The sequence below is a fragment of the Streptosporangium sp. NPDC049644 genome (genome assembly GCF_040675205.1).
Taxonomy (GTDB): Bacteria; Actinomycetota; Actinomycetes; order Streptosporangiales; family Streptosporangiaceae; genus Streptosporangium; species Streptosporangium fukuiense.
Map to the genome: position 1 here is coordinate 1 of NZ_JBFAOJ010000050.1, position 57,199 is coordinate 57,199.

Consider the following 57,199-nt stretch of genomic DNA (forward strand, 5'->3'; position numbering starts at 1 on the left):
TTGGCCGATTCCGGCTACGACGGCGCCGGCATCGGCATCCTCACACCGGTCAAGCAACCGACCGACGGCCGGTCCCTCGACGTCGACACCCGCACACGCAACGCGCTCCTACGCGCCCTGCGCTGCCTGGGAGAACGAGGCTTCGCCCTGCTCACACAACGCTGGCGCACCCTCCAGCGCGTCACCGCCAGCCCCAGCAGAATCGGCGACATCGTCAAAGCCGCGCTTGTTCTCACCCATTTCGAACATGGCTACCTGACGTGAAAGTCGCTGAGATCACCTCAGTGATGCTCCTGCAAGTCTAGACCACCGCATCTAAGCATGTCCCCCGGCATTTGAGGACGCTCACGATGCCTCCTCGTAGTAGATGGTCCGGCCGTCGGCCCACACCAGCATGGCGCGTCCAGTCACTCTGTTCTTGTCGATCCGACCACGCGGCCTGTTCCCTTCCGAGTCCGAGCACTTCCCATTCACGCAGGCCACCCGCCCCGACTCCTGCGCAATCCGCAGCGAGAAGTTCTTGCAGTACGGGCACGCCGGCGGCAGGTGGCCGCAGGGGACGTGGATCGGGATCCACTTCTCGGACTCGCCGATGTCGCGGATCTGCCGGGCCTGCTCGATCCATCCGCCGAGGTCGTATAGGCCGTGACCTTGGTGACGGTCGTCAGGGAAGGAGCACCTCGCCGGCGAGGCCGGCCACGACGGGGATGATGCCCAGGAAGACGAACGCGGGCAGGAAACAGAGCCCCAGGGGAGCGACCACCTGGACGCCGACCCGTTGGGCGGCCGCCGACGACGCGGCGCGGACGGCACGGCGGAAGTCGTCGGAGAGCCTGGTGAGGACGTCGGCCACCGGTGCGCCGCTGGACGCGGCCCGGCTCATGGCACGGGCCAGAGGGGCGAGCGAGCGCTCGGCTGCCAGGGCCTGCCAGGCGCTCTCCGGCGCGGCTCCCAGTCTCAGCTGGCCGCTCACCCAGGCCAGTCTCTCGCCCAGTGGTCCCGCGATCGCCTCCGCCGTGACGTCGACGGCTCCGGTGATCGGCTGGCCCGCGCGCAGGCAGGCGACCATGAGATCGGCCGCCAGCGGCAGATCCGCCGTCAACCGTCGGTGTTCCTCGCGCAGTTCGGGTGACTCTCGCCTCCGCAGCACCGCCAGCGCGATCCCGGAACCTGCCGCCCCGACGACCGCTCCCGGCAGACCTCCCACGGCCAGGAATGCCACCAGCCCCGTGGCGAGGGCCGCCGCGATCTCACCCCGGCTCGGCCGCTGCCTTCCCTCCGGATCGTGAACCATCCCGGCGAACGGGCCGCGGGCCGTTCGCGCAACCGGGTCCCGGGCCGTCCCCGTGGACAGACCTCGGCCTGTCCTCGCGAACGGGTTCCGAGCCGCCCTCACAGGCAGCCCCTGAACCAGCCCCGTGGACGGATCCCGAGCCGTCCTCACAGGCAGGTCCCGAACCGGTCTCGCGAACGGGTCTCGGATCATCCCCGTGGCCGGGGAAAACGTGGGTGCTTCGGCCTCTGGCCGTACCTTCGGAAACCCGGCCAGGTGTGCTGAGCGCCGTGCGCGGCGGAGCCGGTCGGCGGGTTCGCACCGGGCGATCCACAGCCGGACGGCGATTCCGGCGAGCACCACGGCAAGCAGAATGATCATTCTTTCTCCTTTCGCGATCCGGGCCAGGGGGTGTCAGCCCCGCTGGGCCCGGGCGACCAGGCGATGGGTCCACCACAGGCCACAGGCGTCGAGTGCGAGACCGACGACCAGACAGCCGACGCCCGCCGGACCGCCGAACAGGAAGTGCAGCGGGCGCATGCCGAGGCCGGCCGCCATCAGCAGGCCGAGGACGGGCAGTCCTGCCAGCAGGCGGGCCGTGGCGCGAGGGCCGGCGAGTTGGGCGGCGACGTCCTGGCGATGGCTCTGAGCCTCTCGCAGGGAGGCGGCGACACGATCGACAAGGACGGCCAGGCCCGCCCCCGCTGTCATGCTCACCTTCCAGCAGGCGGCCAGTGCCCGGAAGGCCTCGCCGCCCTGCTCCGGCGCCACGGCCAGTAAAGCGGCGGGTACGTCACCCCCGTCCCTCGCGGCCGCGACCAGCGGGCGCAGAGCCTCGGGATCGGGAAACCCCGCTGCCCGCACGGCCCGCGCCAGCGCGTCACCTGCCGTCCGTCCCGCCGCCAGTTCGGCGGCGAGGCCCTGACAGAGCTCGATCGACGCGACCCGCCAGGCCGCCACGCGCCGGGAGGGCCGCGAGTGAGCGGCGAACCTCTCCCGCAAAGAGGGCGAGGCGGCCGGGCCGCGACGGCGCAGGCGGCCCAGGCGGGCGGTGCCGTAATCCGCACCCGTCCACAACCAGGCCGCCAGGGTGACGAGAACCAGGGCGGCCGCCATCATGGCGTCGGCCGCGACATCGTCCTTGAGGCCGTTCGTGACGTCGGCGCGCCGGGACCCGGGCAGCCGGGAACGTCCAGGTGCGTCTTCCGGCGGGGCGGGGGTGTGGGGGCACCGGAACGCGGGCTCGAAGGGCCTGGGGGAGCCGGGGCGCCGGGAGAGGCCTCTCGTGGAGGCGCGGGATCCCTGATGTCCGGACACGGGCCGCCGGGGGCCTCGGAGGCCGCGGTGTCCCGGTGGGAGGCGACCGGTGGGGCCTCGGACGGGCCGTACGACCGCGGCGGGCGGGGGGACAGGTAGGGCCTGCGGCGGGGAGCCTGCGAGGCGGGGATACCGGGCGCTCGGGCTGCGAGGGCGGGTAGGCCGGGGCCGGGGCTCATCCGGCCGTCCGGGGCGAAGGTGAGGGCCGGTTCGGCCTCCACCAGTCCCGAGGGGCGGCGGATCATCATGCAGATCTCGGCGACCCGGCGACGCCCGTCGGCGTGGTCGCGAACGAGGTGGATGACGACGTCCAGGGCCGCGGCGATCTGGCTGTGGACCGCCTCCCTGCTGAGACCCGCCGCGCATGCCAGCGCCTCCAGGCGGGGTGGCACGTCGGTCGCGGTGTTGGCGTGCAGGGTGCCGCAGCCTCCCTCGTGACCGGTGTTCAAAGCATTTAGAAGATCAACCACTTCCGCCCCCCTCACCTCGCCGACGACGAGACGGTCGGGGCGCATCCGCAGGGCCTGACGGACGAGGTCACACAGGCCGACACCACCGGCGCCCTCAAGGTTGGCCGGGCGTGCCTCCAGGCGGACGACATGGGGATGCAGTGGTCTCAGCTCGGCGGAGTCCTCGACCAGCAGCAGCCTCTCCCCGGGATCCGCCAGGGAGAGCAAAGCCGACAACATGGTTGTCTTTCCGGTTCCTGTGCCCCCGGTGACCAGGAAGGCGATCCTCGACTCGATCACCGCGGTGAGAACGGCGACGCTTTCCGCCCCGATCGCGCCCGCCTCGACCAGATCGTGCAGGGTGAGGGTGCGCCGGGGCGGGAGTCGCAAGGACAGGCAGGTGCCGTTGGGCGCCACGGGCGGCAGGACGGCGTGCAGCCGGACACCTCCCGCCAGGCGGGCGTCGACATAGGGACAGGCGTCGTCGAGACGCCTGCCCGCGGCGGAGGCGAGCCGCTGCGCGAGCCGCCGGAGCGCGTCCTCGCCGGGGAAGACGACCGAGGTCAGGCGCAGCCCGTTCCCGTCGTCGACCCACACCTCGCGCGGGCCGTTCACCAGCACATCGGTGACCTGGGCCTCGGCCAGCAACGGCTCCAGTGGACCCGCTCCGATGAGATCGGCGCACAGGACCCGGGCCACCGCCAGAATCTCCGCGTCGCCGAGCATCGCCCGTTCGGCCCGCAGCGCTACCGCGACGTGCGCGGCACTGGGCTCGACTCCCGTCCTGGCCAGCCGCACCCGGACCGCCTCCACCAGCTCCGGCGAGACCGTCAGCGCGCTCTCGGCCCGTTTCACCTGTCCGCCCCGAGCTGCTCGTGCAGGAAAGCGGCGCAGAACCGTCCGAGAGAGGTGCGACGACCGAGTGGGGGAACGTCTCCCCGATCAAGCGCGGCGGCGAGGCGAGGCTGGTCGGGGAGGCTACCGCCGTGCGGAACGCCGAGCGAGCCCGTTACCACGTCGTCGTTCAGGACCCCGCTGCGCACAACCGCCCGCACCTCACCGGTGTGCTCGCGCAAGGAGGCCAGCACCTGTGCCGCGGCGAGCACGCCGCGCACGTCGGCGGTGACGACCAGGAGGGTGATGCCGGCTCGGCCGAGCGCCTCCACCGCGGCCTGGTCGAGGTGGCGCGGCAGGTCGACGACCACCAGCTCGAAGCCCCTGCGCCCCGCTTCGAGGACCGAGCGCATCGCCTCGACCGGGATCGGCTCGACCTCGCCCCGGCTGAAGGAGAGCAGCGTCAGTCCCGCGAAGGTCGGCAGGGCCGCCTGGAGCGCCGTGCAGCTGACCCTGCCCTCGCGGGCGACCAGGTCCGACCAGCGCGCTCCGTCGGACTCCTCCTGGCCAAGAAGGAGATCCAGTCCTCCGCCGAGCGGGTCGGCGTCGATCAGAAGGGTGCGGATGCGCCGGCGGGATGCGGCAAGCGCCAGCGAGCCCGCCAGCACGCTGGCTCCGGCTCCGCCGCGCCCGCCCGCGACGCAGACCACGAATCCCGGCTTGGCGGATGGCTCGACGACGTCCGCGAACTCGTCGACCAGCCGGCGCTCCGCGGCGGGCAGCTCCAGCACGGCCTGGGCGCCGACCGCGACGCACCTGCGCCATGTGTCGGGGTCGTCGCAGGTTCGGGTGACCAGGAGGACACGGGGGCGAGGTGGCGGTCCGGTCGAGGCCAGCGCACCTGCCATGTCGTCACCGACGACGACCAGCGGAGCACGGTTCCAGTAGGGCCGGGCGTGCGCGGGCGCGTGGGCGACGTCAAGCTCGGCTCCGGCCGCGGCGGCGATGCGGAGCAGGTCGTCGAGCAGATCATGGTCTTCGGTGATGACCAGCGGGCGGTCCACTGATGCCTCCTGGGATGCGGGGACCCCACCCTCCGCGACGGCTCCCCGTCCGCGAGGTACCGAACGCCATACTGTGGACGACCGGCTCCGAGGTGACCAGGCCTGTGGAAAACCGGCGCCCAGGAGAAGCCGTACGAGCGCGGAAGGCACCGAACACCTCTCGCACCTTCGGGTGCGCCGACACGTCACCCCGAGGAACCGGGGCGGGAGTGACCGCTGGGAAAAGAGGCGACCCCCGCCGGGGGGAGGACGGGGGTCGCCGACCGGTCCGGCTCTGGGGGGGTAGAGCCGGTCCCGTTTCAGAAGAAAGCTTCAACGGCCAACCAGGGCATGGCAAAGGATTGCGGTGCAACCTGTGCGCAGTTACTCCGGTTTGGGGAGATACCAACTCATGCTGCCCGATCAACTCAAGTTTCGTCGAGGAGTAATCCTCAATTTCCACTAGTTTTTTTAATGTAACGATCCAGTCTCCGGATACCGCCCGATCCGGGCGCGCCCCTCGCACGGGCGAACCGCGACTACGTTAAGTGATCATCACCGGAGCCCGGCCCCGCCCGCGCGAACGGCGTCGATCGGCCGCACGCGACGCAAGATGGCATACGAGTGGGTTTGCTGATTAATGTCCCTCGATCCGCAAAGGTTTTGCCCCTAGGGGTTCCCATCAGCGCGGATCGGACGTACAAAGGTTGCACGGACCATGTGTCCGGGCACGACCGCTGGGTACCCACGCGCCGTCAGCCGCGGGAGGCGCGTTGAAGCGGGCTTGTCCCGTTTCAACGATTATCAGGTGCACGCTTGGTAACCCGGTAGGAACGTGCCGACGACGGCGCCCCCTACCAGGGGCGCCGTCGGCTCGTGTGGGCAGGTGCCGGGGGTGTCCGTAATCGATCACCACGAGTGATCGTACGCACCCGGGCGGCATCCGATCGGGATCAGCCCCGCTGCATGGCCTCGCAGATCGCCGTGGCCTCGCGCACGCCCAGGGTGACCGCCGTCGCGCAGTGCCGCACCCACGCCGCGACGCCCTCGGGGGTGCCGCTCAGGTACGACCGCAGTCCCTCCCCGTAGGCCGGGCCGAGTTCGAGGTGACCCACCTCGACGGCCACCAGCGATTTCGGGTCCAGGCCGAACTCCACCAGCGTCAGCCGCTCCGCCGCCCGCGCGACCAGGCCGTCCGCCGCCCCGAACGGGCGCAGCACCGCCAGCTCCGCGTGCACGACGGCGGCGAGCACCAGCGCCGGCGCCTTCGAGGAGGCCGTCACCAGTTGGACGAGACCGTCCACCCGCGCCACCGCCTCCTGCGGTTCGGGCGCGGCGCCAAGACCGAGCGGATCTGACGCCTCGGCCGTGGCCCTGGGGCGGCCGAGGTCCTTGGTGAGCCCGGAGGCGGCGAGCGTGTGCAGCCTGGCCAGCACCTGGCGGGGTGCCGTACGCCAGGTCGAGCCGAGCCGCCCCAGCTCGGCCGAGACGCGCAGCGCGCCCTGTACCACCGGGTCGGTGGCCTCGGGGATGACATCGAGCGGGATGTCCACGCCCTCCAGTGCGGCTGACGCACGAGCGCCGCGCAGGGCGGACCTGGCCGACACCTCCGGGCTCTTACGCCGCAGTACGCGGTGCCCGTAAAGCCGGTCGACGGCCTTGCGCGCGTCGGTGACCGCCTCCGACACTCCGGGCATTCCTGCGATGACAGCCAATGGGTCGCTCACGCTGCCCGACCCTATCGGGGCCGCCCGGCGAGGCCTCGACCAGGCTGCGGGGTGACCTCCGGCGGCTCGGGAAAACAGCCGCGGAACCGTTCGCCGAGCGCATGCCACCGTCCGGCGCAGCGCCGCGTCAATACGCGTTGAATAACGCCGTCTACATTCCTACGGTGTCGAAAACACAACATTTCCAGAGTGGTCGTTCCCGCAAAATCAAGGCGTTTTGAAGGCCTATGAGGCCTTGTCACCGATTGGTACAGACCTGTCTAGACCTCTTGTGGCGAGCACCGGTGGCCTGGTGAAGTGGGACACGACCAGTCGATAGCAGTACGTGAGGAGTGCGCAGTGGCCCCGGAGACCCCTGGTTCCGAGTCTCGTGAGACCCAGGAGACGCTGTCGAACCTGCTGAACGAGACCCGGCGGTTCGCACCCCCCGCAGGCCTGGCCGCGGCCGCGAACGTGACCGCCGACGCCTATGCGGAGGCCGAGCAGGACCGCCTCGCCTTCTGGGAGAAGCAGGCCGACCGCCTGACCTGGTCAAAGCGCTGGGACAGCACCCTTGAGTGGAACCCGCCCTTCGCCAAGTGGTTCGTCGGCGGCGAGCTCAACATCGCCTACAACTGCGTCGACCGCCATGTGGAGGCCGGTCGCGGTGACAAGGTCGCCTATCACTGGGAGGGCGAGCCCGAGGGCGACAGCCGCACGCTCACCTACGCCGACCTGCGGCGCGAGGTCTCCAAGGCCGCCAACGCGCTCGCCGAGCTGGGTGTCGGCAAGGGGGACCGGGTCGCGATCTACATGCCGATGATCCCCGAACTGCCGATCACGATGCTGGCCTGTGCCCGGATCGGAGCGATCCACTCGGTCGTGTTCGGCGGGTTCTCCGCCGGCGCGCTCAGCGGCCGGATCAAGGACGCGGACGCCAAGATCGTGGTCACCGCCGACGGCGGCTACCGTCGCGGCGCGCCCAGCGCGCTCAAGCCGACCGTGGACGAGGCGGTCGCGGAGTGCCCCGGCATCGAGCACGTCCTGGTCGTGCGGCGGACCGGCCAGGAGGTCGAACAGACCGACAAGGACGTCTGGTGGCACGATGTGGTGGACCGGCAGTCCGACGTCCACGAGGCGCTGCCGAACGACGCCGAGGACCCGCTCTACATCCTCTACACCAGCGGCACGACCGGTAGGCCCAAGGGCATCCTGCACACCACCGGCGGCTACCTCACCCAGGCCGCGTACACCCACGACGCGGTCTTCGACCTCAAGCCCGACACCGACGTCTACTGGTGCACCGCCGACATCGGCTGGGTGACCGGCCACTCCTACATCGTGTACGGCCCGCTGGCCAACGGCGCGACCAGCGTCATCTACGAGGGCACCCCGGACACCCCGCACCGCGGCCGGTTCTGGGAGATCGTGCAGAAGTACGGGGTCACCCTGCTCTACACCGCCCCGACGGCCATCCGCACGTTCATGAAGTGGGGCGACGACATCCCCGCCAAGTACGACATGTCGTCTCTGCGGATCCTGGGCAGCGTCGGCGAGCCGATCAACCCCGAGGCGTACGTCTGGTACCGCGAGCACATCGGCGGCAACCGCACCCCGGTCGTCGACACCTGGTGGCAGACCGAGACCGGCGCCATCATGATCAGCCCGCTGCCCGGCGTCACCGAGGGCAAGCCCGGCGCGGCCATGCGCCCGCTGCCGGGCATCACCGCCGACGTGGTCGACGACCAGGGCCGAAGCGTCGGCAACGGCGGTGGCGGCTACCTCGCGATCCGCGACCCGTGGCCGTCGATGCTCCGCACGATCTGGGGCGACGACCAGCGCTACATCGACACCTACTGGTCCCGCTTCGAGGGCATGTACTTCGCGGGCGACGGCGCCAAGAGGGACCAGGACGGCGACATCTGGCTGCTCGGCAGGGTGGACGACGTCATGCTCGTCTCCGGGCACAACATCTCCACCACCGAGGTCGAGTCGGCGCTGGTCTCCCACCCGAAGGTCGCGGAGGCGGCCGTGGTCGGGGCTACCGACCCGGTGACCGGGCAGGCCATCGTGTCGTTCGTGATCCTGCGCGGCAACGCCGAGGAGGGGGCGGACATCGCCGCCGAACTCCGTGCCCACGTGTCCAGGACACTGGGCCCGATCGCGAAGCCCCGCCAGATCCTGGTGGTGCCCGAGCTGCCCAAGACCCGCTCCGGCAAGATCATGCGGCGGCTGCTGCGCGACGTGGCGGAGAACCGCAGCATCGGCGACGTCACCACCCTGGCCGACAGCACGGTGATGAATCTCATCTCGGAGAAGCTGCCCAGCGCCAAGGGCGAGGACTGAGCGAACCTGAGAACCCGGGTGGGCCAGGGCCCCTGGCCCACCCGGGGCCGGCTCCTCATCGCCGCCGCGATGTTCGTCGATCCGCCGCCGGGGTAGCCCCCGGCCGTGACAACCTCCCCACCGGTGTCGTCGTCCGGCGCCGGAACCGAAACGGCCCGCCGCCGCCCTGACCGAGGGCGACGGGCGGAAGACCAGCCGGAGATCCTCCGCGTCCCACCGCCTCGAAGGCGCGCCCGGCGGCGCGGATTCCCACCGCAGGACGGCCGGGACCTCACCAACCCGGTACGGCCGGACTAAAGTCTGAAGTCTTGACGACGCAGATATTCGATGACACATGCGCGATCACCACAGTTGTGCCCGCGACACCGGCTCCGGTGACGATCCCGCCGCAGGTGTGCGTGCACGACCGCCTCAGGGCGCAGCATGATGTTCGACAGAGGCCCTTGATAGGAGACCGTCCATGACACATATTCCGCCCGCGGAGCCACAGGAGGAGTCGCTGGGCGCCCTGGTCGCCGCGGCCAGTGACCACATATCCACACTGGTCCGCGCCGAGATCGAGTTGGCCAAGGCAGAGCTCAGGTTCGACGCCAAACGGGTCGGCGTGGCGGCGGGTCTCTTCGGCGCCGCGGCGTTCATGGCCCACCTGTGCCTGATCCTCGCCTCGTTCGCGATCGCCTACGGCCTGGTCGCCGCGGGCCTGTGGACCTGGCTCGCCTTCCTGATCGTCACGGTGTTCTACCTGATCGTGGCCGGGCTGCTGGTCTTCGTCGGCATCCGGCGGCTCAAGGGCCTGACCGGAATGCGGCGGACCCTGCACTCGCTCAAGACCATCAAGAGCGGAGCCGAGGCCGGCGCCGTTCCCACCGCTCCGGTCACGGCCGGCCAGGTGGGCAGCCATCGCGATCCGGTGAGACCGGGCCGGTGAGCAGACCCGACGAGTCCATGGTCAGGCTGGAGGGTCCGTGGACCCACCACTCGGTCCATGCCGGAGGCACCCGCTTCCACGTCGTGGAGGCCGGTGCGGGCCCCCTCGTACTGCTGCTCCACGGATTCCCGCAGTTCTGGTGGAGCTGGCGCAACCAGCTTGTCTCGCTTCCGGCGGCGGGCTACCGAGCCGTCGCCGTCGATCTGCGCGGCTACGGCGCCAGCGACAAGCCGCCACGTGGCTACGACCTGTACACCCTGGCCGCCGACGCGGCCGGGCTGGTCAGGGCGCTGGGCGAGAGCTCCGCGATCGTCGTCGGCCACGACTGGGGCGGGCTGCTCGCCTGGACCATGGCCGTGAAGGACCCGAAGGCGGTCCTGCGGCTGGTCACCGTCTCCGCACCGCACCCCCGCCGGCTCCGCACCGCGCTGTTCACCGAGCCGTTCGGCCAGTTCAGGGCGGCTCGCTACGCGCTGGGATTCCAGCTGCCGCTGCTCCCCGAGCGGCGCCTGACCGCCGACTCCGGCGCCATGGTGGGACGGTTGCTGGAGAAGTGGTCGGCTCCCGGCTGGCCGCAGGAGGAGGTGGCGAAGACCTACCGCGACGCGTTCCGCATCCCCAACGTCTCGCACTGCGCGCTGGAGTACCACCGCTGGTTCGGCCGCTCCCAGCTCCGCCCGGACGGGTGGCGCTACGCGAAGACCATGCGCGCCCAGATCAACGTACCGACTCTGCAGGTGCACGGCGCGTTCGACCGGCACGTCCTGCCCCGCACCGCCCAGGGCTCGGGCCGCTACGTGGCCGCCCCCTACCGGTGGCGGCTGATCGAGGGCGCCGGGCACTTCCCGCACGAGGAGTGCCCGGAGGAGTTCGACGCCGAGCTCGTCGCCTGGCTGTCCGATCCGGAGCCCGACCGGTGAACGGGCGGGACCGGGACGCCGACGGGAGGCCGCGCAACCGGCGTCCTCGCGACGCGTTCGGGAGGCCGCTTCCGTACGGCGCGGAAGGCGTGGAACGCATTCCGGACGACTACGCGCCGAGCGCGGAGGAGGCCCTCTCCGAGGCCCGCAGGCTGCTCGGCGAGGGACGCCCGTTCCACGCCCACGAGGTGCTGGAAGGCCGGTGGAAGAACTCCCCCGCCCAGGAGCGCGAGCTGTGGCAGGGGCTGGCGCAGATCTGCGTGGGCCTCACCCACCTGCAGCGGGGCAACCGCGGCGGAGCCGCGACGCTGTTCGCCCGGGGCGCCGACCGGATCAGCCGGTACGGCGCGTCGTACGAGGAGGTGGCGGTGGCGGCCGGAAAGCTGGACGACCTGGACGCCGAGGAGGCCATCGCGGTGATCGGAGACCTGATCCGGCGTCTGGTTCCTCCCGGGGGAGCGAATCCAGGTGGGACGTCCGTGGCCTGATCAGCTCCGGGTGCACTCCTGGGTGTTCACCCGGTTGGACAGCCTGGAGCCGTCTTCGGCGTCCGGTGCCACTTCGGCGGCGGTCAGCACGAAGCCGGTCTCCGCCCTGTCGGTGGCCGCCGCGAAGACTACGCCGTAGACCTTGCCGTCGGTGGTGAGCAGCGGCCCGCCGGAGTTGCCCTGCCGGACCAGGCCGCGGATCCAGTAGACATCCCGGTTGACGGTCTTGTGCTCGTAGATGTTGGGGCCCTGAGCCTTCTGCCGGTCCCTGATCCTGGCCGGCTCCATGGTGTAGCCCTGGCCGTGCGGGAAGCCCGCGACGATGGCGTCGTCGTCCTTCTTGGCTGTGCCGTCGAAGCGCAGGATCGGCAGGTCCAGGTTGGGGACACGCAGGATCGCGATGTCCCTGTCGGGGTTGTAGAGCACGACCTGGGCCGAGTGGACGTTGTTGAGATGGTCGATGACCTGAAGGTCCTGGTCGACCCCGGCGACCACGTGCGCGTTCGTCATGATCTTGTCCTGGGCGTAGACGAACCCGGTGCCCTCGATGTGCTTGCGGCAGCTGGAGGCCACGCCCTGGACCTTGACGATGCCCCGGCGGGCCCGGGTGAGTTGTGCGCTCTTCGGCACGCTCCGGTCGGGTGGCGCGACCTCGACGAACTGGCCGCCCGCTATGCCGTCGAACACCCTGGGAAAGCCGGAGGTGTCGATGAAGTCCCTGAAGGGCTTCTGCAGGTCCCTGGCCAGCTTCGGCATCGTCTGATCGACCGTTTTGATCAGCAGGGACTTACTGACCTGCTCCCCGAGCAGCGTGAACTGCGAGGAGGTGATCAACGAACCGATCAGCCACGCGATGATCAGCACCGAGAAGGCGCTCGCGAAGGTGCCGCCGACCGCGTCGACGACCTTGGCGGGTTCCCAGGTGACATGGCTGCGGACCACCGCGCCGATCGTCGACGACGCGAACTGACCGATCGTGGCGGCGAGGAAGACGATGACGATCGCCAGCAGCGCCCGCTCGGTCTCACCGTCGACCACCGCTCCGGCGATGGGCGGGGCGATGAACATGCCCAGCAGGCCACCGCCGACAAAACCGACAAAGCTCAGGGCCCCGATGATGAACCCCTGGCGGTATCCCGACACCGCGAAGGCCACCATCAGGGCGATCAGGATGAGGTCGAGGAGATCACCGCTCACTCCCTTACGGTATCCAGCCCCTGCCCCGCGCGTGCACACCTTCTGCGAGGTCTCTGCGGTTATCGTGGCCGGATGGCGATGATCGGAGGAGCGGCGACCGTGGCGTCTCTCATCGAGACCGCGCTACGGGAGCGAGATCAGGACGGCGCGGCCCGCTGGCGCGCGATCACCCGGTTGCAGGAACGGGGCGATCTGGAGACCTTCACCGCGGCCCGGAGACTCTGCTCGGGAGAGACCGCGGCCGAGCGGATGCTCGGGGTCGACATCCTGGGACGACTCGGCTTCGTCGACCGGACGCTGCCGGTGCTCCGCGCCCTGTCCGTCGGCGAGGACGACCGCCTGGTGCTCTACTCGGTGTTGATCGCCTTCGGCCACCTCAGGGACCGCCGCGCGCTGCCGTCGGTGATCGCCCTCTCCGAACACGCCGACCCCCGGATCAGGTACGGGGCTGCCTACGCGCTGCCGAACATCATGGGCAGCCCACCCGACCCGACGGGCCTGGCCGCGCTGAGACGGCTGACCCTCGATCCCGACGGGGACGTGGCCGACTGGGCTCGCCTCGGTCTGGCCCTGTCAACGGGACGCGAGGTTGAGGACGTCGGGCGGAATGTCCTCGATCCGTGAATGATCCCAGGGAAGCTCGAAACCCGAACGGCCGAGCACGGTGTCGAGCACTCCCGCGGTGAACCCCCACACCAGCAGCCCGCGCACCCGGAACGCCGGCCCCGAGTGACCTCTCGGATGGCGCAACCTGATCCGGTTGGCCGGATCGACGAGCTCGCGGATCGGGACCCGCTCCACCGACTCCACCTCGTCCGGCGAGGCCGCGTGGACCACGCAGGGCGTGTGCCACCAGGCCAGCACCGGGGTCACCCGGTTGTCGCTGTGACTCACGTACAGCTCGGGCATGGTCCCGACCACCCGGACGCCCGTCGGATCGAGGCCGGTCTCCTCAACGGCCTCGCGCAGCGCCGCGGCGATCGGGCCGTCGTCCTCCGGGTCCACCCCACCGCCCGGGAACGCGGGCTGACCGGCGTGGGTGCGCCCGTTCGAGCTCCGCTGGATGAGCAGCACGTCCGGGCCGAGCGGCCCCTCGCCGAAGAGCAGCAGCACCGCGGCCGACCGCCCGCCGGACGCCGGCGGGCGCAACATCGAGGGCACCGGCGTTCCCGCGACCCGCTTCGCCAGCGTTTCCAACCATCCGGGAACCTCTTCCACGGGCACACCTCCGGTCCTCTGCAACACGGCGTCCCGCCCCGCGCTTCCCGGTAGCGGCGGGATGTCGGCGGATCCGCCAGGGCCCGGAGTCGGTCCTACCACAGCGGTGCGGAAAAGATCACGAGAAGGGGCCGGGGCGGACCAGCTTGGCGGCCTGGACGGGATCCGTGGGGCCGATGCCGTACGAGGGGCAGAGCGCGGCGAGCGGGCAGGCTCCGCAGGCCGGCGTGCGGGCGTGGCAGACGCGGCGGCCGTGCCAGATCAGGCGGTGGGACATCATCGTCCAGTCGCGCTTCGGGATGAGCTCGGCGACGACCTGCTCGATCTTCACCGGGTCGGTCTCCGAGGTCCAGTGGAAGCGGTGGACGAGCCGCTGGAAGTGGGTGTCGACGGTGATGCCGGGCACCCCGAAGGCGTTGCCGAGCACCACGTTGGCGGTCTTGCGGCCGACCCCCGGCAGGGTCACCAGGTCCTTGAGCCTCCCGGGGACCTCACCGCCGAAGCGCTCGCAGAGGACCTGGGCCATGCCGATGATGCTGTTGGTCTTGGCCCGGAAGAACCCGGTGGGCCGGATGATCCCCTCCAACTCGGCCCGGTCCGCACCGGCGTAGTCTTCTGCTGTGGGATATTTCACAAAAAGGGTAGGAGTGACCGTATTGACCCTTTTGTCCGTGCACTGTGCGGACAGGATCGTCGCGACCAACAGCTCGAGAGGATTGCGGAAGTCGAGCTCGCAATGGGCGTCGGGATAGGCCTCCGCCAGGATTCGGTCCATTCGCCGAGCTCGACGGACCAGAGCGAGCTGGGATTCACCACCGGGGCTGACATTGCGGGGCACCCCGACAGCCTACGCTCAAGGCCCCCCGCAGAGCCGCCCGGTGGGATGGGTCACAATGACTGCGTGAGCCGTGAAACGGGAGGCACTGTGAACTCCGACGATGTGCTGGGCAAGGCCCCTCTGTTCGCCGCGCTCGACCGGGAGAGCGCCGCCGCACTGCGCACGAGCATCTCCGAGGTGCGCCTCGCCAAGGGACAGACCCTTTTCAGCGAGAACGAGACCGGGGATCGCCTCTATGTGGTGCTCGAAGGCAAGATCAAACTCTCCCGCACCGCGCCCGACGGCCGGGAGAACCTGCTCAGCGTGCTCGGCCCGGGTGAGATGTTCGGCGAGCTCTCCCTGTTCGACCCCCGTCCCCGCACGGCGTCCGCCACAGCGTTGACCGACGTCCTGCTGGCCGGGCTCGGACACGACGACCTGCGCCCCTGGCTGACCGGCCGTCCCGAGGTCGCCCTTCACCTGCTGCGCGCCCTGGCCCAGCGCCTCCGCCGTACCAACGACGTGCTGGCCGACCTGGTCTTCACAGACGTGCCGGGACGGGTGGCCAAGGCCCTGCTGGACCTGGCCGACCGCTTCGGCCAGCGGGTCGACGACGGCGTGCGGGTCCACCACGACCTCACCCAGGAGGAGCTGGCCCAGCTGGTCGGCGCCTCCCGCGAGACCGTGAACAAGGCACTGGCCGACTTCGCCCAGCGCGGCTGGCTGCGCATCGAGGCCAAGGCCGTGGTCATCATGGACCTGGAGCGGCTGCACAACCGCTCGCGCTGACGGGCCCCGTCCTCCGGCAGGCCCTCATCACGGCGGGGGCCGTCAGGGGCGAACCCGGCCGTCCAGATAGGCGAGCTGCGCGCGGACCGACATCTCGGCGGCGAACCAGAGGGACCTGTCCACCTCCGCGTAGACGATCTCGACGATCTCGCGTGGCGTCGTCGCCCCCCGTTCCCTGGCCTGGCGGATCTGGTCCAACCGCCGCCGCCGGTGCGCGATGTAGCCGTCGAGCGTGCCGATCGGGTCGGGGAGCACCGGACCGTGACCGGGCAGCAGCGCCTCCGCCCCGACCTGTTCGGCCCTCGCTCTGAGCAGGTCCAGGGAGCGGAGGTAGTCGGCCAGATCACCGTCCGAGGCGATCACGGTGGTGCCGCGGCCGAGCACGGTGTCGCCGGTGAGGATCGCCCTGTCCCGCGGCAACCAGAAGCAGAGCGAGTCGAACGAGTGGCCCGGCGTGCCCACCACGTGCAGCTCCAGGTCCCCGACGGTGAGCACGTCGCCGTCGCCGAGCCCCTCCTCGCCCAGCCGGTGCGTGGGGTCCAGCGCCCTGACGGGCGCGCCGACCAGCCCGGCGAACCTCGCGGCACCGCCGCTGTGGTCGTGGTGCCTGTGGGTCAGCAGGATCGTGGTGACCCGGCGGCCCTCCAGATGGCCGGCGACCCGCGCCAGGTGCTCCTCGTCATCGGGGCCGGGGTCGACGACCAGCACCTCCTCACCGAGGCCGATCACCCATGTGTTGGTACCGTCCAGGGTCATCTCGGAGGGGTTGGGGGCGAGCAGGTTGAGCGCGTGCTCGGTACCCGCGCCGTCGGGCCCCTCCAGCGGGATCCGCAGCCCGCTCACCGCGAACCGCCGAACTCGTAGTCGTCGTCGAGCACGATGCGCATCTCACCGTCCACTTCGGCGATCCCGGGCATGAAGGTCACGATCTCACGCTCGGCCGCCAGCGCCTCGGAGATCTTGTCGTAGGCGCACAGCTCGGTGAGCGTGCGGTGGGTCGGGGGCATCAGGAAGATCTGGCCGGCCCTCCCCTGGTCGAGCGCGTCGGCGGGCCGGACCCAGACCACCTGGTCGGCCTCGCCGCCGACGTCACGGGTGAGCTGGCCCGGCGGGAGCGCGGCGACGAAGAAGCGGGTGTCGAAACGCTTGTTCTCGACCTCGGGAGTGATCCAGTGGGCCCAGGGGCGGAGCAGGTCGGAGCGGAGGACCAGGCCGCGCCTGCCGAGGAAGTCGGCGAAGGACAGGGTCCTGTCGATCAGGGCGAGCCGGTCGGCCTCCCAGTCGTCACCGGTGGTGTCGGCCACGACGGACTCCGCGGACGGCCCTGCCAGCAGTACCCCCGACTCCTCGAACGTCTCCCGCACGGCGGCGCACACCAGGCCCCGCGCGGTCTGCTCGTCCGCGTGGAAGACCTCGCCCCAGGCCGCGGGCGAGGGGCCGGCCCAGGTGATCTCCTGGTCGGTGTCGCGCGGGTCGACCGACCCGCCCGGGAAGACGTAGGCCCCGGCGGCGAAGGCCATGCTCGCCTTGCGCCTCAGCAGGTAGACCTCCACCCGGCCGGCGTTCTCGCGGAGGATGACCACGGTGGCGGCGTCTCGCGCGGGTACCGGCGCGACCCGCCCGGCCAGAATGTCGCGTGCACGCTCACCGAACTCGCCAGGAAGCGGGATACCGCCCATTTGAGACCCTCCGCCAGAACATCACTCGGTTGCCGGGTCCATCATGTGGCACGGCACCGCCCCGGACAATCGCGGGGTCCCTCCCGGCGCACCGCCCCGGCGGGCGGGGCGCCGGGAGACGGCCCCCGGCGGGCCCCACGGCATCTCCACGGCCCCCGCGAGCTCTCCTCGCCCCTCGGACCGTCGGTGTGCCCTCGCGGCCGTCAGAACCTCGTCGGCGCCGGGGTGTCCACTCGACCTCAGCGGACCTCGGCGATCACCTCGACCTCGACCGGCGCGTCCAGCGGGAGGACGGCGACACCGACCGCGCTCCTGGCGTGCCTGCCCGCGTCGCCGAGCACCGCGGTGAGCAGCTCGCTGGCGCCGTTGACGACCTGCGGCTGGCCGGTGAAGCCGGGGGCGCTGGCCACGAACCCGACCACCTTGACGATCCGCACGATGTTCGACAGTCCTCCGGCCTCCGACGCGACCGCGGCGAGGGCGTTGAGCGCGCAGATCCTCGCGAGCTCGTAGGCGTCCTCGACGCCCACCTCGGCGCCGACCTTCCCGCTGGCCTTCAGCTTGCCGTCCACCACCGGAAGCTGCCCCGAGGTGTAGACGTGGTCACCCGAACGCACCGCCGGGACGTACGCCGCCAGCGGCGGCACCACCTCCGGCAGGGTCAGGCCCAGCTCCGCCAGCCTCTCCTCGGCCGTCACTGCTTGGGCCGCTTCAGGTAGGCGACCAGCTGCTCGGGGTTGGGCCCCGGCACGACCTGGACGAGCTCCCAGCCGTCCTGGCCCCAGTTGTCGAGAATCTGCTTCGTCGCATGTACCAGTAGCGGCACTGTCGAGTACTCCCATTTCGTCATGCGGGACACATTAGCGAGACGGCTCCCGGCGAGCCGCCCACTACGGGTCCGCGAGCGCCCGGCATGGCTCACGTCCCCCGCCCGGTGGCGCCGGAGACGGGCCGACGATCAGGGCGGCCCACTGTGAGAATCTACATATTTACTTTCCGCGTCCGATCGATTAGCGAGAGGGCGGCGCACGGCTTCCCGGGCCGCGCCTCCGGCTTCGGGCGGGTCCGGCTCCGGGCCGCCCGGCCCACACCGCCTTGCTGACCAGTGTGATCGGCGAAAGAGGCTCTCCGGCCGCCCCCGGGGCAGGCGCCGGCTCCCGTCTCGGGCCCGCCGGGCAACGATGCCTTTTGAGTGCTACCCGGGAAGGCACCGGAGAGTTGTCAAGTAACCGTTGGGTAGCCTTCGAAAGGTGAGAGCTCGCGACACCGATTGGGACGGCGTACGCCTTCACGTCGTCACCGGCAAGGGCGGCACCGGCAAGACGACGGTGGCCGCCGCACTCGCGCTCGCCCTCGCGGCGGGCGGCGACAAGGTCCTGCTGGTCGAGGTCGAGGGCCGGCAGGGGATCTCCCAGGTCTTCGACCTGCCGCCGCTGCCCTACGAGGAGCGCAAGATCGCCGTCGCACCCGACGGCGGGGACGTCTACGCGCTGGCCATCGACCCCGAAGAGGCGATGCTCGAGTACCTTGAGATGTTCTACGGCATGCGCAGGGCCGGCCGGGCACTCACCAAGATCGGCATCGTCGACTTCGCCACCACCATCGCCCCCGGTTTCCGCGACGTCCTGGTCACCGGCAAGACGAGCGAGGCCGTCCGGCGCAAGGGCAAGGACGGCCGACGGGTCTACGACGCGGTCGTGCTGGACGCGCCGCCGACCGGCAGGATCGTGCGCTTCCTCAACGTCACCAACGAGGTCGCGGGGCTGGCCAGGGTCGGCCCGATCAAGAACCACGCCGATCTGGTGAACGGTGTCGTCTCCTCCCCGGAGACCGCCGTGCACTTCGTCACGCTCCTGGAGGAGATGCCGGTCCAGGAGACCCTGGACGGCCTGAGCGAGCTCCGCACCGCCGGGCTCCCGCCCGGGGGGATCTTCATCAACATGGTCCGCGAGTCGCTGCTGCCCGACTCCGTCCTGGATGCCGCCGCCGAGAGCCGGTTCGACCCGGCGGAGCTGGTGCTCGGCCTCAAGGCCGCGGGACTCACCGATGGCGGCTCCGCCGCGGTCACGGTGGCCGAGGCCCTGACCGAGGAGATCGCCGAGCACGCCCGCCGCACCGAGCTGGAGCGCGACGAGAGGCTGGCGCTGGAAGGGGCCGCGCGCCCCCGCTACGAGCTGCCCCTACTGGCCGACGGGGTGGACCTGTCCGGGCTGTACGAGCTGGCGGAATCGATCCGCACCCAAGGAGCAGCGTGAAGACCCCTCCGGTCCTCGACCTTGACGCGATCATCGACGACCCGCACACGCGGATCGTCGTCTGTTGCGGTTCCGGCGGCGTCGGGAAGACCACCACCGCCGCGGCCCTGGGACTGCGCGCGGCCGAACGCGGCCGTTCCGCCGTGGTGCTCACGGTCGACCCCGCGCGGCGGCTGGCGCAGTCGATGGGGCTCACCGAACTCGACAACACCCCCAGGCTCGTCGTGGGCGTCGAGGGCGAGGGCCGGCTGCACGCCATGATGCTCGATATGAAGCGGACCTTCGACGAGATCATCGAGGCGCACGCCGACCCCGAGCGAGCTCGCCAGATCCTGACGAACCCCTTCTACCAGTCCCTCTCGTCCAGCTTCGCCGGCACGCAGGAGTACATGGCCATGGAGAAGCTGGGCCAGCTCCGGCGGTCGGACGACTGGGATCTGATCATCGTCGACACCCCTCCGTCCCGCTCCGCGCTCGACTTCCTGGACGCCCCCGAGCGACTCGGCCGCTTCCTCGACGGCCGGCTCATCCGGCTGCTCATGGCCCCCGCCAAGGCCGGCGGGCGGAGCGCGTTCAAGCTGCTCAACGCGGGTTTCGGCATCGTCGCCGGAGCACTGACCAAGCTGCTGGGCGCGCAGGTGCTCAAGGACCTGCAGACATTCGTGTCCGCGCTGGACGCCGTCTTCGGCGGTTTCAGGGCGCGGGCCGACCAGACCTACCGGCTCCTGCAGGCTCCCGGAACGGCGTTCCTCGTCGTGGCCTCGCCCGAGCGCGACGCGATACGCGAGGCGTCCTACTTCGTGGAGAGGCTGGCCGAGGAGCGCATGCCCCTGGCGGGCCTCGTGGTCAACCGGGTGCACCGCTCGCCCGCGGCCGTGCTGTCCGGGGCGCGGAGCGCCGCCGCCGCCGAGGACCTGGAGGCGCGCGGCGAGCACGAGCTCACCTCCGCCGTACTGCGGCTGCACGCGGACCGGATGCAGCTGGCCGCTCGCGAGCAGCGCGAGCAGGAGCACTTCATCTCCGCCCACCCCACGGTGCCCGTCGCGCGGGTCCCCGCCATGTCGCAGGACGTGCACGACCTGGAAGGGCTGCGCGAGGTGGGCGACCTGCTGGCCGCCCAGTAGCCGTCGCGGTAGCCGTCATAACGGCCTGCCGAACCCTGGAGCGCGCGTTCGCCGGGCCGTGACATGCGTGTACGGCTGGCGCCCGGCGCCAGCCGTACGGGATCGGCGCGAACTCAGCCGGCGATCAGCTCATTCGTCCGCTCATATTCTTCTTTGGCCAACTCCAGCAGGTCCCGCCAGGAGTCGACATCCGGCCGCCGACGCAACAGCGCTCGGCGTTCGCGCTCGGTCATCCCGCCCCACACCCCGAACTCGATGCGATTGTCCAGCGCATCGGCGAGGCACTCGGTCCGGACCGGGCATCCTCGGCAGATCAGCTTTGCTCGGTTCTGGGCAGCACCCTGAACGAACAAAGCGTCAGGATCCGCACCCTTACAGGCCGCACGGGAGGTCCAATCCGTGATCCACATTCGACCCCACTCCCCTTAGGTGGTCAGTCGTGACTTGGGCCGACGGGCGCGGGCGTCGGGCCTCGGTATTCAATTGCTGCAGAAAGAGACCGTACGCAACCAGACGTTCGGGCCGACAGACCCCGGCGGGACCAATTTCTTACATGGTCATCCACGGCCATCTGGCCGGGAATGACTAGTCACCCACCTGCGATACAGCACGAAGTCATGGCAAAACAGGGTTCCGTTACCGTTTGCGTTATCCGTCCGACGTACCCTGGGTCTCGTGCAAGCTCAAGGCAAAGACCAGGGGTCGGCGGTCGGCAATGTGCTGAAGCTGCTCGGCGCGGCGGCTGTCACAGGTGTGCTCGTCGCCGCGGTGGCGCTCCCGGCGGTGGGTGGCGCGGGGATGACCGTGAACGCGGCGACGAACGAGCTGCGTCTTCTCCCCGAGGAGCTCAAGGAACCTCCCCTCGCGGAGAAGACCACCCTGCTCGACGCGGACGGCAAGCAGTTCGCCCAGTTCTACTTCGAGAACCGCGAGTCGGTGAAGCTCGACCAGGTCGCCGACGTCATGAAGACGGCGATCGTGGCGATCGAGGACACCAGGTTCTATGAGCACGGGGCGATCGACCTGGAAGGCACCTTCCGCGCGGTGGTGAAAAACGTCTCGGGCGGCGGGGTCGTCCAGGGTGGCTCCTCCATCACCCAGCAGTACGTCAAGCTCGTGCTGGTCAACGCCGCGGAGACCAAGGAGGAGCAGGACGCCGCGATCGCGCCGACGCTCTCCCGCAAGCTCAACGAGCTTCGCTACGCGCTGGCGGTCGAGGAGAAGTACACCAAGTCGGAGATCCTCGAACGCTACCTGAACATCTCCTACTACGGTGCGGGAGCCTACGGCATCCAGGCCGCGTCCAGGCGCTTCTTCGACAAGCCCGCCTCCAAGCTGACCCTGTGGGAGGCGGCCACCCTGGCCGGAGCCGTGCAGAACCCGAGCGTCACCGACCCGGGGGCGGGAAAGGCCGCCCGCGCGCGGCTGCTTGAGCGGCGCAACATCGTGCTGAGCCGGATGGCCGAGCTCGGCAAGATCACAACGCAGGAAGCGGAAGAGGCCAAGAAGAAGAAGCTCGGTTTCAAGAACATCGCGGCCCCCGGCGGCTGCGAGGTGAGCGACTACCCCTACTTCTGCCTCTACGTCCAGCAGGAGATCGCCTCCAACGAGGACTTCGGCAAGACCCGCAAGCAGCGGGAGAGGCTGCTCCAGCGGGGTGGCCTGACGATCAAGACGACGCTCGACCCGAAGGCGCAGAAGGCCTCGGAGAAGGCGATCCGGCAGTTCGTCCACACCAGCGACAAGCCGGTCGCCTCGCAGGCGATGGTCGTCCCCGGCACCGGCGCCATCAAGGCGATGGCCGCCAGCCGGAAGTTCGGCGGGAACAAGAAGAAGAACGAGATCAGCTACAACCTCGTCGGCGACCGGCTGCACGGTGGCGGAGCGGGCTTCCAGGCCGGCTCCACGTTCAAGCCCTTCACCCTGCTGGCCGCCCTCGACAAGGGCATGAAGCTGAACGACGGTTTCAACACCGGCACCGGCTACCAGGCCCCCAGCCACAGCGCGTTCCGCGACTGCAAGGGCAACGCGGTCGGCGAGCCCGGTCACACCGTCACCAACTCCAGCGAGGGTCCCGGCGGTTTCAACACCCTGACCACCGGCACCCTGGGCTCGGTGAACACCTTCTTCATGCGCCTGTCGCAGGAGGTCGGCCTCTGCGACACGGTGAAGATGGCCAAGAGCCTGGGCATCCAGCGCGCCGACGGCAACCCGCTGAAGGAGTTCGAGACCTTCACGCTCGGCATCAACGAGATGGACCCGGTGACCGTCTCCGCCGCCTACGCGACGATCGCCGCCCGCGGCACCTACTGCAGGCCGATGGTGATCACCGAGAGCACCGACCGCGAGGGCAAGAAGACGTCGTACAAGCCCAAGTGCAAGCAGGTCCTGGACGAGGAGGTCGCCGACGCGGCCACCCACATCATGTCCGGGGTCTTCACCAAGGGCACGATGAGCCAGGTCGGCGGCATCGGCCGTGACGCGGCCGGCAAGACCGGAACCACCGACGCCTACACCGCGGCCTGGTTCGCCGGGTTCACCCCCGACCTCGCCTCCGCGGTGAGCGTCGGCGACCCGCGCGGCGCCTTCGGGCACGACCTGATCGGCGTGACCATCGGCGGGCGCTACTACAGCTACGTGTACGGTGCCTCGATCGCCGGTCCGATCTGGAAGAACTCCATGATCAACGCGCTCAGGGGAGTCTCTCCGACCTCCTTCACCCCGGTGAACATGGAGCGCTTCGGCGGCTGCACCGGCAATCGGTGCGCGCCCAAGCCGCCGCCGAAGTCCGACCGGGGTGACGGCGGCGACCGGCGTGGCGGTGGCGGTGACCGTCGTGGCGGTGGCGGTGGCGACCGGCCGCCCTCGCCGGACGACGGCGGCCGGGAGATCAACGGCGGCATCACGATCCCTCCGGTCATCCCCTAGGCCCTGCCCTGTGGATCTTGCCGTGGCGAGGATCGGTCAGGTGGTGTCTCGCAAGGCGGAGGAGGAAGCCGCGGCGTGCCGCGGTGACCGACGGCGACGCGGCGAGGCGCCGCCTGACCGACCGCGGTAGGCAAAGGATCCTCGGGACACCGGAGCCCTCCTCGCCGGCCCTTCGAAGGGCCGGCGAGGAGGGCTCTCGTCCTACCTGAAGGGGCGCCGCCATGACCTCTCGGGTCAGGAGGACGCGAGGCGCGCCCGTACGGCCTGTGCGACGCGACCACCCTCTGCGCGCCCGGCGACCTTCGGGTTCACGATCTTCATGACCTGGCCCATGGCCTGCGGCCCGGAAGCGCCGCTCTCGGTGACAGCCTCGTCCACGAGGACGGCGAGCTCCTCGTCGGAGAGCTGGGCCGGCAGGTAGGCCTCCAGCACGGCCTGCTCGTCGATCTCCGCCTGCGCCTGCTCCGCCCGGCCGGCACCGCTGAACGCCTCGGCCGCCTCCCGGCGCTTCTTGGCCTCCTTGGCGAGCACCTTGACGATCTCGTCGTCGCTGAGCTCGCGCGCCGCCTTACCCGAGACCTCCTCGACGTTCACGGCCGCGAGGGCCATCCGAATCGTGCGGGTGCGGATCTCGTCCCTGCTCTTCATGGAGGCCGTGAGATCGGCCTTCAGCTTGTCCTTCAATGCGCTCATGCGGTCCATCTTGCCGCCTCACCAGCCCCGCTGTATCCAGAGTTTCCGTCCGCAGGGCCGATCTCGGGCATGATGAGAAGGTGAGGAAAGCAGCCGCGGTGCCCCTGTCCCTGTTCGGTGTCGGCCTGGCCGGCCTCGCGTACGCCTCGATCGTCGAGCGCAACGCGTTCCGGCTGCGCCGCTTCGACGTGCCCGTTCTGGAGCCGGGGCAGCGTCCGGTACGCATCCTGCACCTGTCCGACCTGCACCTCACCCCTGGCAGGCGGATGCTCATCGACTGGGTCCGCTCGCTCGGAGCCCTCCACCCGGACCTGGTGGTCAACACCGGCGACTCCATCGCGCACCCCGACGCGATCACGCCCCTGATGCATGCCCTGGAGCCCCTGCTGTCGCGTCCGGGGCTGTTCGTCTACGGCTCCAACGACATGTACGAGCCGAAGCCGAAGAACCCGCTGCGTTATCTCTGGCGCACCTCCAAGGCCGACTACGGCCAGAAGATCCCCACGCTTCCCTGGGAGGAGCTGGGCGCCGCCATGGCCGCCGAGGGCTGGCTCGACATGAACAACACCACCGCCCGGGTCAAGGTCGGTGATCTCGACGTGGCGGTGGGCGGCATCCACGACTCCCACATCAACCGCGACCGCTACGACCTGATCGCCGGCCCCGCACCGGCCGAGGCCGACCTGCGGCTGGGGGTGATGCACTCGCCGGAGCCCCGCAACATGACCCGCTTCGCCGCCGACGGCTACCAGCTGCTGCTCGCCGGTCACACCCATGGCGGCCAGCTCTGCGTCCCCTTCTACGGCGCCCTGGTCACCAACTGCGGCATCGACCGAGCCCGGGTCAAGGGCATGAGCCGCCACGACTCCGCCTACCTCCACGTCTCCGCCGGTCTCGGCACCAGCCCCTACGCTCCGGCCCGTTTCGCCTGCTACCCCGAGGCCAGCCTGCTGACCCTGGTGCCCCGTCGGCGCGGCGACGCAAGCATCCACGAAGTCCGCTAGACTTTCCCAAGCACGAGCAAGACCGGACGTGCGACCGGGGTGTGGCGCAGCTTGGTAGCGCGCTTCGTTCGGGACGAAGAGGCCGCAGGTTCAAATCCTGTCACCCCGACGTTGAACAAAGTCCCGAGGTCAAAGGCCGTTTCTGAGAGATCAGGAACGGCCTTTCGCTTTTCCTGACCCCAGGGTCACTCGTCGCGGCCGCGCCAGGATCACTGAGCGGCAAGAAGTCCGCCACTTTCCGGAGTGACGGACTTCTAAGTATTTCCAGGTAGCTCTACGACTTCGCCACGTCGGGCGTCTCCGCGGTGTTGGTGAGCGAGAGCCTGATGGGTAGCCCCGCCCCGGCGAGCACGTCGGCGTCACCGGTACCCGTGTTGGTGAAACCAACCCCAAGCAGAATGAGCCCCGCCAGGGCTGCCAGAACGAGACGCTTCCCGAGTCGGGCTGTCGCAGTCATACGGCCTCCAAAATATAGGTGTCAGATATCCATGGTCAGCGGCGTGACCTGCAATCGGCTGGTAAGCGGCTGAGCAGGACGACCGCCTCCAACTCCACGAGTCGGCCCACGACCTTCTCCTGCCGCCCGGCGGAGCGGCCGCTCCGTCTCCTCGGCGCGGGCGTCGTCCCGGGGGCGTCGACGGAGGTCGTCTCGCCGCGGCACTCATCGGTCAGGCCGGTCCTGAAACAGTGCCCGCGAGGGCGGCGGGTTCGACCGGCATCGTCGCGGGCGGCTCCGCTGGGATGTCGTCCGGCCAAGGCGGGACCTGGACCCGCGAAGGCCGGGACGCTTACCGCAGGTGCGATGACGAATCCGCAGAGGCTTTCTCTACTGCGAGGGAATCCACCTTTTGAAGCATGAATATACGAGGGTATCGTGATTGTCCGTGGCGACGTTCTGAGTCGGCACCGTCAATCAGTGAGGAGCCCTCGTTGTTCAGGCGTCTTTCCAGGTGGGCCACGATCCCCGTCGCCCTCACATTGGCCGCCGGCCTGGCCGGCTGCGGTGCCGGCGATCCGGCCACCTCCTCGGGCGGGCCGTCCGGGGGCGGGACCACGACCCTGACCGTGTTCGCCGCCGCCTCGCTGACCGGCACGTTCACCGAGTTGGGCAGGACCTTCGAGGCCGCGCACCCGGGTACGACCGTGCGGTTCAACTTCGGTTCCAGCGCCACCCTGGCCCAGCAGATCGTCGAAGGCGCCCCGGCCGACGTCTTCGCCGCCGCCAGCCCGGCCACGATGAAGACCGTCACCGACGCCTCTTTGGCCGGCACCCCGGTCACCTTCGTGCGCAACGTCCTCCAGATCGCCGTACCCGCCGACAATCCCGCCAAGGTCGACGGTCTGAGCGACCTGGCCGATCCGAAGGTCAAGGTCGCCCTCTGCGCCGAGCAGGTGCCGTGCGGCGCCGCGGCGGTCAAGGCGCTGGACGCGGCCGGACTGAAGGTCACACCGGTCACCCTGGAACAGGACGTCAAGGCCACTCTGGCCAAGGTCTCACTCGGCGAGGTCGACGCCGCCCTGGTCTACAGGACGGACGTCATCTCCTCCGGCGGCAAGGTCTCGGGCATCGCCTTCCCCGAGGCGGAGAAGGCGATCAACGACTATCCGATCGCCACCCTGTCCAAGGCCCCCGAGGCGGCCAGGCGGTTCGTCGATCTGGTGCTGTCGCAGCAGGGCAAGGACGTACTGACCAAGGCCGGCTTCCAAGCCCCCTGACCACCGATGACGCGATCCGCGACCCCGGCGGGCCGGAACGGCGCACACTGCCGCCCCGGCCCGCCCGGCCGCCCATCAGGAGGTACGGCAGGGGGTACGGCATGAGCGGCGGCCAGCCCCGTAACGCCATCTGCCTGGGCGGCCCCTGCCACGGCATGCTCACCCACATCGACCAGGACATCGGCACCCTCACCGTGCCCGTCCCGCGCCGCTCGCCCGAAGAGCCCGAGGGCATGGCCCGCTACCGCATCACCCGCGAACGGGTGCACCATCCCTGCCGCACCGAGCCGTTCATCGCCCTGCACTGGGCCGATCCCCCCGAACCGGCCGGCCTGCCCTGCCCCTGCGGCCTCAGGCACTAGACGCGCCGCTCCGCGGGCGCGCCTTCGCGCGTCCGGCCGATGCACCGGCGTATCACCCGGACACGGCTCCCGTTCGTGCGCACGACGCGGGTCCCGTGGCCGGTCGCGGCGTGGAGCACTCAGCATTGGAGCGGCCGGTGCCGACATGGTTTCCAGCGCTCATAGGAGCCTTTAAGAGCATAAAGTAACCCCCCGCAGTCAGATGACAGCAAGCGGTAATGTACGTTTGTGGTCATGATCGCATCGATGCGGCGGGTCGCACGGCACGGAGGCGTCGCCTTCGCGCTAGGGCTCGTCGTACTCGGTGCCGCCGTGTTGATGCACCTGACACTGTGTGTGGTGGCCCCCGTCCACCGGGGCCACCATCGCGCCCCCGGGCCGACCGTCGAGGTAGGCGCCACCGGGCTTCTCACCCTGATCGGCGCGGGGACGCCGGCGGAGCACCTACCGTGCCCGGTGCCGCCCGTCGACGAAGACCACCACCTGTGCGGCGCGGCGGCCGGAGCCCAGATCACCGGCACGCGCGTCCTGGTGCCGTCCGGACCGGTCCTCGGCGACCCGGCGGTGGTCGAGGATGCCGCGGCACCTTCACCGCCGCCCGCGCGGCGTCGCGCGCAACCGGTCCGCCCGCCCCCCGGGGCCGCGTTACTTCTTCTCAAATCCGTTTCCCGCATATAGCCCGCCCCTCGGGCCGTCAACGACTCCACGCTCCCGCTGAGCGGTATGAGCCGTCGTTCGCGCGCGCCCGTCAGCGAGTCGATCACATCGCATCCAGGGGAAACGGATCATGATATATACACTTAGTTCATCGCAGATCACTGCGAGTTCGCCACAGATCGCCACCGCCTCGCTCAGCCAGTTGATCACCGGAGCCACCTGCCACGCCCCCGAGCACGTGGTCGGCAACACCCCGGTGCTCTGGATTCCGGAGATCGCCTCGGGGCAGGGGCGCGGGTTCTGGGCGAAGCTGGAGGGCAACAATCCCGGAGGGATCAAGGACCGCTCCGCCCTCTACATCGTCGAGCGGGCACGCGAGCGCGGCCTGCTGCGACCCGGGGCACCCATCGTGGAGTCCACCAGCGGGACCTTCGGCCTGGGCCTGGCGCTGGCCGGCATCGTCGGCGGCCATCCGGTGACGCTGGTGACCGACCCGGGCATGGAGCCGCTGATGCGCCGGCTGCTGGCCGCCTACGGAGCACGTGTCGTCGTCGTCGGCGAACCGCACCCGGTGGGCGGCTGGCAGCAGGCTCGCCGCCGGCGCGTGCTGGAGTTGCTCGACGAGCCCCCGGGCGCCTACTGCCCGGACCAGTACAACAATCCCGACAACGTCACCGCCTACACGGGGCTTGCCATGGAGCTGGCCGGCCAGCTCGGACGGATCGACGTCCTGGTGTGCAGCGTGGGCACCGGCGGTCACAGCGCCGGGGTCTCCCGCGCGCTACGGCGCTTCTATCCCGACCTCCGGCTCGTCGGCGTCGACACGATCGGCTCGACCATCTTCGGCCAGCCCGCGCGCTCGCGGCTCATGCGCGGCCTGGGCAGCAGCATCTACCCGCGCAACGTGGCGTACGAGGCGTTCGGCGAGGTCCACTGGGTCGCGCCCGCCGAAGCGGTCTGGGCCTGCCGGCGCCTGGCCGCGCTGCGGTACGCCACCGGCGGATGGAGCGTCGGCGCGGTGGCCCTGGTGGCCTCCTGGCTGGCCCGCACACTGCCCGGCCACACCCGGATAGCGGCGATCTTCCCCGACGGCCCGCACCGCTACTTCGACACCGTGTTCAACGACGACTACTGCGCCGAACGGGATCTGCTCGGCGCACCCGCGGCGACCGACCCCGACGAGATCGTCCATCCCGCCGAGCGCGAGCTGACCCGCTGGACCCGGTGTACGACCGTGCTCGACCCCACCGTCCCGGGAAACGGCGTCGCGGGAACACCCGCCCCTCCGGAAGGCGGCGCGACCGCCGGGAGGGCACCCTCCGGAGACGAAGAGGTCCGGCGGTGAGAAGCACCCTGACCCTGACCCGCTCCTTCGACCGGCCGGTGAGACTGCTACTGGTCAACCAGCTCACCATCAACATCGGCTTCTACATGCTGATGCCCTACCTGGCCGGTCACCTGTCGGGAGCGCTGGCGCTGCCGGCGGCACTGGTCGGCCTGATCCTGGGCATCCGCAACCTCAGCCAGCAGGGCATGTTCCTGGTCGGCGGCACCCTCGCCGACCGGCTCGGCCACAAACCCATGATCGTCGCAGGGTGCGGGCTGCGCACCCTCGCGTTCCTGATGCTGGCCGTGGCCGACTCGCTGCCCATGCTGGTCACCGCCTCGGCCCTGACCGGGTTCGCCGGCGCGCTGTTCAACCCCGCCGTGCGGGCCTACCTCGCCCAGGAGGCCGGGGCACGGAAGGTCGAGGCGTTCGCCGCGTTCAACGCCTTCTACCAGCTCGGCATCCTGATCGGGCCGCTCGTCGGCCTGCTGCTCAACGCGGTGGCCTTCAGGCTCGTCTGCCTGGTCGCGGGCGTGATGTTCGCCGTGCTCACCGTCGCCCAGACGCGGGCCCTGCCGAAAGGCGACCGCCCGCGGGCCGAGGAGAGACGGAGCGTGCTGCTCGACTGGCGCGAGGTGTTCGGCAACCGGCCCTTCCTGCTCTTCTCGCTGGCCATGATCGGCTCGTACGTGCTGAACTTCCAGGTCTATCTGGGCCTGCCACTGGAGATCCGCCGGGTGACGGGTGGCGAGCTGGGGGTCACCCTCGTCTTCGTGGTCTCCGCGGTGCTGACCATCGTCGGTCAGGCCCGCCTGACCGCGTGGGCGACCCGGCGGTGGCGGCCGCCGCAGGCCATCGCCAGAGGTCTGGTCCTGATGGGGCTCGCCTTCGCCCCGGTGGCCCTGGCCGCCCCCTGGGCGGGCAGCGCCGGCACGTCCGGCGGCGCCGCCGGGGTGCTCGTGCTGCTCCCCGTCCTGGGGACGGCGGCGCTGCTCAGCCTGGCCACCATGATCATCTACCCGTTCGAGATGGCGACCATCGCCGTCTTCGGCGGCCGGCACATGGTGGGTACCTACTACGGGCTCTACAGCACCCTGGCCGGGATCGGCATCGCCGCGGGCAACCTGCTCACCGGATGGGCGCTGGATCTGGGCGCGCGGGCGGGTCTGCCGAGCCTGCCGTGGCTGGCCCTGGTGCTGATCGGCCCTGGCTGCGCCGCGGCCGTGGTCGCCCTGGATCGATCGGGGCGCCTGGCGGCCTCATCGCGGGCCGCTCCGGCGACGGCGTGACGCGCCTCGGGGGCGCCCCGGCCTCGCGAAGCGGGTTCCCGCGGCCGGCTACCCGCCACCGGCCGTCTCGGTGGCCTGCGGCGCGGGGTCCCACCCGCGCAACAGGTCACCGGTGACGGCCGTGACCGCGCAGCGCTGGGCGGCGTAGGCGAGGGCCATGGTGTGGTGTTCCCGGGAGAAGTCGGCGACGGCATCGGCCACCAGGAATGCCTGCAGGTCCTGCATGAAGGCGTCGCAGGCGGTCATGAGGCAGCCGATGTGGGCGTAGACACCGCAGACGATGATCTGGTCGCGGCCCATGGCGTCCATCCGGGTGCGCAGGTCGGTCCTGCGGAAGGCGCTGTAACGCCACTTGGTGAGCAGGATGTCGGACGCCGCGGGGAGGAGGCTCGCGACGATCTCGCTCTCCTGCGAACCGGGGATGCCCGAGCCCCAGAAGTCCTGGAGCAGGCCGCGCTCGTGGCTGCTCTGGCCGCCGGGCTGCATCGAGTAGACGACCGGAACCCCCAGCCCGGCGCAGGCCTCGCGCAGCAGACCGATGTTGTCGATGAGCCCGGTCAGCGGTGCGGCGCCGGCCGCGAAGGGGGCGAGGAAGTAGTTCTGCATGTCATGGACCAGCAGGATGGCGCGGCGCGGATCAGGGCGCCAGGCCACCTGGTTCTCGGGAAGATCGCCTTCTTTTGGCAGCGGGTAGGAGGCGATCTGGGGAAGGGCCACGGGTGCTGTCTCCTTTCCTGTGTCAGTGGGCCGGACGGGGGGTCAGCGGTCCTGGTCCAGGCCGACGGCGCGGAGCATGGTCTGGAACTTGGCGGTGGTCTCGGCGAGCTCGGTCTCCGGCACCGAGCCGGCGACGATTCCCGCACCGGCGAACAGCCTCAGGGTCTGGTCGGCGACCTCGGCACAGCGGATGGTCACGACCCATTCGCCGTCGCCCGCCGAGTCCCCCCACCCGACCAGACCGGCGTACAGGCCGCGGTCGAACGGCTCGATCTCCTCGATGGCCTGGCGTGCGGCGCTCGCGGGGGTGCCGCAGACGGCGGGGGTGGGATGCAGCATGGTGGCCAGCTCCAGCGACGTGACCGCGGGGTCGTCGAGCACGCCGGTGATCCGGGTCGACAGATGCCACATGGAGGCGGTGGACAGCGGTGAGGGCCCGGCGGGCACCGAGAGTTCCCTGCAGTACGGGCGCAGGAGCTCCACGATGCTCTCGATCACCAGCGCGTGCTCGCGGAGATCCTTGTCGGAGGTGAGCAGGGCGCGGGCCCGCTCCCGGTCGATGACGGGGTCCGGGTGACGGGGCACGGACCCGGCCAGCGGGTTCGTGGTGATCCGGCGCCCGGAGCGGGAGACGAGCAGCTCGGGGCTGGCCCCCAGGAGCGTGCGGGCCGTGGCGGTGCTCGACGGCAGGTCCACCGCGTAACCGTAGGCCTGCGGGTCGCGCCGGACGAGGTTGCGCAGCACGCGCCCGACGTCGACGGGGGCGCCCAGGGTGACGTCCAGGGCGCGGGCCAGCACGATCTTCTTGAGTTCTCCGGCGGTCAGCTTGGCCAGTGCCTTCTCCACCCCGCGCAGGTAGTCACCGGGGTCGGGGACCGGGCCGAATCCGGTGAACGTGCCGGTGACCTGCTCGGGGCCGGCAGGTGGGCCGGCCGGTGGGCTCGTCCAGCAGACGGCGGCGGGCACCAGCAGGCGTGGCGGGCGGTCGTCGCGGAAGGGGATCGCGCCCACCACTACGGGGTTGGGGTGACCCGAGTTCTTGGCGTCCCGCAGGGCGGAGGCGACACGGTCTCGCAGGCTCATCGCCCCCGAAACGGAGACCTCCTGGCACACCCCCCTGGCGAGCAGGGTCCGGGTCGGCGAGGTGAAGAAGAAGGTGCCGGGTTCGTAATCCTCCAGGAGGTCCGGCATTCGGGACATGGTGAGGGCGTCGTTCGGCGACATGGGAAAAGCTCTCCTGTCAGGAGGGGATCCAGGAATAGGAGGGATCAGCGCCGGCGGGCGGCCGGCGCTGGGAGAGGACCGTGCCACTACCGGAGCGTGGCGCCCCCGTCGACGTACAGGTCCTGCATGGTGATGTGCCTGGCGCGGTCGGAGGCCAGGAAGAGGACCGCGTTCGCGATGTCCTCCGGGTCGGCCAGGCGGCCGAGGGGGATGCCCACCCGGAAGGTGGCCGGCGATCCGTCGATGGCCGCCCGCGCGTCGTGGCCGCCGGTCCACAGGGCGCGCTGCATGGGGGTGTCGGTGGAACCGGGCGACACCACGTTGCAGCGGATACCGTACGGCGCCAACTCCAGGCCGAGGCACTTGGTGAACTGCGCGGCCGCCGCCTTGGAGGCCGCGTAGGCCGACATGTTCATCCGCGGCACGCCCGCGGCGTTGGAACCCACGGTGACGATCGCCCCGGATCTACGGGGGATCATCCGGCGGGCGACCGCCCGGGACAGGTGGAAGACCCCGCCGGTGTTGACGGCGAAGGTCCGGGCCCAGTCGTCGTCGCTGAGGGCGACGGCCGATCCCGAGCAGAGCACTCCGGCCACGTTGACGAGCAACTCGATCGGGCCGAGGTCGGCCTCGACTCTCGCGACGACGTCGTCGACGGCGGCGCTGTCGGTGACCTGGCAGGGGTAGGCGACCGCGGTGCCGAGCCCGGCGGCGACCCGCTCGACCCGCTCGGCGTTCACGTCGAGCGCGGCGACCCGCGTGCCCGCCGCCGTCAGGGCTCGCGCCACCGCCTCGCCGATGCCCTGTGCCGCACCGGTGACCACGGCCACTCCACCTTCCGCCAGCATGTCCCCACCTCCGTCGGTCTCTCGCCGGTAGGCAGGCTAGTGCCATCACTTTAAGTTGCGCAGCAAAAACTTATAGTTACTTTTCACAGATCAGGTGGACATCGCGGAGGTTGGTACGAACACTCCTGACCGCCAGGCGTGACGACGCACGAGGAGCGCGGGGGCCGGAGCGGTGCCGATTCCGAGGGCTTTCGCATGGATGACCGAGGTGATGACGCGTTTGTCTCTTAGCAATGTCGCGTCAATCGTTACGGCTTATGATCACTCTTCATGACAAGCCAGGATATTTCTGAGCAACCTGCGTATATTCCCCCTATTTCGCAAGACACTCCTCCAACAGCTCCGGCAGATCCGGCAGAGGAGAACAGCGGCGGCGTCCTGGAGATGATCGAGCGCATCGGCTCGGTCATCGTCCCGATCGGCGTCGCGCTCTACGCCGTGCTCTACCTCGGCGTTCAGTCGATGTACTCGGTGTTCCAGATCACCCCGGAGCAGGCGGGGATCGACCAGTCGGTCCTGCTCGGCCGGCTGATGGGCACCCTGATCCTGCTGCTGCTGGTCGCCCTGCCGGTGCTCGGCGTCATCGTCGGGCTGGGCTGGCTGGCCGACAAGGCGACCTTCGGCACGGTCGGCAGGCTCGTGAACGCCGTACGGCGGCGGCCCTGGCTGATCGCCGCGATCGCCGCACTGTGGTGCGGTGCGACCTACTGGGGCCTGCTCGACGTCTTCGGCGACACCGACCTCGCCGTCAAGGTCGTCGTGGCCGTGGGGCTGGGCGTACTGGCCTTCCTGGTGCCGTTCCGGCTGCTGCGCCGCAAGCCCGTCGGCCGCGCCGGGATGAAGGTGCTCGTCGGCGCCCTCACCGGCCTCGGCCTGGGATTCCTACTGATCATGCAGATGACCCTGGGGGCGATCGAGGTGCAGGAGACGGGAAAGGCCAACGAGCTCATCACCTACGTCGGTTTCCAGGACCAGTGGGCCGTTCTCCGGAGCGCCGAGAACGACAAGCCGCTCTACGACAGCCGGTGGATGATGCTGCTCGGCGAGAGCAACGGCGCGTACGTCCTCTACGACTGCGACAGGTTCGAGACCATCCGGCGCTCCATGGACAAGACCATCCTCGAATCCATCCAGCTCGAACCGGAGCGCGAGACGGGTTTCAAGTGCGGCACTCTCGCCGAGGAGGCGCAGACGGCTGAGGCCACGGGCCAGTAGGCACGATGGGGACACCCGCGTCGCCGGTCCGATCGGCCCCGCCCGGCCCCGGTAGCGGGCCCCGGTGGCGGGGCCCGCACCGGTGTCAGGACGGCGTGCCGTCCGCGCCGCACTTGATGATCGGGCGGATGCAGTCGCGCAGGCGGCGCTCCATCTCGGCCGGGGGCCAGGCGTTGAAGAAGTCGCCGTGCATCGTGTATCCGCGCCCGGACGCCAGCCGCAGCTGTGCCGGGTCACCGCTGACCGGGTACCTCAGCACCTGGCGTAGCTTCGGCACCGGCACCGGGTGCGAGGCGGGACAGGCACCGCCCACCGGGTAGGCCATGTGGCTCTTGTGGTCGGCCGAGTCCAGGTCCCTGCCGTTCCAGCACTGCGGGAAGTCCAGGTAGGACTCCAGCTAGGACTCCAGCATGGTGCCCGCCGGGCAGTTGACGAAGTCCTTGGCGGCCCCCACGTGCCCGGCGTGCAGGCACGACCAGCGCGCGTTGCCGCTGGGATCGTCGATCCCGGTCGCCTTGGCGTTGCCCGCGACGATCCGCAGGCCCAGGGGCAGCGGCTGGGTCCGCGCGATGATGTCGTCGCGGACGCCCTCCCCCAGGTAGTAGAACGTGGTGCCGGTGGGTTCCACCGGGGTGTTGCCCTTGTAGAGGGTCGGCACCCAGTACGACGACAGGTCGACGCGCGGGTTGCAGTTGCTCGGGGAGCTCTGCAGGGACGCCAGCGTCGTGTGGGCGTTGGTGGCGGTGCTGCCGAAGAAGCTGTGCATGTGCGACGCGCCGGGAAGTCCGGGGAAGACGATCGGGTCGTCGGGCAGACGGTGGCTGAACGGGCAGTCGGCGAGGAACTCCGCCACCCGGACGACCGCCGCGGACGAGCCGGCGGCCTGCGGGGTGTGCAGGACGAGGGACGTGCCCAGAAGCGCCAGCAGTGTGGTCATCAGGGTCAGCGGGCGTAACCGGCGTCGGAGGCCGGCCGGGGAGAGTACCGGGTGCATGGGTGACTCCTTCGGGAGGTCCCCGGTACCGCTCGCGCGAGCCGTACCGGGGTGCGGTGGAGTTACTGGTAGACGCGTACGTAGTCGACGAGCATCTGCTTGGGGAGACCCGTGCTCGCGTCCGGCGGTCCTGGCCAGTCGCCGCCTACCGCGAGGTTGAGGATGATGTAGAAGGGATGATCGAAGACCCACGGGCCCCGCGTCGCCTCGACCTGGTCCTTGCTGACGGTGAAGACGGTCCGGCCGTCCAGGGTGTAGACGATGCCCTTGCTGTCCCAGTTGGCCGCCCAGACGTGGAAGTCGTCGGAGAAGTCCGCGCCTGTCGGCAGCGTGTACGGGCTGCCGACACCGCCGCCGCCGTTGTAGGCGGGTGCGTGGACCGTCGAGTAGGCGGTCTTGACGTCCTTGCCGAGCACTTCCAGGATGTCGATCTCGCCGTTGTACGGCCACGGCCTGCCGGTGAGGAAGTCGGCGCCCATCATCCAGAACGCCGGCCACAGGCCGTTGCCCTTCGGGACCTTGACGCGGGCCTCGACCCGGCCGTAGGTGAAGGTGAACCTGCCGCCGGTGTTGATCCGGCCCGAGGTGTACTGGCAGGTCCCGCCCGGGCACACCGACCCGGGGGTGGCCTCCTGCCGTGCCGTGATGGCGAGGTTGCCGTTGCCGTCCATGGCGGTGTTGTTGGGGTTGTAGTACTCCAGCTCGTTGTTCGGGCCGGTTCCCGGGTCCTGGGTCCACTTGGCCGCGTCGGGTCTGGTCCCCGCCGCGCCGTTGAACTCGTCACTCCAGACGAGCCTTGGCAGGTTGGCCGGGTCGGGCGGGAGCGGCGGCGGGGTGATGGGGGCGCCGCCGGTGCCGTAGACCTGGAACTCCCACAGCGAGTAGCCGTACTGGGTGGAGCGCTGGGTGCCGTACATCCGCACGTAACGGCCGGATCCGTTGACCGCCAGCGCCTGGTCGCCGCCGGTGCCGGTGGTCGTGGAGTAGATCGGCGTCCAGGTGGTGCCGTTGGGGGAGGTCTGGATCTCGAAGGCCCTGCCGTAGGCGGTCTCCCACCTCAACGACACCTGCGTGATGGTCGCGGTGGCGCCGAGGTCGACCTGGATCCACTGCGGATCGGCGAACCCGCTGGACCAGCGGGTGCCCGCGTCGCCGTCGACGGCCGCCGACGCGGGGAAGGCCACGTTCTCCGCGGACGAGGCGGTCACCGTCCTGCCCTGGGACAGCAGGGTGTCGGCGGCGGAGGCGGGCCTGACGGCGAGACAGGATGTGACGAGGGTGACGGCCGCGGCGATCATCAGGGCCACCCGGCGGCCGGGACTTCGAAGCGAGGGCATGGCGTCTCCTCGGGGCGGGGGGTGCGTACCGGTACGGTTCGGGGAGCGCTCTCTCAAGCAGAGAGCGCTCTCGTCCGACAAGGCCTGTCAAGTATCCGTTCAACCAGCAGGAAACGGGCTGTACATGATCCGGAAACCGACCGCTGATTCAGGGAGCGTTCCCACAAAACCGTTTGTACTGTTACCCGACGCCATGAGCTGCGATCAAGAAGATCTTTTCCTGGGAGCGTTTTCCCGGATTCCTCCGCGGGCCGACGGGAGGGAGAGCCCGATTCCGTTCGTGTCATTGACAGAAATCTCACCTCTCATCACCCTTTGTGAGGGAGCGCTCTCTTCATGATCATCGATTAGGCTTCTTGGAGGTGGCACCGCACGTTCCGGCACCACCGGCCGACCGGCGGTACGGACTGTGGGAGAGGCACATGAGACGACCCACCCTGGAGGCTGTCGCCACCCGGGCCGGCGTGTCCAAGTCGACGGTCTCCAGGGTGGTGAACGGCGAGCCGACCGTCGCCTCGGACATCCGCGATCTGGTCATGCGGGCGGTGAACGAGCTGGGCTACGTCCCCAACCCGGCGGCGCGCAGCCTGGTGACCCGGCGTACCGACTCCATCGCGGTGATCGTCTCCGACCCGCCGGCCGGGCTCGTCTCCGACGACCCGATGTTCTCCACGGTCGTGCGCGCGGCCGGCCGCGAGTTCGAGGCGGCGGGCAAGCAGGTGGTGCTCATGCTCGCGGGCTCGGATGACGCCCGCGTGCGGGCCAGGCAGTTCGTGGCCGCCCGGCACGTGGACGCGGTCATGCTCGTGTCGATGCACGGCGCCGACCCGCTGCCGGCCGCGCTCGCCACGACGGGCGTCCCGCTCGTCTCACACGGCAGGCCCGCCTTCTGGGGAGCCACGCCCTGGGTCGACAACGACAACGTCGGCGGCGCCGCCCAGGCGGTGCGGCACCTGCTGGAACGAGGGCGGCGCAGGATCGCCACCATCAGCGGGCCGCTGGACATGTCCGCGGCCCAGGACCGGCTGGGCGCCTACCGCGAGGTGCTGAGCGAGACCGGGCGGCGCTCGATCGTGGCCATCGGCGACTTCACCCGGATCTCCGGAGCCGAGGCCATGGCGCAGCTGCTGGAGGACGACCCCGCGCTGGACGCGGTGTTCGCCGCCAACGACCTGATGGCGATCGGCGCCATGCGGGCGCTGCGCCGGGCGGGCCGGCGGGTGCCCGACGACGTGGCGGTGGTGGGGTTCGACGACATCGAGGCGGCCCTCTACACCGACCCCCCGCTCACCACGGTGCGCAGCCCGATGGGCGAGCAGGCCGCCGCCTCCGCCCGCCTGCTGCTCGGCCTGCTACGAGGCGAGGACGCCGCCCCGGTGATCCTCCCGACCCAGCTCGTGGTCAGGGAGTCCAGCTAGCCGCCGGGAATCGAAGGAGTTCCCGCGGGCGCGGTGCGACGTTCGTCGGCATCACCGCCGGATGCGGAATCCGCCTCGGCTCCTAGCGGGCTCCGGCCAGGAGCTTCTCGGTGGCGACAAGGCGCACGCAGGTGGTCAGGCCCAGGATGGCCGACTCCAGTTCCTCCGGCTCGGGGTAGGTGGGGGCGATGCGGATGGTGCTGTCGCGGGGGTCGTTCCCGTACGGGTGGGTGGCGCCCGCGGGGGTCAGCGCGATGCCCGCCTCACCGGCCCGCCTCACCACCTCGCGCGCGCAGCCCTCCAGCACGTCCAGGCTGATGAAGTAGCCGCCCGAGGGGGTGGACCAGGTCGCCAGGCCGGTGCCGCCCAGTTCCTTGGCGAGGATCGCCTCGACCACGTCGAACTTCGGCCGGAGCAGTTCCCGGTGCCGGCGCATGTGCTCGGCCAGGCCGTCGGCGTCGCGGAGGAACTCCACGTGACGGAGGTGGTTGATCTTGTCAGGGCCGATGGTGCGCTTGGCGGTGTGTCCGAGCAGCCAGGCCACGTTGGCCGGGGAGGAGCCGAAGAAGGAGACGCCGGAACCGGCGAAGGTGACCTTCGAGGTGGAGCCGAAGACGAAGACGCGGTCGGGGTTGCCGCTCTCCGCGCACAGCGCCAGGATGTCGGCGATCTCCGCCGGGGTGTCGGTGAGGTGGTGCACGGCGTAGGCGTTGTCCCAGAAGATCCGGAAGTCCGGGGCCGCGGCCGGCATGGCGGCCAGCCGCCGCACCGTCTCGTCGCCGTAGGAGACGCCGCTGGGGTTGCTGTACTTGGGCACACACCAGATGCCCTTGACCTGGGGGTCTTCCCGCACGAGACGCTCCACGACGTCCATGTCCGGCCCCTCGGCGTTCATCGGCACACCGATCAGCTCGATGCCGAACCGCTCGCACAGGGCGAAGTGGCGGTCGTAACCGGGAACCGGGCACAGGAACGCGACCCGCGGCTCGTCGGCCCAGCGGCGCTCGGCACCGGGCAGCCTGCCGAGCAGGGCGTGCACTATCGAGTCGTGCATCAGCGAGAGGCTGGAGTTGTCCGCGGCGACGAGCTGGGCGGCGGGCACCTGCAGGGGTCCGCTGAAGATCTCCCGGAGCTCTGCCAGGCCCTGGAGGCCGCCGTAGTTCCGGCAGTCGGTGCCGTCCGCGGCGGTGTGGCCGCCGGGCAGGTCCAGCAGGGCCTCGGAGAGGTCGAGCTGGCGCGCCGACGGCTTGCCGCGCGTGAGGTCGAGGGAGAGACCGCGCCGCACCAGTGCGTCGTAGTCCCACTGGGCGGCGTCCCGCTGGGCGGTCAGCTCGTCGATGGTCAGTGCCGAGAGTGCCGGAGAGGTCACGGGAGTGTTCCTTCGCCTGCTGGTCGGGATCGGCTCCAGAGGCGGCCGGCGACCGACTGGGAAGACGGTGAAGGGACGGCTCCGAAGGTGACCGGTGTCGGTTCCAAAGGATAGAAGATCTCACCGCGCGACCGCTTCCGACCGGTCCACCGGAGGTCACCGGCACTGGGCGAGCATGACCCTCTTGTCGGCACGGGTGACCGGCAGGTGGTACTTCAGGGCCACCTGGGCGAAACGGACCACATAGGCGCAGCGGACCCCGCGCCTGGGGGGAAGCCAGGAGGCCGGTCCCGATCCGCCCTTGGCCTCGTTGGCGTCGCCGTACACCGGAAGGAGGTTGAGCGGGTCGTTGGCGATGCGCATCCGCTTGGACCGCGACCAGCGGGAGGCCCCCATCCGCCACTCGTAGGAGAGCGGGACCACGTGGTCGACCTGGATCTCGTCGGAGCGCTTCTTGCTCCAGTGCACGGTCCGGCCGGTGTAGGGATCGCGCAGCCGCATGGAGACGACCACGCAGCCGGATCCGCGACGGTAGCGCACCTCCTCGCCGTCGCGGGCCAGCAGGTCGTCGCGGGTACGGCAGCCGTTGCGCGCGTACGGCACGCCACTGGCGGTGTCGGCCCAGTTCGCACCGAACCTGGCCCGGCTGTAACCGGCCTTCGACCCCATCCGCCCGACCCGGAGCCCGCTGATCAACCTGACCGCGGCGCTCCGGTCTCCGGCCGACCTGACGGGTGCCAGCCCGGGTCGCAGACCGTCCGGGTTGTCCAGTGGCACGACCCTCGCCGGCGCGGCCCTCGCACGCGTGTCGTCGTGCGTCGACAGTGAGAAGAGCATCGCGGCGCCCAGCACCACGGCGACCACCCCCCGCGCGCCCACCCGTACCTCCAGAAGGGTCTACCGGCCCGTTCTTGACCGATTCCCGGGAATCGGTTGGTTGACACGGGAGTGTCCGCGGGTTGAGACCCGGCCGGTCAGGGCTGGAAGCGGTAGCCCATGCCCGGCTCGGTGAGCAGATGGACCGGGTGTGCGGGATCGCGCTCCAGTTTCTTGCGCATCTGGGCCATGTACTGACGCAGGTAGTTGGTCTCCTTGTGGTAGGAGGAGCCCCAGACGTCGTTCAGCAGGCGGCGCTGGGTAATGAGCTTGCCGGGGTTGCGGACCAGTATCTCCAGCAGGCGCCACTCGGTGGGGGTCAGCCGCACGCCACCCGAGACGGTCCTGCCCGCCAGGTCCACCTCGTGCTCACCGATCACGCACCGGGCCGGCTCCTCCTCGGGAACCGAGACGCGGCGCGACACCGCGCGGATCCGGGCGAGCAGCTCGTCGACGCCGAACGGCTTGGTGACGTAGTCGTCCGCGCCCGCGTCCAGGGCCTCCACCTTGTCACGGCCCTCGGCCCGGCCGGACAGCACGATGATCGGGACGGCGGTCCAGCCGCGCAACCCGTGGATGACGTCCACCCCGTCCATGTCGGGCAGGCCGAGGTCGAGCACCACCAGGTCGGGGTGCCAATCCGCGGCCTGGCGCAGGGCGGCGGCGCCGTCGGCGGCCACGGCCACCTCGTACCGGCGGGCGACCAGGTTGATCCTCAGCGCCCGCAGGAGCTGGGGCTCGTCATCGACGACGAGGATGCGCGTCACGGGTCCTCCACGGTTGCGGGCACAGCCGGGGAGAGGCACAGCGCGGACTCCGGCGGCCGATCCCCTCCCCGAAGCCAGGTTACGGCCGGCCAAATATCCGGAGTGGGCACGGGGTCCGGCCGGATCAGAGCCAGTTACGCTTCTGGAACGCCCGGTAGAGCAGGATGGTGCCCACGACGATCAGGGCCGTGGACACCCAGAACCCGATCGGCTGCCCGAAGCCGGGGTAGGGCACGTTCTGCCCGTAGAAGCCGGTGATCATCGTAGGTACCGCGATGATGGCCGCCCAGCTCGTGATCTTCTTCATGATGTCGTTGAGCCGGAATCCCTGCTGGTTCACCTGGGCCTCGCGGATGTTGCCCACCAGATCCCGCAGCGACTCGCTCCACTCCGCGGTGCGCAGCGTGTGGTCGTAGACGTCCTGGTAGTACGGGGTCAGCCCACGGTCCATGATGTCCTCGCCCCTGCGCAGCAGGCTGCCCACGACCTCGCGCGTCGGCACCGCCAGCCGCCGGAGGCGCACCAGCTTCTTGTGCATGTCGAAGGTCCGGCGCTGGACGTGCTGCATGTCCCGGGAGTTGTTCTGGAAGAGGTCGTCCTCCAGTTCCTCGACCCGGTCGTCCACCACCTGGAGGACCTCGAAGTGGCCGTCCACGATGTGGTCGAGCAGGGCGTGCAGCAGATACGGTGCCCCGAACTTGGCCATGTCGGCGTTGGCGTCCCAGCGCCTGATCACCTCGTCGATGTCGAACTCGGAACTCTCCCTCACGGTGACCAGGGCGTTCCTGGTCATGAAGATCGAGATCTCGATGAAGTCGAGCTCATCCTCCGCGAGCCTCGTCGCGTAGACGGTGATGAACAGGTGGCTGTCGTAGGTGTCGAGCTTGGGGCGCTGCTGACTGTGGATCGCGTCCTCGACGGCAAGGGGGTGGAGGCCCAACTCCTCGCTGATCTTCGCCAGGTCCGCCTGCGTGGGCGAGCAGAGGTCGAACCAGACGACGGCCGAGGTGTCTCCCACATGCTCGGAGACGTCGTCGATGGGAAAACCCTCGGCTTCCAGAACCCCGTTGCGGTACAGGCGGGTACGGTCCATGGGCGCCCACCCTAGACCTGTGGTGACGGACCTGGAATCCCCGTCGGATCCACATCTTCGGACCTCGTGCCCGGCCGGGTGAATCGGATCACCCTGTGGCGACGACGCCGGGGCGTCCTCCGGCGGACCGGCCGCCGCATTCCCCGGCGGCCACGGGGATTCGAATGAATAATCCCGCCCACCCGGGGCAGCAGTGCATACCACAACAGCCGAAGCCTGAGGTGAGGTCACATGATAGTGCTGGGACTTCTCTTGATCGTACTCGCGGGTGCGACCGTGATCGCGGTCTCCTGGGACGAGACCGCAGCATCGACCACCACCGCGACGTTCACCATGTTCGACCGCGTGATCCAGCTCACCCAGCTGGAGCTCTTCTTCGCGGGTGTGGCCACCGGAGCGGTTCTCCTGCTCGGCCTGGGAATCATGTTCGCCGGGATGCGGCGCTCGTCCGCGCACCGGCGCAGGCTCCGTGCCTCGCGCGCGGAGGCTCGTGACCGTGTCACCCGCCTGGAGGAGGAGAAGCGGGAACTGGAGCGCAAGCTCGAAGCGACCCCCGCCGCTTCCAAGACTCCCCCGGCTCCCGCCACTCCCACGGCTCCTGCGACTCCCGTGGTCGACCGTGACCGTGACGGCGTCGACGACCGCGCCGAGGACACCGCGCCCCATCCCCGGGTCGAGGTGCCCCGCCAGCCCTCCACCGACCAGCTCGTGGCCGGTCGCCACGGGCGCTCGGACCACCGCTAGTCACGTCTCGCCTCAGCCGGGGCGGCCCGCGGGCCGCTTCGGCTGAGGCGTGTCCGGACCGCCGTCGCCACCGCCGACGTTCGCCATGGCCGCGGCCGGCGGGGTTCGGGTGGACCTCCCGCGGCGGTGCAGCAGCGTCATGAGCCCGCCGGCCACGAGTCCCCAGAAGGCGGCGCCGATCCCCAGGAGCGTCAGCCCCGAGGCGGTGACCACGAAGGTGACGATCGCGGCCTCCCTGCCCCCGGGGTCGGCGACCGCGGAGGTGACGGCCGAGGCGAACGCGCCGAGCAGGGCGAGACCGGCGACGGCCTCGATGAGCGACGACGGAGAGAGCAGGGCGAGCGCCGTGGCCGGCCCCGAGCCGATCCCGAGGAGGATCATCGAGGCGCCCGCGCTGACCGAGGCGATCCACCGGCGGGCCGGGTCGGGGTCACCGTCGGGCCCGGCGGCCAGGGCGGCGCTGATCGCCGCCAGGTTCACCGCGTGACCGCCCAGTGGAGCGCCCAGTGTGCTCGCCAGACCGGTGGAGACGAGGATCCCCCGCAGCGGGGGACGGTAGCCGTACCCGGCGAGGACCGCCATGCCCGGCACGTTCTGCGAGGCCATGGTGACCAGGAAAAGCGGGAGCGCGATGCTGACCAGCGCCTGGGCGTTCCAGGACGGGACGGTCACCTCCACTACCGGCCGCACGTCCATCGCCCCCGGCCACGCCCCGGTCAGGGCGATCGCCGTGACGGCGACGAGGAGGGCCACCGGGGTCGCCCATCCTCGGGCGAACCTGCTCAGCAACGCCCAGGCGAGAACGGCGGGGCCGGCCATCAGCGGTACCTCGGCGAGCGCCCTGACCGGCGCCACGCACAGGTCGAGCAGGACCCCGGCGAGCATGGCACCGGCGATCGGGGTGGGGATGGACGCGACCCATCGGCCCAGGACGGGGAAGAGCCCGGCCGCGGTGAGGAGGAGCCCCGAGACCGCGAACGCGCCGACCGCGACGGGGAACCCGCCCTCCACGGTGCCGGTCGCGACCAGTAGCGCCGCCCCGGGCGTGGACCAGGCGATGACGATCGGGACCCGCCGCCGCACTCCCAGCCAGACGGCCAGCACGCCGCCGGCCACGCAGAGCGCGAGCAGCCCTGACGCCGCCTGTCGCTGGTCGGCGCCCACCGCCCTGAGCCCGGCCAGGACCACGGCGAAGGAACTGGCGAAACCGACCACCGCAGTCACCACCCCGGCCAGCACGGGTTGAAGCAGGCGTGTCATCTGTCGGTCCTCACACGAGGGGGCGTCGATCGTTCCGTAAACGGAACAGATCCGGTGCTGCACGATAGCCCCATGAACTCCGAAGCACAACGTCCCCGCCCCGCCGTGGACGGTGACATGGCCGACATCGGGCGGCGGATCCGCCGACTGCGCGAAGAGCGCGGCATCTCCCTGTCCGCCCTCGCCCGCGACGCCGGTGTCGGCAAGGCCACGCTCTCCGGCCTGGAGAACGGCACCCGCAACCCCACGCTGGAAACCCTCTGGGCGATCACCGCCGAGCTCGGCGTCCCCATCACCGCGGCCTTCGCCGCCTCGACGCCGGAGGGCCCGGCCACCGTCCCCGGCGGGAGCGACCACCGGGTCTTCCACGGGACCGCGACGGAGGGGACACTGCTCCAGGTCTTCGAGGACGCGGAGGTCACCTACGAGCTCTACCGGCTGGTGATCCGCGCGGGATCGCCACAGGTCTCGCCCGCGCACCACGAGGGCGTCACCGAGCACCTGACCGTCTTCGCCGGCACGCTCAGCGCGGGACCGGCCGACGCCCCCCTGCGGGCCGGTCCCGGCGAGCACATCTCCTGGCACTCGGACGTTCCGCACAGCTACGCCGCCCTCGGCGACCAGGACGTCCAGGCCGGCCTGCTCATCCGCTACCCGCGCCGCTGATCCCGCGGCCCGCGCGGCCTCCGCCGACGTTCGGCGACCCACTCAAATCCGTAAAATTCCCAAAAAGTAATATTTGCCGTATGACACCACGGTCCACCGCGATTCTCATCTGGGCCGTGGGTGTACTGGCCTACGTCATCGCCGTGTTCCACCGGCAGTCACTGGGCGTGGCGGGCATCGAGGCGGCGGCGAGGCTCGACGTCGGCGCGGCGGGGCTCTCGGTGCTGGCCATGTGCCAGCTGCTGGTCTACGCGAGCATGCAGGTGCCCGTCGGGATGCTGGTCGACCGGCTCGGTTCCAAGCGCATGCTGGTTCTGGGGGCCATGGTGATGGCCTGCGGCGAACTCGTCTTCGCCCTGGCCGAAGGACTGCTGCCGGGGGTCACCGGGCGGACGTTGATCGGCTGCGGGGACGCGATGACGTTCATCAGCGTGATCCGGCTGGTCGGCCTCTCCTTCCCGGCCCACCGCAACCCGCTGATGGTCCAGCTCACCGGCCTGATCGGCCAGCTCGGCGCGATCGCCTCCGCGGTGCCCCTCATCCACTCCCTGCACACCTACGGCTGGACGCCGACCTTCATGGGCGCCGCCGCGCTGGGCGTGCTCTCCGCGTTCCTGCTGGTCACGGTGGTGCGCGATGCCCGCCCCGAGCGCACCGGGGAGTCGCCGGGCCTGAAGGCCGCCTGGGCCGAGCCCGGCACCCGGCTGGGCATGTGGACCCACGCGGCCACCCAGTGCTCGGCCGCGGCCTTCCTGATGCTGTGGGGATATCCCTTCCTGGTCCAGGGCCAGGGGCTGTCCCCCTCGACGGCGGGTGTGCTGCTGTCCACGCTGACCCTGTGCGGCATGGTGTGCGGACCGCTGCTCGGCTACCTCGCCGGGCGGTTCCCCTTCCACCGCTCCCGGATGGTGCTCGTCGTGATCGGCACCACCGCCGGGGCGTGGACCGCCGTACTGGTCTGGCCGGGGCGGGCACCGCTCTGGCTGCTGGTGGCGCTGGTGGTGGTGCTGGCGGCCAACGGCCCCGGGTCGATGATCGGCTTCGACTACGCCAGGACCTTCAACCCGGCCACCCGGATCGGCGTGGCCACCGGCATAGTGAACGGCGGCGGCTTCGTCGCGTCCGTGTCGGTGATCGTTTTGATCGGCGTCACCCTCGACCTGGTGGGCGGGAGCGGCCCGGAGGCCTTCCGATGGGCGTTCGCCACGCAGTATCCGATCTGGGCCCTGGGTGCCGTCCAGGTCATCCGCTACCGGGGCAAGGCGCGCCGCCTGCTCTCCGCCGCCCAGGCGAGCGCGTAGGGCCGGTTGTCTCCCGTCAGACGATCCGGGTGAAGGGCTCGGCGAAGTGGGCCGTGCCGATCATTCCCCGCTCCGCCCTGACCCGGTCGAGCAGCTCCACCCGGGTGGCCGCGGCCAGCTCGGGGTCGTCGTCGTAGAGGTAGGTCACCCGCGGGTTCTCCAGTTGCACCGGATGCAGCACCAGGTCGCCGGTCAGCAGCAGATCACCGAGCTGGACGACCTGATGGCCGGGGGTGTGCCCCGGCGCGAGCAGCACCCGGACGCCCGGCAGCACCTCCGCGCCGCCGGCCACGGCCTGCACCTGTTCGCCCAGCGGCCGGACGACGTGGTCCAGGACCGTCTCGGCCGCCGCGTCGATCTCCGCGCGCTGCAGGACGTACCGGGCGTTGGGGAAGGCCGGTGCCCCCGCGAGCACCGCTCCGCTCGCGTGGTCGCTGTGCAGGTGCGTGATGACCACGGCCTCCACCTCCTCGGGGGCCGTCCCCACCCGGGCCAGCTCCGCGCCCAGCGCGCCGGGCACCGGCGCCCAGCTCGACGCGGGCGAGTCGCTGGGGCCGATGCCCGTGTCGACGAGCACCGTACGGCCCGCCGCGTCGCGCAGCAGGTAGCAGTGGAAGTGCAGGATCCACTCGTCCGGCTCACCGTGGCAGCCACCGGGGAACATCTCCCGCATCGGGCGCCGGATCGAGTCGCCCATCGGCCCCACCGCGTCACACAGCGGGAACACCTCGACCCCGGCCACCGTTGTCGGCCGATGAACCATTCGCCCTCCTGTTCGATTGAGTGGTACCCGCCCTCGTCATGAGGGGACACCGCTCGCATCATAGGAACATTTCATGACAATTCAGCTGCGGCGGAACGCGAGATGATGGAGCGATGCTGGACGATGTCGTCGAACACCTCGCCTGCCCGGTCTGCGGAGGCGCCCTGGCCCTTCACGACCGGGTCCTCGGGTGCGCCCTGGGGCACGGCTTCGACGTGGCCAGGCAGGGATACGTCAGCCTGCTGACCGGGTCACGGGTGCCCGGGACGGCCGACAGCGCGGCCATGGTGGCGGCCAGGGACACCTTCCTCGGCGCCGGTCACTACACCCCCCTTGCCGAAGCGATCGCCGGCGCCTGCCCTGCCGGCGCGAAGGCGGTGGCGGACGCCGGAGCCGGGACGGGCCACTACCTGGCGCGGGTGCTCGGCGAGCTGCCGGGGGCCGTCGGAGTGGCGCTGGACGTCTCCAAGCACGCGATCAGGCGGGCCGCGCGGGCGCACCCCCGGCTGGGGGCGGTGGTGGCCGACGTCTGGAGACCACTGCCGCTGAGAGATGGCACCATAGATGTGCTTCTGAATGTGTTTGCCCCAAGAAACGGGACAGAGTTCGCCCGAGTGCTCAGGGGTGACGGTGAGCTTGTCGTCGTCACACCCACCTCGCGGCACCTCGTACCACTGGTGGAGCGGCTGGGACTTCTGTCGGTGGACGAATCGAAGGAGCGACGGATGGCGGAGAGCCTGAGCGAACACTTCGTCGAGACCGACCGGAGCATCCATGAGTTCGAGATGACCCTGGGGCATGACGCGGTCGAGGCGGTCGTGGGAATGGGGCCCAGCGCCTGGCACATGGATACGGAAGTTATGCGGAGAAAGATCCAAGGACTTCGTGAAATGAGCCCTGTGCAGGCTTCTTTCCGCATGTCTATCTTTAAGCACCGCTCCTGAGCAAGCCGTGCGCTTGACAGCCACCTTCGGGACGCCTGTTACTGATGTGACATTTAGTCCGAAATTCCCGGACATTACTCAAGCAATTACCCGATGAAGACGACATACTGGACCGCAATCCGGCGAGCCCGCGACTGAACGCGTGAAGCTGACGCCTTGACGGAGGGAAGCGCCCTATGAAGGCGGAGGAACGCTGGCAGGCCAGGTTCCGCGCGCCGCGCGCGACGCTGCCTGTGTGGGCGGTCCGGGCTCCCAGCCGGTCCGTCTACCGCAGTAACGCCTCGGGGGCGTGGGAGGTCTACGCCTGGGACCGCGCGGGCGGCTCGACCCGCCAGGTGACCTCACGTCCCAAGGGCACCTCACACGGCGCGCTCGACCCCACCGGGCAGTGGATCTGGTGGTTCGACGACACCGACGGCGACGAGTGGGGCCGGTGGATGCGCCAGCCCTTCTACGGTGGCCCCGACGAGCCGATCGACCTCGACCCCGGTTTCCCCTGCGGCCTCGGGCTCTCGGCGACCGGTGAGGCGGTCGTCGGCATGGCCAGGCCCGGCCGCAGCTTCACCATCCACCTCGTCAGGCCGGGTGAGCCCGCTCGGACGATCTACGAGCACGCCGAGGCCGCCTCCGTCTCCGCCGTCTCCCTGGACGGCTCACTGATCGCGATCAGCCACAGCGAGCACGGCGACGCCCGGCACCCCGCGCTGCGCGTGCTCCGGCGCCACGGCCAGGTCGTCGGCGACCTGTACGACGGTCCCGGCAAGGCGGTTTCCGGCCTGCGCTTCGCACCGCTGTCCGGAGATCGCAGGCTGCTCACCCTGCACGAGCGCAGGGGCCGCCGCGAACCCCTCGTCTGGGATCCCGAGACCGGCGACCAGCGGGAGATCTGGTTGCGCGACCCGGGGGAGATCACCGCCGACTGGTACGGCGACGGCCGTTCGCTGCTCGTCGTGCGGGGTCACCGCGGCCGCACCCACCTGAGCCGCTACGACCTTCCCGGGGGCGGCTTCTTCCCGATCGAGACCCAGCACGGCGTGATCGACGCCGCCGCGCCCCGCCCCGACGGCTCCGTCGAGTACGCCTGGTCCAGCGGGGCACACCCACCGCTGATCCGGTCGACCAACGGCCACATGGTGATGAGCCACGGCGGCCCCACCTCGCCACCGTCGGTCCCGGTCGAGGACGTGGACGTGGAGGGACCCGGCGGCCGCATCCACGCCCTGGTCTCGCGCCCCGAGCGCGGCTCCGGCCCCTTCCCCACCGTCTTCCTGCTGCACGGCGGACCCACCTCGCAGGACGACGACTCCTTCGTGCCGCAGGTGGCCGCCTGGGTGGACCTCGGCTTCGCGGTGGTAAGGGTCAACTACCGGGGCTCCACCGGGTACGGCTCGAACTGGCGGAACGCCCTCAGCGGCGACGTCGGGCACATCGAGCTGGCCGACGTGACCGCCGTCAGGGACACCCTGGTCGACCGCGGCGTCTGCGACCCCGACCGGCTGGTGCTGTCCGGCGCCTCCTGGGGCGGCTACCTCACGCTGCTCGGCCTGGGCACCCAGCCCAAGATGTGGGCGGCGGGCATCGCCACGGTGCCGATCGCCGACCACTCGGCCGCCTACGCGGAGGAGGCGGAGGCGCTGCGCTCCTACCACCGCGCGTTGCTCGGCGGCTCACCGGAGGAACAGCCCGAGCGATACGCGGGCAGTTCCCCGATCACCTACGTCGACCAGGTCGAGGCGCCGCTGCTGATCCTCGCCGGAGAGAACGATCCGCGCTGCCCGATCGGGCAGATCGAGGCGTACGTGGCCAGGCTCGCCGGGCGCGGCCACGAGCACGAGGTCTACCGGTACGACGCGGGCCACGGCTCACTGGTCGTCTCCGAGCGCATCGCGCAGATGTCGGCGCAGCTGGACTTCGCCCGCAGACACGTGAAGACCGACGTCTAGCCCCTGCCCGGCGGGTCCCGCCGTGGCGCGGATCCAGTGGCGAGGGCCCTGTCAGCGTGCTCGCAGCACCACGATCGCCATGTCGTCGGCGCTCGGCTCGGGGGCGAAGTCCTGGACGGCGCGGCGGATCCGCTCGGCGACCGCCCGCGCCGACAGGCCCACGCACTCGGCGAGCAGCTTGGCCAGACCCGCGTCGTCGTCGAGCAGCCGCCCGTCCCTGCGGCGCTCGGTGACCCCGTCGGTCACCGCGAGGAGCACGTCGCCGGGGTCGAGGTGGACGACCTCCGCCTTGAAGGTCGCCTCGGGGAAGACGCCGAGCAGCGACTGGGAGGTCACCACCGTCTCCACGACGCCGCTGGGCCGCAACCGCAGCGCCTCCGGGTGGCCGGCGGAGACCATCGACACGTTCAGACCGCTCGGCCCGGGCGTGATCTCCCCGTGCAGCAGCGTCAGGAACCGGGCACGGTCGCCCTCCTCGAGGATGGCCTGGTTGAGGCGGTCGAGGACGGCGGCCACACCGTACCCCTCCCGGGCGAGCAGGCGCAGGGTGTGGCGGGCCAGGCCGGTGACCGCGGCGGCCTCCGGGCCGGTCCCGCAGACGTCGCCCACCGCGAACCGCCAGGATTTGCCGCCGGCCGCGAACAGGTCGTAGAAGTCGCCGCCGACCTCGTTGGTCTCCCCTGCGGGCTCGTAGACCACCGCGGGATCGAGGCCGGGGATCTCGCCGGGCTCGTCGGGAGGGAGCAGGCTGCGCTGGAGCGCCCGGTTGGCCGCCGCCTGAGTGGCGTACAGCAGGGCGTTGTCCAGGGCGAGGGCGGCGCGGCGGCCGATGTCCTCGGCGTACTGGAGCACGTCCTCGGTGAACCGGTCGGGGCGTCCAAGGCACATCGCGCCCAGCGTGCGCCCACGTGCGAGAAGCGGGATGACCAGCACCTGCGAGTCGGCGAGCTGCATGGAACCACCGGCCTGCGGGATCTGGACGGCGGCGAGTTCCTCCCGGAGCTCGTCGATGCGCCGCTCATCGGTGTGCCAGAGGTAGGCTGGACGCTGCGGGCCGCCGCCGTTGCTCCATGTGTAGACGGCGCACCAGGTGGCCAGCCTCGGCACCACGATCTGCGAGATGATCGCGGGCACCATGTCGGGATCGAGGGTGCCCGCCAGCAGGTCGCTGGCGTCGGCGAGAAAACCCATCCAGATCGGCCCGCGGCTGGGCTCCTCGGCGGTCCACTCCGAGGACGGCCGCCCGGAGGAACCGGGCAGCCGGAGCCTGGCCCAGTGCGTGCGCTGCTGACCGGCGAAGGTGACACCCCACTCCTCCACCGGTACGGACGGGGCGGAGGGGCTCGGTTCGGGGGCCCATTGCTGGCGTACCTCGATCTGCAGCCCGTCGCCCAGGTGGTTCCAGACGACCTCGAAGGGGGCGTCTCCCACCTGCGAGGAAAGCTCGGCCGCCAGCCGCTCGGCGGCCGCGAGCACGGAGACGGCCGCCCAGGCGGTCATCACCTCCACGGTGAACCGCCTGACGGCGGGGACAGCCGTGTGTCCCGGGGTGAAAGTCGCCGCCAGAACGGCGCGAGGAGCACTGGTCACTATTCCGTGACTACCACACTTCTCGTTGACATGGGGTGAATCGAAGGTGGGACTACACATTGCGCACCGTGACAGACTGGGGTGACTCACGGCTGCGCCCCCGGGAGTCAAGGAGGTCATATGACCACGGTCAACACCGTGCCCGACGTCGAGGAGCGACGTTACAGCGAATCGGACCTACGACCGATCCTGCAGACACTCATCACCTGGCGCGACGGCGATTTCCGCCGCCGGGTGCCGCACGCCCCGCCGGGAATCCTCAGCGAGATCCGGCTGCTGCTCAACGAGGTGGCCGACCGCCGCGAGCATCTGGCCAACGAACTGCACAGGGTCCGCCGTGAGGTGGTGAAGGAGGGCCGCTTCGCCGAGCGTCTCACCCCGGGTCCCGGAGTCGGCTCGTGGGCCGAGAGCGTCGATTCGGTCAACTCGCTGATCGACGCGCTCGTCGGCCCGGTCAGCGGAGCGGCGGACGTGATCGACGCGGTGGCCAAGGGCGACCTGTCCCGCCGGATCGACCTCGACCGCGCTGCCAGAGGTGAGGTGCGCCGCCTCGGCAAGGCGATCAACGGCATGGTCGACCAGCTGTCGCTGTTCACCTCCGAGGTCACCCGCGTCGCCCGCGAGGTCGGCACCGAGGGCCAGCTCGGCGGCCAGGCGCAGGTGCGCGGGATGGCGGGGAGCTGGCGCGACCTCACCGAGGCCGTCAACACCATGTCCAGCCGCGTCTCGGCGCAGGTCCGCGACATCGCGGCGGTGACCACCGGAGTCGCACGGGGCGACCTTAGCCGCAAGGTCACCGTCGACGCGGTCGGCGAGATGTTCGAGCTGAAGAACACCGTCAACACCATGGTCGACCAGCTGCTGGCGTTCGCCGAGGAGGTCACCCGCGTCGCCCGCGAGGTCGGCACCGAGGGCCAGCTCGGCGGCCAGGCGCAGGTGCGCGGCGTCTCCGGCGTCTGGAAGGACCTCACCGACAATGTCAACGTGATGGCGGGAAACCTGACCACCCAGGTCCGGGCGATCGCCGCGGTGTCCACGGCGGTGGCCCAGGGCGACCTGTCCAAGAAGATCACCGCGGACGCCCAGGGGGAGATCCTCCAACTCAAGGACACCCTCAACACCATGGTCGACCAGCTGTCGATGTTCGCCGACGAGGTCACCCGCGTCGCCCGCGAGGTCGGCACCGAGGGCCAGCTCGGCGGCCAGGCCCGGGTCCGCGGCGTCTCCGGCGTCTGGAAGGACCTCACCGACAACGTCAACTCCATGGCCAACAACCTGACCTACCAGGTCCGCAACATCGCCGAGGTCACCACCGCCGTCGCCAACGGCGACCTGACCCGCAAGATCGACGTGAACGCCCAGGGCGAGATCCTCGCCCTGAAGACCACCATCAACACCATGGTCGACCAGCTCTCCTCCTTCGCCTCCGAGGTGAGCCGGGTCGCCCGCGAGGTCGGGTCGGAGGGCCAGCTCGGCGGCCAGGCGCAGGTGCCCGGTGTCTCCGGCACCTGGAAGGACCTCACCGACAACGTCAACGTGATGGCCAACAACCTGACCACCCAGGTGCGTCAGATCGCCGCGGTGTCCACGGCGGTGGCCCAGGGCAACCTGTCCAAGAAGATCACCGCGGACGCCCAGGGGGAGATCCTCCAACTCAAGGACACCCTCAACACCATGGTCGACCAGCTGTCGATGTTCGCCGACGAGGTCACCCGCGTCGCCCGCGAGGTCGGCACCGAGGGCCAGCTCGGCGGCCAGGCCCGGGTCCGCGGCGTCTCCGGCGTCTGGAAGGACCTCACCGACAACGTCAACTCCATGGCCAACAACCTGACCTACCAGGTCCGCAACATCGCCGAGGTCACCACCGCCGTCGCGTCCGGCAACCTGACCCGCAAGATCGACGTGAACGCCCAGGGCGAGATCCTCGCCCTGAAGACCACCATCAACACCATGGTCGACCAGCTCTCCTCCTTCGCCTCCGAGGTCACCCGCGTCGCCCGCGAGGTCGGCTCCGAAGGCCAGCTCGGCGGCCAGGCCCGGGTCGAAGGCGCCGAGGGCATCTGGAAGCGCCTCACCGAGAACGTCAACGAACTCGCCGCGCGTCTCACCACCCAGGTGCGTGCCATCGCCGAGGTCACCACCGCCGTCGCCACCGGCGACCTGACCCGCTCCATCACCGTCGACGCCGAAGGCGAGATCGGCGAGCTGAAGGACAACATCAACATGATGGTGGCGGTGCTGCGCGACACCACCACCGCCAACCAGGAACAGGACTGGCTGAAGTCCAACCTGGCCAGGATCTCCCGCCTCATGCAGGGCCATCGCGACCTGATGGAGGTCGCCAAGCTCATCATGAGCGAGCTGACCCCGCTGGTGTCGGCCCACTACGGCGCCTTCTACCTCGCCGAACCCACCGGCGACCACGACCTGCACCTCATCGCCGGATACGGCGTACGCTCCGGCAGCGGCCCCCGGCAGCGGTTCGCCACCGGCGAGGGCATCGTGGGCCAGGCCGCGCTGGAGGGCAGGGGGATCATCCTCGGCAACGTGCCCGCCCGCTACCTGACCGTCGACAGCGGTCTCAGCACCTCCACGCCCGCACAGATCGTCGTGCTGCCGGTACTGTTCGAGACCCAGGTGCTCGGCGTGCTGGAGCTGGCCTCGTTCAGCGAGTTCAGCGAGATCCACCACGACTTCCTGAACCAGCTCGTCGAGACCATCGGTGTCACGATGAACACGATCATCGCCAACTCCCGTACCGAGGACCTGCTGACCGAGTCGCAGCGTCTCACCACCGAGCTGCGGGAGCGTTCCGACGAGCTCCAGCGCCAGCAGGAGGAGCTGCGCCGCTCCAACGCCGAACTGGAGGACAAGGCGGCGCTGCTGGCCAAGCAGAACCGGGCCATCGAGATCCAGAACTTCCAGATCGAGCAGGCCCGGCGCACGCTGGAGGAGCGCGCCGAGCAGCTCGCGGTCTCCTCGCGCTACAAGTCCGAGTTCCTCGCCAACATGTCCCACGAGCTGCGCACCCCGCTGAACAGCCTCCTCGTGCTGGCCAAGCTGCTCACCGAGAACGCCGACGGCAACCTCACCGCCCAGCAGGTGGAGTTCGCCAGGACGATCCACGGCGCCGGGTCGGCCCTGCTCCAACTGATCAACGACATCCTCGACCTGTCGAAGGTCGAGGCGGGGCGGATGGACATCCATCCCCAGCAGATCTCCCTGCCCAAGCTCGTCGACTACTTCGAGGCCACCTTCGCCCCGCTGGCCCAGGACAAGGGCCTGTCGTTCACCGTCGAGGTCGACCCGTCGATACCGCAGGAACTCCGCACCGACGAGCAGCGCCTCCAGCAGGTGCTGCGCAACCTGCTCTCCAACGCGATCAAGTTCACCCCCAAGGGTGAGGTACGGCTGCGCGTGATCCACGCCGGTCGCTCCGTCGCCTTCGTGGACGACACCCTGCGCGGTGCCGACGGCATCCTGGCCTTCGAGGTGGTCGACACCGGCATCGGGATCGCGTCGGACAAGCTGGAGGTCATCTTCGAGGCGTTCCGCCAGGCCGACGGCACCACCAGCCGGAAGTACGGCGGGACGGGTCTGGGCCTGTCCATCTGCCGCGAGATCGCCCGCCTGCTCGGCGGCGAGATCCACGTGATCAGCAAGGTCGGCGAGGGCAGCACCTTCACCCTCTACCTGCCACCGTCCTACGGCGGCCCGCTGGCCTCACGTGACGGCGGGGCGAGCGCCCCCAGTTCCTCCCCCCGCAACCCGGCGCTCATCGGCGTGCTCGAAGGCTCCGACGACCTGCCGGAGCTGGCGCGGGGCGACGACATGCCCCTGCCGCACTTCCCCCCGCAGGGCGAGGGCAAGCCGTGGAAGGGCGAAGACCCGCTGACCGGGGCGAAGATCCTGATCGTGGACGACGACATCCGCAACGTGTTCGCACTGACCAGCGTGCTCGAACGCTACGGTTCCACGGTGATCTACGCGGAGAACGGCCGCGAGGGCATCGAGCAGTTGGAACGTAACGAGGACGTCGCCCTCGTCCTGATGGACATCATGATGCCGGAGATGGACGGCTGGGCCACCACCTCGGCGATCCGCCGGATGCCCCAGTTCGCGGACCTGCCGATCATCGCGCTGACCGCTAAGGTCATGCGAGGCGACCGGGAGAAGAGCATCGCATCCGGCGCCTCCGACTACGTGCCCAAGCCCGTAGACGTCGACCGCCTGCTGGAACGGCTACGCGGCTGGCTGACCAGGGGCAAGCCGACCGGTGACTCCGACGAAGGCGTGTGATCGATGCCTGACAGAGCCAAGATCCTCCTGGTGGACGACCGGGAGGAGAATCTGATCGCGCTGGAAGCCATCCTCAGCTCACTCGATCTGGTACCGGTCCGGGCGAAGTCCGGGGAGGAGGCGCTGAAAGCCCTGCTCGGCACGGAGTTCGCGCTGATCCTGCTCGATGTCCGGATGCCGGGCATGGACGGGTTCGAGACGGCGGCCCACATCAAGCGTCGCGAGCGCACCCGTAACATCCCGATCATCTTCCTCACCGTGGTCGACAGCGCGCCCGACTACGCCTTCCGCAGCTACGCGGCGGGCGCCGTCGACTACCTCACCAAGCCTTTCGACCCGTGGGTGCTCCGGGCCAAGGTCGCGGTGTTCGTGGAGCTCTACAACATGAACCGCAGGATGGCCGAGCAGGCCGCCATGCTCCGCGACCGCCTCTCCGCCGAGCTACCGCCCGGCGAGGCGGACGAGCAGGCGACCGTGCTGCCCGAGCTGTCCAAGCGCCTGACCGCGGTCGAGAACGAGCTCGCCCGGGTCACCGAGCTGGCGCGCAAGAACGGCTCCCCCGGCCTGGTAGGCCCGATATCCGACCTGACCAGCCGCCTCAGCCACCTGCGCGCCGGCTTCGACGCCCTCACCTGACCGGGCGGCGGAGCGCGAACCTCAGCGGCGGGCGCGCTCCAGGGCGTCCCAGAAGCCGCGGCGCAGGGCGTGGCGGACCTCGTCGTGCAGGAGGAAGTCGATCGGCAGCGAGGAGCCCTGGAGCAGCCGTGCCTCCAGGTCTGAGGGCATCCGGGGCTTACGGGCGAGAACCGCCTCCAGCCACAGGGCGGGGGCGTCCTTGGCGACGGACTCGCCGAAGTCGTGGCCTTCCTTGTGCGCGGCCTTCACCGCGTCGGAGAGGGTCGTCGCGGCACCGTTCCCGGTGCTCTGCGTCGGCACGGGGGCCGGCTGAGGGCCGGTGTAGGCGCCCATCTGCGACGCCTGGTGACTCGGCATGCCGCCGGTGTTGCCCAGCGAGTACTGCGGGGCGGACGGCAGCGGGCCGGTCGAGCCGTTGGCGGCCGCGTGCGACGGCGTGGGAGCGGGCGAGAGCGGCGGTGCCGGGGGGGGCGAGGCGGCCGGGGCGGCCGGTGTGACCGGGGTCGCCGGGGACTCCTGGGGGTAGCTCGGATAGGCGGAGGGCAGCGCGTGCTGGGCATGCGCCGCGCGGGATGCCTGGACCGCGGGGACCGGGCTGGTGGCCGGGCCGGCCACCGGGGGGCCGTTGCCGCCGCGGGTCGCGACGGGGTGGCCGTTGGTACCGTGCTGGCGGCCGTTGGCCGCCAGGGGAGGCGCCTCGTCGCCGATCAGGCTGACGTGCGGCCGCAACTGGCCGGCACCGACCTCGATCAGGTCGTCGCACTCCTGGCGGAGCGTGCGGGAGACGGCCCAGCTGCCGTCGGCGCTGACGTGCACCACGGTGACCCGGATACCGA

General features: G+C 70.3%; 51 protein-coding genes, 1 tRNA gene and 2 pseudogenes (1 of these 54 cut by a window edge). 26 read left to right on the top strand and 28 right to left on the bottom strand.

The window, feature by feature from the left end; all coding sequences use genetic code 11:
- Positions 1-264, top strand: a 264-nt coding sequence (locus AB0J58_RS25630) for a transposase family protein (protein ID WP_364219777.1), incomplete at its 5' end; no start/stop codon positions are given.
- A 400-nt stretch (positions 265-664) separates the two neighbouring features.
- Here AB0J58_RS25630 and AB0J58_RS25635 read toward each other — a convergent pair.
- From AB0J58_RS25635 to AB0J58_RS25655, 5 genes and pseudogenes are all read right to left on the bottom strand, one after another.
- On the bottom strand, positions 665-1,294 hold the full coding sequence (locus tag AB0J58_RS25635; protein ID WP_364219780.1) for a type II secretion system F family protein: 630 nt from the start codon (positions 1,292-1,294) through the stop codon (positions 665-667).
- Positions 1,295-1,687: 393 nt separating this feature from the next.
- Positions 1,688-2,392 (bottom strand): type II secretion system F family protein, encoded by a 705-nt coding sequence (locus AB0J58_RS25640; RefSeq protein ID WP_364219782.1) that lies wholly within the window; start codon positions 2,390-2,392, stop codon positions 1,688-1,690.
- A gap of 371 nt (positions 2,393-2,763) precedes the next feature.
- Positions 2,764-3,894, bottom strand: a pseudogene (locus tag AB0J58_RS25645) (TadA family conjugal transfer-associated ATPase); the annotation flags it as partial.
- Positions 3,891-4,937: a septum site-determining protein Ssd gene (gene ssd, locus AB0J58_RS25650; RefSeq protein WP_364219784.1), complete on the bottom strand. Its 1,047-nt coding sequence runs from the start codon at positions 4,935-4,937 to the stop codon at positions 3,891-3,893. The gene ssd and the pseudogene AB0J58_RS25645, both read right to left, overlap by 4 nt.
- Positions 4,938-5,869: 932 nt before the next feature.
- Positions 5,870-6,643 carry an oxidoreductase gene (locus tag AB0J58_RS25655; protein ID WP_364219786.1) on the bottom strand — a complete coding sequence of 258 codons (774 nt, stop codon included), beginning with the start codon at positions 6,641-6,643 and terminating at the stop codon, positions 5,870-5,872.
- A 339-nt stretch (positions 6,644-6,982) separates the two neighbouring features.
- Between AB0J58_RS25655 and acs the strand changes: the two genes are divergently transcribed.
- From acs to AB0J58_RS25675, 4 genes are all read left to right on the top strand, one after another.
- Positions 6,983-8,968: an acetate--CoA ligase gene (gene acs / locus AB0J58_RS25660; protein WP_364219789.1), complete on the top strand. Its 1,986-nt coding sequence runs from the start codon at positions 6,983-6,985 to the stop codon at positions 8,966-8,968.
- A 460-nt stretch (positions 8,969-9,428) separates the two neighbouring features.
- Entirely contained in the window at positions 9,429-9,896 is a 468-nt protein-coding gene (locus AB0J58_RS25665) for a phage holin family protein (RefSeq protein ID WP_364219792.1), read from the top strand.
- Positions 9,893-10,816: an alpha/beta hydrolase gene (locus tag AB0J58_RS25670; protein ID WP_364219795.1), complete on the top strand. Its 924-nt coding sequence runs from the start codon at positions 9,893-9,895 to the stop codon at positions 10,814-10,816. Before AB0J58_RS25665 ends, AB0J58_RS25670 begins: the two co-directional genes overlap by 4 nt.
- Positions 10,813-11,304: a DUF309 domain-containing protein gene (locus tag AB0J58_RS25675; RefSeq protein ID WP_364219798.1), complete on the top strand. Its 492-nt coding sequence runs from the start codon at positions 10,813-10,815 to the stop codon at positions 11,302-11,304. Before AB0J58_RS25670 ends, AB0J58_RS25675 begins: the two co-directional genes overlap by 4 nt.
- Here the strand turns inward: AB0J58_RS25675 and AB0J58_RS25680 are convergent, their stop codons facing one another.
- Complete coding sequence (locus tag AB0J58_RS25680) at positions 11,305-12,501, bottom strand: MarP family serine protease (protein ID WP_364219801.1); 1,197 nt, start codon at positions 12,499-12,501, stop codon at positions 11,305-11,307.
- 72 nt (positions 12,502-12,573) lie between these two features.
- Between AB0J58_RS25680 and AB0J58_RS25685 the strand changes: the two genes are divergently transcribed.
- Positions 12,574-13,125 carry a HEAT repeat domain-containing protein gene (locus tag AB0J58_RS25685; RefSeq protein ID WP_364219804.1) on the top strand — a complete coding sequence of 184 codons (552 nt, stop codon included), beginning with the start codon at positions 12,574-12,576 and terminating at the stop codon, positions 13,123-13,125.
- Here the strand turns inward: AB0J58_RS25685 and AB0J58_RS25690 are convergent.
- Together AB0J58_RS25690 and nth are read right to left on the bottom strand one after the other, a co-directional pair.
- A complete protein-coding gene (locus AB0J58_RS25690; RefSeq protein ID WP_364219807.1) occupies positions 13,075-13,719 on the bottom strand; it encodes a CoA pyrophosphatase in 645 nt (214 codons plus the stop codon). The two genes, AB0J58_RS25685 and AB0J58_RS25690, sit on opposite strands and share 51 nt — an antisense overlap.
- Positions 13,720-13,837: 118 nt before the next feature.
- Positions 13,838-14,557 carry an endonuclease III gene (nth, locus tag AB0J58_RS25695; protein WP_364219810.1) on the bottom strand — a complete coding sequence of 240 codons (720 nt, stop codon included), beginning with the start codon at positions 14,555-14,557 and terminating at the stop codon, positions 13,838-13,840.
- Positions 14,558-14,602: 45 nt separating this feature from the next.
- On the opposite strand from nth, the gene AB0J58_RS25700 reads away from it, so the two are divergent.
- Positions 14,603-15,325 (top strand): Crp/Fnr family transcriptional regulator, encoded by a 723-nt coding sequence (locus tag AB0J58_RS25700; protein WP_051753478.1) that lies wholly within the window; start codon positions 14,603-14,605, stop codon positions 15,323-15,325.
- A 42-nt stretch (positions 15,326-15,367) separates the two neighbouring features.
- On the opposite strand, the gene AB0J58_RS25705 is transcribed toward AB0J58_RS25700, so the two are convergent.
- The 4 genes from AB0J58_RS25705 to AB0J58_RS25720 all read right to left on the bottom strand — a co-directional run bounded on the left by AB0J58_RS25705 (position 15,368) and on the right by AB0J58_RS25720 (position 17,854).
- A complete protein-coding gene (locus AB0J58_RS25705; protein WP_364219815.1) occupies positions 15,368-16,168 on the bottom strand; it encodes an MBL fold metallo-hydrolase in 801 nt (266 codons plus the stop codon).
- Positions 16,165-17,004: an NUDIX hydrolase gene (locus tag AB0J58_RS25710; RefSeq protein ID WP_343961742.1), complete on the bottom strand. Its 840-nt coding sequence runs from the start codon at positions 17,002-17,004 to the stop codon at positions 16,165-16,167. Before AB0J58_RS25710 ends, AB0J58_RS25705 begins: the two co-directional genes overlap by 4 nt.
- A gap of 239 nt (positions 17,005-17,243) precedes the next feature.
- On the bottom strand, positions 17,244-17,702 hold the full coding sequence (locus tag AB0J58_RS25715; protein ID WP_030924176.1) for a RidA family protein: 459 nt from the start codon (positions 17,700-17,702) through the stop codon (positions 17,244-17,246).
- A complete protein-coding gene (locus AB0J58_RS25720; protein WP_012887236.1) occupies positions 17,699-17,854 on the bottom strand; it encodes a DUF4177 domain-containing protein in 156 nt (51 codons plus the stop codon). The genes AB0J58_RS25715 and AB0J58_RS25720 overlap by 4 nt, the downstream gene beginning before the upstream one ends.
- Before the next feature lie 400 nt (positions 17,855-18,254).
- On the opposite strand from AB0J58_RS25720, the gene AB0J58_RS25725 reads away from it, so the two are divergent.
- Both AB0J58_RS25725 and AB0J58_RS25730 read left to right on the top strand, forming a co-directional pair.
- Positions 18,255-19,259: an ArsA-related P-loop ATPase gene (locus tag AB0J58_RS25725; protein WP_364219818.1), complete on the top strand. Its 1,005-nt coding sequence runs from the start codon at positions 18,255-18,257 to the stop codon at positions 19,257-19,259.
- Positions 19,256-20,383, top strand: a complete 1,128-nt coding sequence (locus AB0J58_RS25730; protein ID WP_343961734.1) for an ArsA family ATPase — start codon at positions 19,256-19,258, stop codon at positions 20,381-20,383. Before AB0J58_RS25725 ends, AB0J58_RS25730 begins: the two co-directional genes overlap by 4 nt.
- A 113-nt stretch (positions 20,384-20,496) precedes the next feature.
- Here the strand turns inward: AB0J58_RS25730 and AB0J58_RS25735 are convergent, their stop codons facing one another.
- On the bottom strand, positions 20,497-20,793 hold the full coding sequence (locus AB0J58_RS25735; protein WP_012887233.1) for a WhiB family transcriptional regulator: 297 nt from the start codon (positions 20,791-20,793) through the stop codon (positions 20,497-20,499).
- Between the two features lie 265 nt (positions 20,794-21,058).
- Between AB0J58_RS25735 and AB0J58_RS25740 the strand changes: the two genes are divergently transcribed.
- A complete protein-coding gene (locus AB0J58_RS25740; protein WP_364219821.1) occupies positions 21,059-23,311 on the top strand; it encodes a transglycosylase domain-containing protein in 2,253 nt (750 codons plus the stop codon).
- Between the two features lie 234 nt (positions 23,312-23,545).
- Here AB0J58_RS25740 and AB0J58_RS25745 read toward each other — a convergent pair whose 3' ends face one another.
- A complete protein-coding gene (locus AB0J58_RS25745; protein WP_364219824.1) occupies positions 23,546-24,004 on the bottom strand; it encodes a GatB/YqeY domain-containing protein in 459 nt (152 codons plus the stop codon).
- 80 nt (positions 24,005-24,084) lie between these two features.
- On the opposite strand from AB0J58_RS25745, the gene AB0J58_RS25750 reads away from it, so the two are divergent.
- Both AB0J58_RS25750 and AB0J58_RS25755 read left to right on the top strand, forming a co-directional pair.
- Entirely contained in the window at positions 24,085-25,008 is a 924-nt protein-coding gene (locus tag AB0J58_RS25750; RefSeq protein ID WP_343961715.1) for a metallophosphoesterase, read from the top strand.
- A 35-nt stretch (positions 25,009-25,043) separates the two neighbouring features.
- Positions 25,044-25,117 (top strand) — tRNA-Pro (locus tag AB0J58_RS25755).
- Between the two features lie 165 nt (positions 25,118-25,282).
- On the opposite strand, the gene AB0J58_RS25760 is transcribed toward AB0J58_RS25755, so the two are convergent.
- Complete coding sequence (locus AB0J58_RS25760; protein ID WP_364219827.1) at positions 25,283-25,465, bottom strand: hypothetical protein; 183 nt, start codon at positions 25,463-25,465, stop codon at positions 25,283-25,285.
- Between the two features lie 473 nt (positions 25,466-25,938).
- Between AB0J58_RS25760 and modA the strand changes: the two genes are divergently transcribed.
- The 5 genes from modA to AB0J58_RS25785 all read left to right on the top strand — a co-directional run bounded on the left by modA (position 25,939) and on the right by AB0J58_RS25785 (position 30,359).
- Entirely contained in the window at positions 25,939-26,724 is a 786-nt protein-coding gene (gene modA, locus AB0J58_RS25765) for a molybdate ABC transporter substrate-binding protein (protein ID WP_364219830.1), read from the top strand.
- A gap of 101 nt (positions 26,725-26,825) precedes the next feature.
- Positions 26,826-27,086, top strand: coding sequence for a hypothetical protein (locus AB0J58_RS25770; protein WP_364219833.1), 261 nt, complete (start codon positions 26,826-26,828; stop codon positions 27,084-27,086).
- Between the two features lie 234 nt (positions 27,087-27,320).
- Complete coding sequence (locus AB0J58_RS25775; protein ID WP_364219836.1) at positions 27,321-27,764, top strand: hypothetical protein; 444 nt, start codon at positions 27,321-27,323, stop codon at positions 27,762-27,764.
- Between the two features lie 109 nt (positions 27,765-27,873).
- Complete coding sequence (locus AB0J58_RS25780; protein WP_364219839.1) at positions 27,874-29,088, top strand: PLP-dependent cysteine synthase family protein; 1,215 nt, start codon at positions 27,874-27,876, stop codon at positions 29,086-29,088.
- Entirely contained in the window at positions 29,085-30,359 is a 1,275-nt protein-coding gene (locus tag AB0J58_RS25785; RefSeq protein ID WP_364219842.1) for an MFS transporter, read from the top strand. The genes AB0J58_RS25780 and AB0J58_RS25785 overlap by 4 nt, the downstream gene beginning before the upstream one ends.
- A gap of 48 nt (positions 30,360-30,407) precedes the next feature.
- On the opposite strand, the gene AB0J58_RS25790 is transcribed toward AB0J58_RS25785, so the two are convergent.
- The 3 genes from AB0J58_RS25790 to AB0J58_RS25800 form a co-directional block, all read right to left on the bottom strand.
- Positions 30,408-31,076, bottom strand: coding sequence for an isochorismatase family protein (locus AB0J58_RS25790; RefSeq protein WP_364219845.1), 669 nt, complete (start codon positions 31,074-31,076; stop codon positions 30,408-30,410).
- Positions 31,077-31,118: 42 nt separating this feature from the next.
- Entirely contained in the window at positions 31,119-32,300 is a 1,182-nt protein-coding gene (dhbC, locus tag AB0J58_RS25795; RefSeq protein ID WP_364219848.1) for an isochorismate synthase DhbC, read from the bottom strand.
- A gap of 86 nt (positions 32,301-32,386) precedes the next feature.
- Positions 32,387-33,148, bottom strand: coding sequence for a 2,3-dihydro-2,3-dihydroxybenzoate dehydrogenase (locus tag AB0J58_RS25800; RefSeq protein WP_364219851.1), 762 nt, complete (start codon positions 33,146-33,148; stop codon positions 32,387-32,389).
- A 384-nt stretch (positions 33,149-33,532) separates the two neighbouring features.
- On the opposite strand from AB0J58_RS25800, the gene AB0J58_RS25805 reads away from it, so the two are divergent.
- Positions 33,533-34,363, top strand: a complete 831-nt coding sequence (locus AB0J58_RS25805) for a hypothetical protein (RefSeq protein ID WP_364219854.1) — start codon at positions 33,533-33,535, stop codon at positions 34,361-34,363.
- A gap of 85 nt (positions 34,364-34,448) precedes the next feature.
- Here the strand turns inward: AB0J58_RS25805 and AB0J58_RS25810 are convergent.
- Together AB0J58_RS25810 and AB0J58_RS25815 are read right to left on the bottom strand one after the other, a co-directional pair.
- A pseudogene (locus tag AB0J58_RS25810) lies at positions 34,449-35,357 on the bottom strand (DUF1996 domain-containing protein).
- Between the two features lie 62 nt (positions 35,358-35,419).
- Positions 35,420-36,694, bottom strand: a complete 1,275-nt coding sequence (locus tag AB0J58_RS25815; protein ID WP_364219857.1) for a family 16 glycosylhydrolase — start codon at positions 36,692-36,694, stop codon at positions 35,420-35,422.
- Positions 36,695-37,116: 422 nt separating this feature from the next.
- On the opposite strand from AB0J58_RS25815, the gene AB0J58_RS25820 reads away from it, so the two are divergent.
- On the top strand, positions 37,117-38,112 hold the full coding sequence (locus tag AB0J58_RS25820; protein ID WP_364219860.1) for a LacI family DNA-binding transcriptional regulator: 996 nt from the start codon (positions 37,117-37,119) through the stop codon (positions 38,110-38,112).
- Between the two features lie 82 nt (positions 38,113-38,194).
- On the opposite strand, the gene AB0J58_RS25825 is transcribed toward AB0J58_RS25820, so the two are convergent.
- From AB0J58_RS25825 to AB0J58_RS25840, 4 genes are all read right to left on the bottom strand, one after another.
- A complete protein-coding gene (locus AB0J58_RS25825) occupies positions 38,195-39,481 on the bottom strand; it encodes an aminotransferase class I/II-fold pyridoxal phosphate-dependent enzyme (RefSeq protein ID WP_364219863.1) in 1,287 nt (428 codons plus the stop codon).
- Positions 39,482-39,637: 156 nt separating this feature from the next.
- Positions 39,638-40,360 (bottom strand): HNH endonuclease family protein, encoded by a 723-nt coding sequence (locus AB0J58_RS25830; RefSeq protein ID WP_364219866.1) that lies wholly within the window; start codon positions 40,358-40,360, stop codon positions 39,638-39,640.
- Positions 40,361-40,455: 95 nt separating this feature from the next.
- A complete protein-coding gene (locus tag AB0J58_RS25835) occupies positions 40,456-41,124 on the bottom strand; it encodes a response regulator (RefSeq protein ID WP_343961679.1) in 669 nt (222 codons plus the stop codon).
- A 124-nt stretch (positions 41,125-41,248) separates the two neighbouring features.
- Positions 41,249-42,217 (bottom strand): magnesium transporter CorA family protein, encoded by a 969-nt coding sequence (locus AB0J58_RS25840; protein WP_364219869.1) that lies wholly within the window; start codon positions 42,215-42,217, stop codon positions 41,249-41,251.
- A gap of 231 nt (positions 42,218-42,448) precedes the next feature.
- On the opposite strand from AB0J58_RS25840, the gene AB0J58_RS25845 reads away from it, so the two are divergent.
- Entirely contained in the window at positions 42,449-42,961 is a 513-nt protein-coding gene (locus AB0J58_RS25845; RefSeq protein WP_364219872.1) for a hypothetical protein, read from the top strand.
- 12 nt (positions 42,962-42,973) lie between these two features.
- Here AB0J58_RS25845 and AB0J58_RS25850 read toward each other — a convergent pair whose 3' ends face one another.
- Positions 42,974-44,221 carry a benzoate/H(+) symporter BenE family transporter gene (locus tag AB0J58_RS25850; RefSeq protein WP_364219875.1) on the bottom strand — a complete coding sequence of 416 codons (1,248 nt, stop codon included), beginning with the start codon at positions 44,219-44,221 and terminating at the stop codon, positions 42,974-42,976.
- A gap of 72 nt (positions 44,222-44,293) precedes the next feature.
- Here AB0J58_RS25850 and AB0J58_RS25855 point away from each other — a divergent pair, with 72 nt between their 5' ends.
- Together AB0J58_RS25855 and AB0J58_RS25860 are read left to right on the top strand one after the other, a co-directional pair.
- On the top strand, positions 44,294-44,887 hold the full coding sequence (locus AB0J58_RS25855; RefSeq protein WP_364219878.1) for an XRE family transcriptional regulator: 594 nt from the start codon (positions 44,294-44,296) through the stop codon (positions 44,885-44,887).
- 80 nt (positions 44,888-44,967) lie between these two features.
- Positions 44,968-46,188: an MFS transporter gene (locus tag AB0J58_RS25860; RefSeq protein WP_364219881.1), complete on the top strand. Its 1,221-nt coding sequence runs from the start codon at positions 44,968-44,970 to the stop codon at positions 46,186-46,188.
- 16 nt (positions 46,189-46,204) lie between these two features.
- Here the strand turns inward: AB0J58_RS25860 and AB0J58_RS25865 are convergent, their stop codons facing one another.
- On the bottom strand, positions 46,205-46,951 hold the full coding sequence (locus AB0J58_RS25865) for an MBL fold metallo-hydrolase (protein WP_364219884.1): 747 nt from the start codon (positions 46,949-46,951) through the stop codon (positions 46,205-46,207).
- 113 nt (positions 46,952-47,064) lie between these two features.
- Between AB0J58_RS25865 and AB0J58_RS25870 the strand changes: the two genes are divergently transcribed.
- Together AB0J58_RS25870 and AB0J58_RS25875 are read left to right on the top strand one after the other, a co-directional pair.
- Positions 47,065-47,895, top strand: coding sequence for a putative RNA methyltransferase (locus tag AB0J58_RS25870; RefSeq protein ID WP_364219887.1), 831 nt, complete (start codon positions 47,065-47,067; stop codon positions 47,893-47,895).
- 176 nt (positions 47,896-48,071) lie between these two features.
- Positions 48,072-49,838, top strand: coding sequence for a prolyl oligopeptidase family serine peptidase (locus AB0J58_RS25875; RefSeq protein WP_364219890.1), 1,767 nt, complete (start codon positions 48,072-48,074; stop codon positions 49,836-49,838).
- Between the two features lie 51 nt (positions 49,839-49,889).
- Here the strand turns inward: AB0J58_RS25875 and AB0J58_RS25880 are convergent, their stop codons facing one another.
- Entirely contained in the window at positions 49,890-51,338 is a 1,449-nt protein-coding gene (locus AB0J58_RS25880) for a PP2C family protein-serine/threonine phosphatase (RefSeq protein ID WP_343961659.1), read from the bottom strand.
- Between the two features lie 210 nt (positions 51,339-51,548).
- On the opposite strand from AB0J58_RS25880, the gene AB0J58_RS25885 reads away from it, so the two are divergent.
- On the top strand, positions 51,549-55,727 hold the full coding sequence (locus AB0J58_RS25885) for a HAMP domain-containing protein (protein ID WP_364219893.1): 4,179 nt from the start codon (positions 51,549-51,551) through the stop codon (positions 55,725-55,727).
- A gap of 3 nt (positions 55,728-55,730) precedes the next feature.
- Positions 55,731-56,363 carry a response regulator gene (locus AB0J58_RS25890; protein ID WP_343961657.1) on the top strand — a complete coding sequence of 211 codons (633 nt, stop codon included), beginning with the start codon at positions 55,731-55,733 and terminating at the stop codon, positions 56,361-56,363.
- A gap of 21 nt (positions 56,364-56,384) precedes the next feature.
- Here AB0J58_RS25890 and AB0J58_RS25895 read toward each other — a convergent pair whose 3' ends face one another.
- Positions 56,385-57,199, bottom strand: the 3' portion of a protein-coding gene (locus AB0J58_RS25895) for an NYN domain-containing protein (RefSeq protein ID WP_364219896.1). 400 nt of this gene lie beyond the right edge of the window; the window shows 815 of its 1,215 coding nt (coding positions 401-1,215); the start codon falls outside the window, past its right edge; the stop codon is at positions 56,385-56,387.

Excerpts from the sequence above, each read along its gene's own strand:
- AB0J58_RS25845 (WP_364219872.1), top strand. The coding sequence starts at position 42,449 with ATGATAGTGCTGGGACTTCTCTTGATCGTACTCGCGGGTGCGACCGTG.
- AB0J58_RS25770 (WP_364219833.1), top strand. The coding sequence starts at position 26,826 with ATGAGCGGCGGCCAGCCCCGTAACGCCATCTGCCTGGGCGGCCCCTGC.
- AB0J58_RS25685 (WP_364219804.1), top strand. The coding sequence starts at position 12,574 with ATGGCGATGATCGGAGGAGCGGCGACCGTGGCGTCTCTCATCGAGACC.
- AB0J58_RS25665 (WP_364219792.1), top strand. The coding sequence starts at position 9,429 with ATGACACATATTCCGCCCGCGGAGCCACAGGAGGAGTCGCTGGGCGCC.
- AB0J58_RS25720 (WP_012887236.1), bottom strand. The coding sequence starts at position 17,854 with ATGACGAAATGGGAGTACTCGACAGTGCCGCTACTGGTACATGCGACG.
- AB0J58_RS25815 (WP_364219857.1), bottom strand. The coding sequence starts at position 36,694 with ATGCCCTCGCTTCGAAGTCCCGGCCGCCGGGTGGCCCTGATGATCGCC.
- AB0J58_RS25775 (WP_364219836.1), top strand. The coding sequence starts at position 27,321 with ATGATCGCATCGATGCGGCGGGTCGCACGGCACGGAGGCGTCGCCTTC.
- dhbC (WP_364219848.1), bottom strand. The coding sequence starts at position 32,300 with ATGTCGCCGAACGACGCCCTCACCATGTCCCGAATGCCGGACCTCCTG.
- AB0J58_RS25735 (WP_012887233.1), bottom strand. The coding sequence starts at position 20,793 with ATGTGGATCACGGATTGGACCTCCCGTGCGGCCTGTAAGGGTGCGGAT.
- AB0J58_RS25875 (WP_364219890.1), top strand. The coding sequence starts at position 48,072 with ATGAAGGCGGAGGAACGCTGGCAGGCCAGGTTCCGCGCGCCGCGCGCG.
- AB0J58_RS25635 (WP_364219780.1), bottom strand. The coding sequence starts at position 1,294 with ATGGTTCACGATCCGGAGGGAAGGCAGCGGCCGAGCCGGGGTGAGATC.
- AB0J58_RS25760 (WP_364219827.1), bottom strand. The coding sequence starts at position 25,465 with ATGACTGCGACAGCCCGACTCGGGAAGCGTCTCGTTCTGGCAGCCCTG.
- AB0J58_RS25800 (WP_364219851.1), bottom strand. The coding sequence starts at position 33,148 with ATGCTGGCGGAAGGTGGAGTGGCCGTGGTCACCGGTGCGGCACAGGGC.
- AB0J58_RS25870 (WP_364219887.1), top strand. The coding sequence starts at position 47,065 with ATGCTGGACGATGTCGTCGAACACCTCGCCTGCCCGGTCTGCGGAGGC.
- AB0J58_RS25710 (WP_343961742.1), bottom strand. The coding sequence starts at position 17,004 with ATGGGCGGTATCCCGCTTCCTGGCGAGTTCGGTGAGCGTGCACGCGAC.
- AB0J58_RS25865 (WP_364219884.1), bottom strand. The coding sequence starts at position 46,951 with ATGGTTCATCGGCCGACAACGGTGGCCGGGGTCGAGGTGTTCCCGCTG.
- AB0J58_RS25805 (WP_364219854.1), top strand. The coding sequence starts at position 33,533 with ATGATCGAGCGCATCGGCTCGGTCATCGTCCCGATCGGCGTCGCGCTC.
- AB0J58_RS25840 (WP_364219869.1), bottom strand. The coding sequence starts at position 42,217 with ATGGACCGTACCCGCCTGTACCGCAACGGGGTTCTGGAAGCCGAGGGT.
- AB0J58_RS25640 (WP_364219782.1), bottom strand. The coding sequence starts at position 2,392 with ATGATGGCGGCCGCCCTGGTTCTCGTCACCCTGGCGGCCTGGTTGTGG.
- AB0J58_RS25820 (WP_364219860.1), top strand. The coding sequence starts at position 37,117 with ATGAGACGACCCACCCTGGAGGCTGTCGCCACCCGGGCCGGCGTGTCC.
- AB0J58_RS25855 (WP_364219878.1), top strand. The coding sequence starts at position 44,294 with ATGAACTCCGAAGCACAACGTCCCCGCCCCGCCGTGGACGGTGACATG.
- AB0J58_RS25880 (WP_343961659.1), bottom strand. The coding sequence starts at position 51,338 with ATGACCGCCTGGGCGGCCGTCTCCGTGCTCGCGGCCGCCGAGCGGCTG.
- AB0J58_RS25780 (WP_364219839.1), top strand. The coding sequence starts at position 27,874 with ATGATATATACACTTAGTTCATCGCAGATCACTGCGAGTTCGCCACAG.
- AB0J58_RS25860 (WP_364219881.1), top strand. The coding sequence starts at position 44,968 with ATGACACCACGGTCCACCGCGATTCTCATCTGGGCCGTGGGTGTACTG.
- AB0J58_RS25890 (WP_343961657.1), top strand. The coding sequence starts at position 55,731 with ATGCCTGACAGAGCCAAGATCCTCCTGGTGGACGACCGGGAGGAGAAT.
- AB0J58_RS25745 (WP_364219824.1), bottom strand. The coding sequence starts at position 24,004 with ATGAGCGCATTGAAGGACAAGCTGAAGGCCGATCTCACGGCCTCCATG.
- AB0J58_RS25885 (WP_364219893.1), top strand. The coding sequence starts at position 51,549 with ATGACCACGGTCAACACCGTGCCCGACGTCGAGGAGCGACGTTACAGC.
- AB0J58_RS25850 (WP_364219875.1), bottom strand. The coding sequence starts at position 44,221 with ATGACACGCCTGCTTCAACCCGTGCTGGCCGGGGTGGTGACTGCGGTG.
- AB0J58_RS25700 (WP_051753478.1), top strand. The coding sequence starts at position 14,603 with ATGGGTCACAATGACTGCGTGAGCCGTGAAACGGGAGGCACTGTGAAC.